The sequence below is a fragment of the Marinobacter sp. genome (assembly GCF_034669625.1).
Lineage (GTDB): Bacteria > Pseudomonadota > Gammaproteobacteria > Pseudomonadales > Oleiphilaceae > Marinobacter.
On sequence record NZ_JAXMOY010000006.1, the window covers coordinates 169,017 to 224,789 of the forward strand.

General features: G+C 55.1%; 62 protein-coding genes (1 of these 62 cut by a window edge). 24 read left to right on the forward strand and 38 right to left on the reverse strand.

The annotated features are described in order from the left end of the window. A protein-coding gene (locus VOI14_RS07685; protein ID WP_323751451.1) for an MOSC domain-containing protein crosses the window boundary here: on the forward strand, positions 1–38 show its final stretch. The gene continues 469 nt to the left of window position 1, outside the view; the window shows 38 of its 507 coding nt (coding positions 470–507); its start codon lies off the left edge, out of view; the stop codon is at positions 36–38. Between the two features lie 8 nt (positions 39–46). Here the strand turns inward: VOI14_RS07685 and VOI14_RS07690 are convergent, their stop codons facing one another. From VOI14_RS07690 to urtA, 20 genes are all read right to left on the reverse strand, one after another. Then, positions 47–349, reverse strand: coding sequence for a hypothetical protein (locus VOI14_RS07690; RefSeq protein ID WP_323751452.1), 303 nt, complete (start codon positions 347–349; stop codon positions 47–49). 113 nt (positions 350–462) lie between these two features. Continuing rightward, positions 463–966: a hypothetical protein gene (locus VOI14_RS07695; protein WP_323751453.1), complete on the reverse strand. Its 504-nt coding sequence runs from the start codon at positions 964–966 to the stop codon at positions 463–465. A 158-nt stretch (positions 967–1,124) separates the two neighbouring features. Continuing rightward, positions 1,125–1,499 (reverse strand): hypothetical protein, encoded by a 375-nt coding sequence (locus tag VOI14_RS07700; protein ID WP_323751454.1) that lies wholly within the window; start codon positions 1,497–1,499, stop codon positions 1,125–1,127. Positions 1,500–2,252: 753 nt separating this feature from the next. Next, positions 2,253–2,732, reverse strand: coding sequence for a hypothetical protein (locus VOI14_RS07705; RefSeq protein ID WP_323751455.1), 480 nt, complete (start codon positions 2,730–2,732; stop codon positions 2,253–2,255). Between the two features lie 39 nt (positions 2,733–2,771). After that, on the reverse strand, positions 2,772–3,419 hold the full coding sequence (locus VOI14_RS07710; RefSeq protein WP_323751456.1) for a hypothetical protein: 648 nt from the start codon (positions 3,417–3,419) through the stop codon (positions 2,772–2,774). 78 nt (positions 3,420–3,497) lie between these two features. Then, positions 3,498–4,808: a hypothetical protein gene (locus VOI14_RS07715; RefSeq protein WP_323751457.1), complete on the reverse strand. Its 1,311-nt coding sequence runs from the start codon at positions 4,806–4,808 to the stop codon at positions 3,498–3,500. Between the two features lie 31 nt (positions 4,809–4,839). Continuing rightward, positions 4,840–5,913: a RelA/SpoT domain-containing protein gene (locus VOI14_RS07720; protein WP_323751458.1), complete on the reverse strand. Its 1,074-nt coding sequence runs from the start codon at positions 5,911–5,913 to the stop codon at positions 4,840–4,842. A 552-nt stretch (positions 5,914–6,465) separates the two neighbouring features. Beyond that, a complete protein-coding gene (locus tag VOI14_RS07725) occupies positions 6,466–7,041 on the reverse strand; it encodes a HupE/UreJ family protein (protein WP_323751459.1) in 576 nt (191 codons plus the stop codon). A gap of 43 nt (positions 7,042–7,084) precedes the next feature. After that, positions 7,085–7,723, reverse strand: coding sequence for an urease accessory protein UreG (gene ureG / locus VOI14_RS07730; protein WP_323751460.1), 639 nt, complete (start codon positions 7,721–7,723; stop codon positions 7,085–7,087). A 23-nt stretch (positions 7,724–7,746) separates the two neighbouring features. Further along, the gene (locus VOI14_RS07735; protein WP_323751519.1) at positions 7,747–8,460 is read right to left on the reverse strand and encodes an urease accessory protein UreF; all 714 of its coding nucleotides are present in this window, start codon (positions 8,458–8,460) and stop codon (positions 7,747–7,749) included. Further along, positions 8,432–8,980 carry an urease accessory protein UreE gene (ureE, locus tag VOI14_RS07740; RefSeq protein ID WP_323751461.1) on the reverse strand — a complete coding sequence of 183 codons (549 nt, stop codon included), beginning with the start codon at positions 8,978–8,980 and terminating at the stop codon, positions 8,432–8,434. Before ureE ends, VOI14_RS07735 begins: the two co-directional genes overlap by 29 nt. 22 nt (positions 8,981–9,002) lie before the next feature. After that, the gene (gene ureC / locus VOI14_RS07745; RefSeq protein WP_323751462.1) at positions 9,003–10,706 is read right to left on the reverse strand and encodes an urease subunit alpha; all 1,704 of its coding nucleotides are present in this window, start codon (positions 10,704–10,706) and stop codon (positions 9,003–9,005) included. Beyond that, positions 10,703–11,020, reverse strand: a complete 318-nt coding sequence (locus tag VOI14_RS07750) for an urease subunit beta (protein WP_323751463.1) — start codon at positions 11,018–11,020, stop codon at positions 10,703–10,705. The genes ureC and VOI14_RS07750 overlap by 4 nt, the downstream gene beginning before the upstream one ends. A gap of 10 nt (positions 11,021–11,030) precedes the next feature. Continuing rightward, positions 11,031–11,333, reverse strand: coding sequence for an urease subunit gamma (ureA, locus tag VOI14_RS07755; protein WP_323751464.1), 303 nt, complete (start codon positions 11,331–11,333; stop codon positions 11,031–11,033). Between the two features lie 26 nt (positions 11,334–11,359). Next, the gene (locus VOI14_RS07760) at positions 11,360–12,256 is read right to left on the reverse strand and encodes an urease accessory protein UreD (RefSeq protein ID WP_323751465.1); all 897 of its coding nucleotides are present in this window, start codon (positions 12,254–12,256) and stop codon (positions 11,360–11,362) included. Further along, complete coding sequence (gene urtE, locus VOI14_RS07765; RefSeq protein ID WP_323751466.1) at positions 12,253–12,951, reverse strand: urea ABC transporter ATP-binding subunit UrtE; 699 nt, start codon at positions 12,949–12,951, stop codon at positions 12,253–12,255. Before urtE ends, VOI14_RS07760 begins: the two co-directional genes overlap by 4 nt. Further along, positions 12,951–13,775 (reverse strand): urea ABC transporter ATP-binding protein UrtD, encoded by an 825-nt coding sequence (urtD, locus tag VOI14_RS07770; protein ID WP_323751467.1) that lies wholly within the window; start codon positions 13,773–13,775, stop codon positions 12,951–12,953. The genes urtE and urtD overlap by 1 nt, the downstream gene beginning before the upstream one ends. Further along, the gene (urtC, locus tag VOI14_RS07775; RefSeq protein WP_323751468.1) at positions 13,772–14,911 is read right to left on the reverse strand and encodes an urea ABC transporter permease subunit UrtC; all 1,140 of its coding nucleotides are present in this window, start codon (positions 14,909–14,911) and stop codon (positions 13,772–13,774) included. Before urtC ends, urtD begins: the two co-directional genes overlap by 4 nt. A gap of 3 nt (positions 14,912–14,914) precedes the next feature. Then, positions 14,915–16,519, reverse strand: a complete 1,605-nt coding sequence (gene urtB / locus VOI14_RS07780; protein ID WP_323751469.1) for an urea ABC transporter permease subunit UrtB — start codon at positions 16,517–16,519, stop codon at positions 14,915–14,917. A 74-nt stretch (positions 16,520–16,593) separates the two neighbouring features. Continuing rightward, positions 16,594–17,892: an urea ABC transporter substrate-binding protein gene (gene urtA / locus VOI14_RS07785; protein WP_323751470.1), complete on the reverse strand. Its 1,299-nt coding sequence runs from the start codon at positions 17,890–17,892 to the stop codon at positions 16,594–16,596. A 448-nt stretch (positions 17,893–18,340) separates the two neighbouring features. Between urtA and VOI14_RS07790 the strand changes: the two genes are divergently transcribed. The 3 genes from VOI14_RS07790 to VOI14_RS07800 all read left to right on the forward strand — a co-directional run bounded on the left by VOI14_RS07790 (position 18,341) and on the right by VOI14_RS07800 (position 20,799). Further along, positions 18,341–19,033, forward strand: a complete 693-nt coding sequence (locus tag VOI14_RS07790; RefSeq protein ID WP_323751471.1) for a GntR family transcriptional regulator — start codon at positions 18,341–18,343, stop codon at positions 19,031–19,033. A gap of 449 nt (positions 19,034–19,482) precedes the next feature. Continuing rightward, positions 19,483–19,755, forward strand: a complete 273-nt coding sequence (locus VOI14_RS07795) for a ComEA family DNA-binding protein (RefSeq protein WP_323751472.1) — start codon at positions 19,483–19,485, stop codon at positions 19,753–19,755. Positions 19,756–19,854: 99 nt separating this feature from the next. Further along, positions 19,855–20,799 carry a DMT family transporter gene (locus VOI14_RS07800; protein WP_323751473.1) on the forward strand — a complete coding sequence of 315 codons (945 nt, stop codon included), beginning with the start codon at positions 19,855–19,857 and terminating at the stop codon, positions 20,797–20,799. Between the two features lie 26 nt (positions 20,800–20,825). On the opposite strand, the gene gloA is transcribed toward VOI14_RS07800, so the two are convergent. Continuing rightward, positions 20,826–21,374, reverse strand: coding sequence for a lactoylglutathione lyase (gene gloA, locus VOI14_RS07805; protein WP_323751474.1), 549 nt, complete (start codon positions 21,372–21,374; stop codon positions 20,826–20,828). A gap of 157 nt (positions 21,375–21,531) precedes the next feature. Between gloA and VOI14_RS07810 the strand changes: the two genes are divergently transcribed. Both VOI14_RS07810 and VOI14_RS07815 read left to right on the forward strand, forming a co-directional pair. Continuing rightward, on the forward strand, positions 21,532–22,188 hold the full coding sequence (locus tag VOI14_RS07810) for a GntR family transcriptional regulator (protein ID WP_323751475.1): 657 nt from the start codon (positions 21,532–21,534) through the stop codon (positions 22,186–22,188). Positions 22,189–22,296: 108 nt separating this feature from the next. After that, positions 22,297–23,244, forward strand: a complete 948-nt coding sequence (locus VOI14_RS07815; RefSeq protein ID WP_323751476.1) for a DUF523 and DUF1722 domain-containing protein — start codon at positions 22,297–22,299, stop codon at positions 23,242–23,244. A 76-nt stretch (positions 23,245–23,320) separates the two neighbouring features. On the opposite strand, the gene VOI14_RS07820 is transcribed toward VOI14_RS07815, so the two are convergent. From VOI14_RS07820 to VOI14_RS07860, 9 genes are all read right to left on the reverse strand, one after another. Further along, positions 23,321–24,055 (reverse strand): DUF481 domain-containing protein, encoded by a 735-nt coding sequence (locus VOI14_RS07820; RefSeq protein WP_323751477.1) that lies wholly within the window; start codon positions 24,053–24,055, stop codon positions 23,321–23,323. A 27-nt stretch (positions 24,056–24,082) separates the two neighbouring features. Further along, positions 24,083–25,099, reverse strand: a complete 1,017-nt coding sequence (locus tag VOI14_RS07825) for a rhodanese-related sulfurtransferase (RefSeq protein ID WP_323751478.1) — start codon at positions 25,097–25,099, stop codon at positions 24,083–24,085. A gap of 153 nt (positions 25,100–25,252) precedes the next feature. After that, positions 25,253–25,984, reverse strand: coding sequence for a DsbA family protein (locus VOI14_RS07830; RefSeq protein WP_323751479.1), 732 nt, complete (start codon positions 25,982–25,984; stop codon positions 25,253–25,255). A 13-nt stretch (positions 25,985–25,997) separates the two neighbouring features. Continuing rightward, positions 25,998–26,579, reverse strand: a complete 582-nt coding sequence (locus VOI14_RS07835) for an ACP phosphodiesterase (protein ID WP_323751480.1) — start codon at positions 26,577–26,579, stop codon at positions 25,998–26,000. 40 nt (positions 26,580–26,619) lie between these two features. Then, a complete protein-coding gene (locus VOI14_RS07840) occupies positions 26,620–28,047 on the reverse strand; it encodes a DUF5666 domain-containing protein (RefSeq protein ID WP_323751481.1) in 1,428 nt (475 codons plus the stop codon). After that, on the reverse strand, positions 28,028–28,948 hold the full coding sequence (locus VOI14_RS07845; RefSeq protein ID WP_323751482.1) for a DUF6502 family protein: 921 nt from the start codon (positions 28,946–28,948) through the stop codon (positions 28,028–28,030). The genes VOI14_RS07840 and VOI14_RS07845 overlap by 20 nt, the downstream gene beginning before the upstream one ends. A 75-nt stretch (positions 28,949–29,023) precedes the next feature. Beyond that, the gene (locus VOI14_RS07850; protein WP_323751483.1) at positions 29,024–30,451 is read right to left on the reverse strand and encodes a DUF5666 domain-containing protein; all 1,428 of its coding nucleotides are present in this window, start codon (positions 30,449–30,451) and stop codon (positions 29,024–29,026) included. A gap of 259 nt (positions 30,452–30,710) precedes the next feature. Then, positions 30,711–31,055 carry a chaperone modulator CbpM gene (locus VOI14_RS07855; protein WP_323751484.1) on the reverse strand — a complete coding sequence of 115 codons (345 nt, stop codon included), beginning with the start codon at positions 31,053–31,055 and terminating at the stop codon, positions 30,711–30,713. Between the two features lie 14 nt (positions 31,056–31,069). After that, positions 31,070–32,047, reverse strand: coding sequence for a DnaJ C-terminal domain-containing protein (locus VOI14_RS07860; protein ID WP_323751485.1), 978 nt, complete (start codon positions 32,045–32,047; stop codon positions 31,070–31,072). A gap of 193 nt (positions 32,048–32,240) precedes the next feature. Here VOI14_RS07860 and VOI14_RS07865 point away from each other — a divergent pair, with 193 nt between their 5' ends. From VOI14_RS07865 to VOI14_RS07880, 4 genes are read left to right on the forward strand one after another with little or no spacing between them, the layout of a single operon-like run. Further along, positions 32,241–32,933 carry a DUF3348 family protein gene (locus VOI14_RS07865; protein ID WP_323751486.1) on the forward strand — a complete coding sequence of 231 codons (693 nt, stop codon included), beginning with the start codon at positions 32,241–32,243 and terminating at the stop codon, positions 32,931–32,933. Beyond that, positions 32,930–34,921: a DUF802 domain-containing protein gene (locus tag VOI14_RS07870; protein WP_323751487.1), complete on the forward strand. Its 1,992-nt coding sequence runs from the start codon at positions 32,930–32,932 to the stop codon at positions 34,919–34,921. Before VOI14_RS07865 ends, VOI14_RS07870 begins: the two co-directional genes overlap by 4 nt. Then, on the forward strand, positions 34,921–35,577 hold the full coding sequence (locus VOI14_RS07875) for an OmpA family protein (RefSeq protein WP_323751488.1): 657 nt from the start codon (positions 34,921–34,923) through the stop codon (positions 35,575–35,577). Before VOI14_RS07870 ends, VOI14_RS07875 begins: the two co-directional genes overlap by 1 nt. Further along, on the forward strand, positions 35,577–36,188 hold the full coding sequence (locus tag VOI14_RS07880) for a DUF2894 domain-containing protein (RefSeq protein ID WP_323751489.1): 612 nt from the start codon (positions 35,577–35,579) through the stop codon (positions 36,186–36,188). Before VOI14_RS07875 ends, VOI14_RS07880 begins: the two co-directional genes overlap by 1 nt. On the opposite strand, the gene VOI14_RS07885 is transcribed toward VOI14_RS07880, so the two are convergent. Next, positions 36,185–36,919: a hypothetical protein gene (locus VOI14_RS07885; protein ID WP_323751490.1), complete on the reverse strand. Its 735-nt coding sequence runs from the start codon at positions 36,917–36,919 to the stop codon at positions 36,185–36,187. The two genes, VOI14_RS07880 and VOI14_RS07885, sit on opposite strands and share 4 nt — an antisense overlap. Then, positions 36,916–37,407, reverse strand: coding sequence for an RNA polymerase sigma factor (locus VOI14_RS07890; protein WP_323751491.1), 492 nt, complete (start codon positions 37,405–37,407; stop codon positions 36,916–36,918). Before VOI14_RS07890 ends, VOI14_RS07885 begins: the two co-directional genes overlap by 4 nt. A 127-nt stretch (positions 37,408–37,534) precedes the next feature. Here VOI14_RS07890 and VOI14_RS07895 point away from each other — a divergent pair, with 127 nt between their 5' ends. After that, positions 37,535–38,902, forward strand: coding sequence for a S8 family serine peptidase (locus tag VOI14_RS07895; RefSeq protein ID WP_323751492.1), 1,368 nt, complete (start codon positions 37,535–37,537; stop codon positions 38,900–38,902). Here the strand turns inward: VOI14_RS07895 and VOI14_RS07900 are convergent. The 4 genes from VOI14_RS07900 to VOI14_RS07915 form a co-directional block, all read right to left on the reverse strand. Beyond that, positions 38,880–39,848 carry a surface lipoprotein assembly modifier gene (locus VOI14_RS07900; RefSeq protein ID WP_323751493.1) on the reverse strand — a complete coding sequence of 323 codons (969 nt, stop codon included), beginning with the start codon at positions 39,846–39,848 and terminating at the stop codon, positions 38,880–38,882. The two genes, VOI14_RS07895 and VOI14_RS07900, sit on opposite strands and share 23 nt — an antisense overlap. 66 nt (positions 39,849–39,914) lie before the next feature. Continuing rightward, on the reverse strand, positions 39,915–40,421 hold the full coding sequence (locus tag VOI14_RS07905; RefSeq protein WP_323751494.1) for a hypothetical protein: 507 nt from the start codon (positions 40,419–40,421) through the stop codon (positions 39,915–39,917). Between the two features lie 118 nt (positions 40,422–40,539). Continuing rightward, positions 40,540–41,082: a peroxiredoxin-like family protein gene (locus tag VOI14_RS07910; RefSeq protein WP_323751495.1), complete on the reverse strand. Its 543-nt coding sequence runs from the start codon at positions 41,080–41,082 to the stop codon at positions 40,540–40,542. A gap of 142 nt (positions 41,083–41,224) precedes the next feature. Beyond that, positions 41,225–42,094, reverse strand: coding sequence for a LysR family transcriptional regulator (locus VOI14_RS07915; protein ID WP_323751496.1), 870 nt, complete (start codon positions 42,092–42,094; stop codon positions 41,225–41,227). Positions 42,095–42,188: 94 nt separating this feature from the next. On the opposite strand from VOI14_RS07915, the gene VOI14_RS07920 reads away from it, so the two are divergent. Then, complete coding sequence (locus tag VOI14_RS07920) at positions 42,189–42,689, forward strand: lactoylglutathione lyase family protein (RefSeq protein WP_323751497.1); 501 nt, start codon at positions 42,189–42,191, stop codon at positions 42,687–42,689. An 89-nt stretch (positions 42,690–42,778) separates the two neighbouring features. On the opposite strand, the gene VOI14_RS07925 is transcribed toward VOI14_RS07920, so the two are convergent. Then, on the reverse strand, positions 42,779–43,669 hold the full coding sequence (locus VOI14_RS07925) for a LysR substrate-binding domain-containing protein (protein ID WP_323751498.1): 891 nt from the start codon (positions 43,667–43,669) through the stop codon (positions 42,779–42,781). Between the two features lie 171 nt (positions 43,670–43,840). Here VOI14_RS07925 and VOI14_RS07930 point away from each other — a divergent pair, with 171 nt between their 5' ends. The 7 genes from VOI14_RS07930 (at position 43,841) to VOI14_RS07960 (ending at position 49,610) form a co-directional block, all read left to right on the forward strand. Continuing rightward, on the forward strand, positions 43,841–44,788 hold the full coding sequence (locus VOI14_RS07930; protein WP_323751499.1) for a DMT family transporter: 948 nt from the start codon (positions 43,841–43,843) through the stop codon (positions 44,786–44,788). A 109-nt stretch (positions 44,789–44,897) separates the two neighbouring features. Then, entirely contained in the window at positions 44,898–45,323 is a 426-nt protein-coding gene (locus VOI14_RS07935) for a RidA family protein (protein ID WP_323751500.1), read from the forward strand. A gap of 29 nt (positions 45,324–45,352) precedes the next feature. Then, entirely contained in the window at positions 45,353–46,498 is a 1,146-nt protein-coding gene (locus tag VOI14_RS07940) for an ABC transporter ATP-binding protein (protein WP_323751501.1), read from the forward strand. A gap of 67 nt (positions 46,499–46,565) precedes the next feature. Continuing rightward, a complete protein-coding gene (locus tag VOI14_RS07945; RefSeq protein WP_323751502.1) occupies positions 46,566–47,570 on the forward strand; it encodes an NAD(P)H-quinone oxidoreductase in 1,005 nt (334 codons plus the stop codon). Between the two features lie 32 nt (positions 47,571–47,602). Then, the gene (locus VOI14_RS07950) at positions 47,603–48,217 is read left to right on the forward strand and encodes a glutathione S-transferase (protein WP_323751503.1); all 615 of its coding nucleotides are present in this window, start codon (positions 47,603–47,605) and stop codon (positions 48,215–48,217) included. Positions 48,218–48,231: 14 nt separating this feature from the next. Continuing rightward, entirely contained in the window at positions 48,232–48,681 is a 450-nt protein-coding gene (locus tag VOI14_RS07955; RefSeq protein WP_323751504.1) for a type II 3-dehydroquinate dehydratase, read from the forward strand. Next, complete coding sequence (locus tag VOI14_RS07960) at positions 48,678–49,610, forward strand: glyoxylate/hydroxypyruvate reductase A (protein ID WP_323751505.1); 933 nt, start codon at positions 48,678–48,680, stop codon at positions 49,608–49,610. Before VOI14_RS07955 ends, VOI14_RS07960 begins: the two co-directional genes overlap by 4 nt. Positions 49,611–49,615: 5 nt before the next feature. Here the strand turns inward: VOI14_RS07960 and VOI14_RS07965 are convergent, their stop codons facing one another. Next, positions 49,616–50,596, reverse strand: coding sequence for a LysR substrate-binding domain-containing protein (locus tag VOI14_RS07965; protein WP_323751506.1), 981 nt, complete (start codon positions 50,594–50,596; stop codon positions 49,616–49,618). A gap of 366 nt (positions 50,597–50,962) precedes the next feature. Here VOI14_RS07965 and VOI14_RS07970 point away from each other — a divergent pair, with 366 nt between their 5' ends. From VOI14_RS07970 to argE, 5 genes are all read left to right on the forward strand, one after another. Next, positions 50,963–51,988, forward strand: a complete 1,026-nt coding sequence (locus VOI14_RS07970) for a polyamine ABC transporter substrate-binding protein (RefSeq protein ID WP_323751507.1) — start codon at positions 50,963–50,965, stop codon at positions 51,986–51,988. 95 nt (positions 51,989–52,083) lie between these two features. Further along, on the forward strand, positions 52,084–52,938 hold the full coding sequence (locus tag VOI14_RS07975; RefSeq protein WP_323751508.1) for an ABC transporter permease: 855 nt from the start codon (positions 52,084–52,086) through the stop codon (positions 52,936–52,938). 1 nt (position 52,939) lies between these two features. Next, complete coding sequence (locus tag VOI14_RS07980; RefSeq protein ID WP_323751509.1) at positions 52,940–53,758, forward strand: ABC transporter permease; 819 nt, start codon at positions 52,940–52,942, stop codon at positions 53,756–53,758. Positions 53,759–53,856: 98 nt separating this feature from the next. Next, on the forward strand, positions 53,857–54,531 hold the full coding sequence (locus VOI14_RS07985; RefSeq protein WP_323751510.1) for a DUF1028 domain-containing protein: 675 nt from the start codon (positions 53,857–53,859) through the stop codon (positions 54,529–54,531). 1 nt (position 54,532) lies between these two features. Continuing rightward, positions 54,533–55,684 carry an acetylornithine deacetylase gene (gene argE, locus VOI14_RS07990; RefSeq protein WP_323751511.1) on the forward strand — a complete coding sequence of 384 codons (1,152 nt, stop codon included), beginning with the start codon at positions 54,533–54,535 and terminating at the stop codon, positions 55,682–55,684. Positions 55,685–55,773: the final 89 nt, after the last annotated feature.

Here is a 55,773-nt window from a genome sequence, read left to right on the forward strand (position 1 = left end):
ACGGAGTGCAGGCATTGCTTTCACCTCAACAGGCCTGAACTGCACCCTAGCGAACGAGAGGGTAAGCCGCCCTCACCTGCCCCATCACAATACGGGCATCTTCCGGTTTTAGGCCAATTTTGCGTAACTGCGGCATCACCATTGCGCCGACGTTTTGGCATCGGGAAGGATCAATGCTGTGTTTCATGAAAATATCGGCAATAGCCTGCGGTTTAGCATCTGGATTGGCTTTGAGTAGGTTGCCGATTTCGATGGTGCAGGCTTGCTCGTTAGGGTCGGTACTTTGTTTGCTGCGCCAGATTAGGAAGGCGGTGATGGCTGCGAAAATGGCTAGGATTAAGAATTTCATAGAGAACTCATGGTTGGGCAGCTTGGAGAACTCACGCCTTGCGCGCCGGCGCACTTTATTGCATCTAAGTGACGCTATTTGTTGGGCGAATAGAGAACAAAACGCATCAGGTATCAGTTAGTGGTACCTGCTATTTTTCTGAGACGGATATTGGCATGAGCATAGGCAGCATCCGGATCTTTGCGCTTACTTCTGTAGCCGAGCCTCGACAACTCAGCGTCCTCTTTTTTCAGAATCCATGCAACGCGAAGGTGACTCTGAAGCGTGTAATGAACCTCTTTCTCAGTATCACACTCTAGGCACATTGCGCGAATAGCTGATACAGGCTGAACATGCTCCAGATGGAATATCTTACGGCCAGGGTCAAAGGCAGGTTGGTCATGCCAGTTCTTTTCAAACAAATTTAAGCCGCGTTTTGTCGCCTCATGATGAGCCTCGTCGCTCACTTCTGGCACAACGAAGTTCGAGCATTTCTTGATATCCTCAGAAATCGACTCACGAAATCGGGCTATATGATCAGGACGCAGTCCAACCTCATGTTTCTTAAGAGCCTCCGCCTTTGCAAATATTGACTGAGAAAATGGCAATAAGAGGAAATGAATTTCATTGGTGATCATTGGTTCTCCGATCAGTAACGTGGAGCCGTTGAAGCTTCGTTAAATATTGAGCGACGCAGATCTAACCGGGAGCGCTTTTTGTTTTCTGTCATTTCACCCTGTCACGGCACTAATATCAATGTAGATAAAAATCTTAACGCTAAACGAAGCAACGCGCCTCACGCGTCCGTCTTCCATGCTTTGTTAAAAGTTTCTGACGCTAAGCTGCGGTCGAGGCTTTCAGAAATTTTGGCCATTCCGTCTTCAAGGCTATGACTAATATAGCCTGCGCCAACATACTGATTTGCGATTACATCTATTTTTTGAGCCTCAGGATGCCGGATAATGATCAAAATGTATTTTTTTAACTTTTCCGTTTTCGTGGTCTTTCGTTGCAATTCCTTTTTAAGGCGTTCTTGAAAGCTTTGAATTTCGTCCTCATCATCCCAATTGTTGAGCGCTGTATAAAGTTCGCGAGCAAGCCTGTTCTGAGACCAACCTAACTTGGCAATTAAGAATTTAATCTCACGTTGAAGCACAGCTATCTCTTCCATTGTCCCCGTTTGTCCTTTTTTGATCTCTATTGTATGAGTTGTCCCAGCGGGGACATAAACTAACTTTGGAGATCATTATGTCTAGATCAATGACAAAAGCCGCTGCATCACGTATTCAATCTGCTACCGCAAAACATCACGGAGGCAAGGTCCCAAAAGGCTCATTCGCTGCAAGAGCCCAGGCTGCTGCAAGCACCCCTCCGCCAAACGGCCCGAGTACAACAGGAAAACCCTCAGGTGGAGGTCGCGGAAACAACCCTCCAAAGGGCAAGTGACTAGAGGCACTCCGCAATACTAATACCGAAACGAGACAGAAACTCTGTCTCGTTTTCAGTAATTTTTTTGTATTCTATTTCCTTCATCGTGCTCTCGGCCGCACAAATGCATACCTCCTTCTTCTGAGCGAGAAGAAGTGAGTTCATTGACCGTACGGAAGAATTCACACAACTATCAATAATCTCGTATTCAACTCCCAAGGGATAACGTGATTCTTCAAAAAACAACTGGTCGGCCTTATAACTTCCGTAAGCACCAATTATCAGCGCTGTTGTAGCCGATATTAGAGGCTTCTTGAATTTTTTGTAGCTATGCCCAGAAAAAGAATCATGACATTCGCTGCACAAGACGTTGTCACCAAACTCGATATGGTTGTCAGCGGAGCACGATGGAACTCAATATTCATATCAGACCTTGAAACTTAAAACACTTGCAGCATGGGCGTCGCCGTGCCTGCACTGGTTATGTTGTCGGATGCTACTTAGCCTCAACGCCAATAATTTTCTGATTTATCTCGTCATACTTCAAAAGATGCGTTTCTGACCCACTGGGGCAGCAGTTGGGATCGCCCTCTTGATACTTGGGGACGTTCAGAATGAGCGTCTCGTCCTCATGAAAATAAGCAGCATTATATTCTCGGGATGAAACCTTAAACTCGCCTTCACTGGCCACGACCAATTCTCCCCAGCGCGTAGCAACGACTGGCGTCACATAGACGTTCCCTGCGCCGGACCCACCACCGCAACTCTTATCTCCAGTCCATAAAACACCAAAGGCTTGAACGTCGTTGCCGTGCTTAACCAGTTCAAATATTCGGAGATCTTTCTCAGACTCGTAAGTGGCACACGTTACCGTACTCAAATATTTCTCCATTAAAGAAGAAACATTCCGGCCTTCATCTGCACACACAAACCCTGAAGAAACTACCAAGACCAATCCGGCAATGTTTTTGATCACTACTAACTCCTTAAATTTAATTACATGAAACATAACGCCTCAAGCAGAGGCGCCGGCTTTTTCGGCGTCCTTCTGACTTGATTTGTTAGGTTTATCTCCGTAGTTTAGCGGGCCCTTTTCTTTAAAAAGACTCTCATACTGAACTTCGAACCGCTCTTTCGAAATGAAATATGCCTCTATAAACTCAGGAACATGCTCAAATATTGCATCCGTCATCAGCTTAAGGTGTGCCGAGTCATACTCACCCAGTGTTCCAGGAACCCAAGACTTTCCTTTTTCTGCTTGGATTCGCATATGAAACTCGTGCCTATCGTTTAAAATTTCACCGATTGTTTTATATCTGTCTTGGAGACAAGCAATTCCATGCAAAGTATGTGGGTCATCAGTGGACAGTAAAAATGCAAGGTCATTTACATTCACGTTAGCCACATCGTTCGAAAACCGAACAGGGGGAATTACTTCTTCTTTGTGTGGATGATTTCGGTATGGAAGAACATGATTCTCAAAGTAGTGAAGTACGGTCTCATATTGCCGATAAAGAAGATACGCTGAGAGTCTACAGCTCGCCTTTCGCTCTTCGTTGACATCCATCCGTTTGAGCTTCCTATTGAATGCAAACGCTAACACTGCCCCGAATAGAACCCCAACAAGTGAAATAAGAAGCCGAATTAATAACTCTTGATCCAATTTTTACTCCATTAAACCTAACGCTAGCGGCAGGGGCGCGACGCCAAGAGCGTCCCTTGACCGCATTTGTTAGCATGTTCAGTCATCAAGACCAAGCTTTCGGCTAAACCAAGTATAATCTTTGTAATTGAAGCCTTCAGGGAACAACTCATCGATTCGCTCCTTGATTATCGTGTAATCATGGCGAGCACGCCCTCTATCATGGCATTGACTATTACTATTTATTTTTTGAGCAAGGTCTCTAATTGAATCTCGGTCGAATAGCTTTATATATTTTGGTATTGCGACCTGAAACCTAGAGTCTGCCTGATCGTAGTTTCGGCTTGCTCCATAATAAGTAGATACAATTCTGCAAAAACGACTTTGCCATTCATCTGTATCCGATATCTCCAGCAATACATCGAATTGAGGCGGGCTAAAAATAGGTCGTTCTTCACTTTTTATCCAGCTCTCAATATCCTCAGCATGCTTAGTTAAGCTATCTTTAGTAAACCAACCAATTGTTTTTCCTACGTCATCATTAGCCGCACAGTGTTCCACCTTCAGGCGAGCAGCGTCGCTGAGCAAAGGGAAAACCTCGTGATTCTGGGACAGGAAAAACGTCAAATACTGAAGCGGGTCCCCACCATTTGCTACATTGCTGTAGAAGTCGACATCGCCTCTGATAGTATCTGGCAACAGCGCTCTATTTTTAGTCGCTATAACTTCCAAAACATGGAGATTGATTAACCTGTTTTTATTGCAATCGTCATTCTCAAGCTTAAATACTATTTTCCATAGAGACCTAAATATACTCAGCTCAACCGTCTGATTCGTCCTGCTCAAATAGCGACTTTCCACATACTTTCTTACTTTCTTTCTTGTATTTAGTATTTCTCTAGACTCTGCTATATCCGCTAGAAGTTCGTTTAAAATATGCTGCGTGTAGAAAGGGGGTTTTATAAGAAGATCATCAAGCGTATTCCTAAGCAGTGATCTCACAGTCTCCTTGTTGGGTGCATGAAGCTCCCTTTCTTTATTTAGGACAGGGTGAGCAGAAAGATGACGCTGTCTTTGCAAGTACCTTAGATTTTCGTATTCGGATGCATCTAATAGGTGAGTTTTCTCATTCACATCATCAATTAGCTTCAATTCCCAAACCGAGGATCGCGGATCAGCATCCTGAACTTTGCTGATCTCATCAAGAATTTCTTTAGCGGAAGCATCGTTATAAAGATCAATAAGGCTTTGTAGCTTAAACACAATATCACAGACGGCAACAGACCAAAGCATCACGACTGCCGACCGATAGTTCTGATTGTGATAGGAAGAGAGCACTTCCTCGAAGTACGTCTTGGTTTTTCCGTAATGAATGTTCTCTGCCATCTGTTCTAGCGAAAATTCTTGCATCTCACATCCGTCAAGGTTGAATTCGTCTCTGCTAACGCCTCAATTCAGCCGACGCGCCAGCGGTCGGCTGAATTGATTTGTTAGCTTTGTATACTAGACTGACATTTTTCTCAAAGTCATCGGTATCAGCAAAATAATTGGGATAAGCCTTTTTTAAATCTCTAACGGATGCCGCAGATACAAGAACAACGTCCTTGTACTGATTATCTCGGCATTGCTCTTCTTGGTCATTATAAAAGGAGGTCGCTTGAGCGAGGTTTTGTTTGCCAAATCTTGTAAAACGAACTCGCTTTTCTTCGATGTCCAAAAGAACAACGAAATATCCAGCGCCTTTCTCCTTGTCTTGTGATAATGCTGTTGCAGCGACTTTAAAAGCTTTTAACCTTTCTGAAAGGTCAAGCTCTCTATATTTTTTATCCATCTCTGCGAATGTATCGATTCCGCTATAACTCTGATCTATAATTTCATTTTCAAGTTTTGAAAATTCAACGCTCGCATATCTGAAAAAGTCTAACCATATTGATTCTCCTGAACTTGCCTTCAAAGCCTGTTTCGTAAAAGCACCAACAACTTCAACGGCGGTAGCCCATGAATGCTGAACCTTGCTGCGTATTTGAAGTTCAACAGACATACCAATAAACTTTTCTTTGCTTCCGTTGTACTTAAATATAAGGTGAATGCCTCGGTAACCCGATGGCTTGGGTGAATCTATGTAGTTTCTTATTCGCGTCAATCTATTTTTTGTTCTGCTATTTTCAAGTGAGTCAGCGATTCTACGGACATATCGAGAGTTCTCAACAACAGCTCTGCAGCCCGCAATATCTTCCATTCGACTTAAACTCATATTTTTTTCACGCGCGAGCTTAAAGAAAATAGATGGCACACGCTTTAGGCGTTGAACTACAACAGCACGTTTATCGATTCGAATTGAATTTTTCCGTAGTAGGTCCAGCATTATTTGCATAGGAAATGCGTGGGCCGACCGCCAATTGTGAAATATAACCGATGCGTTAAAAAACTCATCTGTTCCCAGATCGTAAGTTAGAAGGCCAATGCCCGCCCGCTTAACTTTTTCCTTGGAGTACTTTGGCTCAATCCACTTCATTAATTACTCCCGATCAAGTCTAAAAGCTAACAGTGATTAGATAGAGCGCTTTGTTATTGCACAAAAGTGACTTCCACTATCCACGCCTACCCTTAGATTTTTCTGTATCATTTATTCTTTATAATCAAAATTTTACAAGCACTTCTACGCCATCCCCGATGTAATCGCGTGACCTCTTCATTATTACAATAACGAAGCAGGGGCAATGGTCTTGGCGCAGAGCCTTCTGCAGGGACTCCTAAACACAAAGGCACACGAAAACCACCCTCGCTCAAAAGATCTGAACAAGGCACCAAGAAAAACCAGCGGTAAAAGGGGCGAGGGAAATTCGAAAAAAGCTAAAGCAGTAAACTGAAATCCATCTGTCGTCCCTAACAGCGGCAAGTTCCATTGTGTGTAAACATACACTACCTAATTTTCAGGTAGCTTCCCATATGGCAAATGTAAAATTCAGCAAATTCGCGACGAATGCACGAATTTGCTGTTGAGGCTTCGGGAGGGATTTGTGGTGCAGTCAGGTATGACGGGCCTTTCTATGAGTTAGCGGTGGGCTCAAGCCACCGCCAAATACGCCCCCGTAACCGCCAGCACTCCCCCAACGCCACGGCTGAAGCGGCTGTCCGCATTCAGCATCAAGCTACCCAGCCCACGCCCAACCAGGGTGATAGCAAGGGTGGCGATTGAGAAGCCAGCCAAGTACGCAGCCAATGTTGTGCCTTCGGGCATTTCTGCACCATGGGCAAAGCCATGGAACAACATGAAGGCGCCAACTAATGTGCCACCCAAGGCGGTCGGTAGTTTCGCCAAAGTTGCAATGAGGATGCCGGCCACCAGTACCGAGAAGGTGATGCCAGTTTCAACGCCGGGCACACTCAGGCCGCCCCAAGCGAGGGCTGCGCCACCTACCATGCCGCCAATCACGAAGGCTGGGGTCGCGTTTTTCATGAGTTTGTTTTGGCGCACGCTCCAGAAGCCAATGGCGGCCATGGCCAGCAGGTGGTCCAGGCCTAACATGGGGTGCAGCAGGCCGCTGGCGAAGCCACCTTCCGTATGACCGGGGTGTGCCATGGCGGATGCAGAGGCGGTTAGCAGCGCGGCGGCGGTAAGTAGTTTTGAAGTCAGTTTCATGGTGTTGCTCCTGGTGGTTCTAAAATCGTTTCGGTTCGTGTGCTCAGGCCGGTTCGGCCAGTTTTTCGGGGCGTCTTTCCGGCAGCATGCCGCGCTCTAGAATGAAGCTGATGATGGTTTCCAGCCCTACCCCGTCATAAAGATTGGTGAACACGAAGGGGCGTTCGCCGCGCATTTTTTTGCTGTCTCGCTCCATTACTTCTAGGGAGGCGTGTACCTGTTCGGCGATGTCGATCTTGTTAATGATCAGCAGGTCGGATTTGGTGATGCCGGGGCCGCCTTTACGGGGAATCTTGTCGCCTGCAGATACATCGATCACGTACAGGGTGAGGTCGCTCAGTTCCGGGCTGAAGGTGGCAGACAGATTGTCGCCGCCGGATTCCACCAGCACCAGTTCCAGATCCGGGTGGCGGCTTTGCAGATCGTCAATGGCCGCCAGGTTCATGGAGGCGTCTTCGCGGATGGCGGTGTGCGGGCAGCCGCCGGTTTCCACGCCGAGAATGCGGTCTGCATCCAGCGCTTCGTGGCGCAGGAGGAAGTCGGCGTCTTCCCGGGTGTAGATGTCGTTGGTGACCACGGCGATGTTGTAGTGGTTGCGCAGGGCTTTGCACAACTGGCGCAGCAATGCGGTTTTACCAGACCCAACCGGGCCGCCGACTCCAACTCTCAAACAATGTGTCATGGCAATTTCTCCTCAATGTTTCTTCAGCTTCTGAAAAGCCGTGAATACTGTGTTTCGTGTAAGGCACTTCCGAGCGCCAATCCCGGCAGGATGGGCCCGAGTTCGTGATCGTTCCGTTCCAGCGCAATGTCTACGGCGACCGCCAGTTGGGGGCGCAGCCGCTCGATAATGCGCTGGGCAGCGGTGTGGCCAAGGGGCAGCGCTTTGCAGGCCACGGCGAGCTGGTTTTCCAGCCAGGCCCAGGCGAAGCCGAGCAGCGCTTGGCGCACGGGTACATACCGTTTATTGGCAACCCAGGCAAACATGGTGATGTAGCCGGGGTCTTCCGGAATCAGGTGTTGCTCGGGCAGCAGCTCCAGGTTGCGCAGCAGAGTCACGAGGGCAGCGCCAAGGCGGGTGTCTTCGTCGCTCAGTTCGGCGGTTTCCCGGGTGGCGTGCAACCAGTCGTTCCACTGCGCCAGCGCTTCGGCATCACTGTCAGCCCAGGCGCTCTGCAAGCGCACCAGCAGGGGCAATTCGCAGCGGCTGAGACCGTCTTCCAGTACGCCTTCAATCCACTCGGCCAGTTCCGCTTCGTTGTTCACCCAGCCCAGTTCAAAGGCGCTTTCCAGGCCCTGAGACCAGGCGAAGGCGCCGATGGGCAATGCCGGGCTGACGAGTTGCATCAAGCCCAGCAATGCTAGGTCGCCCCCTTGCGGGGTGACGGCCTCAGTGGGAATGTTCGTGACTGTGGCCATGGCTGTGCCCGTGGTCGTGATCGTGTGAATGGCTGTGGCTGTGGCCGTGGCCATGGGAATACCCGGCTTGGGTATAGGCACCGGGTTCCGGGTCGAACGGGGCGGTGTGGTGGGTCAGGGTTGCGCCCAAACGTTCCGCCAGTTCTTCCAGTACGTGGTCCGGGGTGATGCGCACAAAGGCGCCCTGCTCGTCCATGCCGATGGCCAGCGTTACGTGGCGGTTGCCCAGGTGGTAACACAGGCGCGCCAGCGGCTGGCCGTTTTCAATGCGCGCGGTGACCACCTGCTCTTCCGCCGCGCGGATGCGGATGATCTCACCGGTTTTGGCTTGCAGCAGGTCTCCGTCCCGCAGCACCGGGCCGCGATCCAGAAACAGGCCCACGTCCACGTTGGTTTCGGTGCTGGCGCGCAAACGGCCGCGGATGCGCAGCTCGTAAGGCAGTACCAGGTTGTCCAGGATCTCGCTGGTGTCGATCCCGGCGCTGTTCACATCACCGATGCGTTGTGTCAGTTCCAACATAATCAGTTCTCCAATACCCGGCTCAGAACAGGTGGTAGCGCTGGGCCAGGGGCAGTTCGGTAGCGGGCTCACAGGTGAGCAGTTCGCCGTCTGCGTGTACTTCGTAGGTTTGCGGGTCCACGGTCAGGTGCGGGCACGCGTCGTTCAGTTTCATGTCTTTCTTGCGCACACCCCGCACGCCTTTACAGGCGGACAACGGGCTATCCAGCCCCAGCTCTTCTCCGATCCGGGCATCCAGCGCGGCCTGGCTGACAAAGGTCAAGCGGGTGGCACTGGCAGCCTTGCCGAAGGCGCCAAACATGGGGCGGTAATGCACCGGTTGGGGCGTGGGAATCGAGGCGTTCGGGTCTCCCATGGGGGCGGCCGCAATCATGCCGCCTTTGAGGATGCAGGCAGGCTTCACGCCAAAGAACGCGGGGCTCCAAAGCACCAGGTCCGCCAGCTTACCCACTTCCACCGAGCCGACTTCGTGGGCGATGCCGTGGGTGATGGCAGAGTTGATGGTGTACTTGGCGATGTAGCGCTTGGCGCGGAAGTTATCGGCGCCTATTTCTTCATCTTCCGGCAGCAGGCCGCGCTGCACTTTCATCTTATGGGCGGTTTGCCAGGTACGGCACACCACTTCGCCCACCCGGCCCATGGCCTGGGAGTCGGAGGATATCATGGAGATCACGCCCATATCGTGCAGAATGTCTTCCGCAGCGATGGTTTCCCGGCGAATGCGGGAATCGGCGAAGGCCACGTCTTCCGGGATGTTCGGGTCCAGGTGGTGACACACCATCAGCATGTCGAGGTGTTCGTCGATGGTGTTCACGGTGTAAGGCCGGGTCGGGTTGGTGGACGACGGCAATACGTAATCCTTGGAACAGGCAGTGATGATGTCGGGGGCGTGACCACCGCCCGCGCCTTCGGTGTGGAAGGTGTGGATACAGCGGCCTTTGAACGCAGCCAGGGTGTCTTCCACGAAACCGGATTCGTTCAGGGTGTCGGTGTGAATGGCTACCTGCACATCGTACTGGTCTGCCACCGTCAGGCAGTTGTCGATGCTGGCCGGGCTGGTGCCCCAGTCTTCGTGCAGTTTGAGGCCAATGGCACCGGCTTTGATTTGCACTTCCAGCGCTTCGGGCAGGCTGGCGTTGCCCTTGCCCAGAAACCCGATGTTCATGGGTAGGCTGTCAACGGCCTGAAGCATCTTGCCCATGTGCCAGGCACCCGGTGTGCAGGTGGTGGCGTTGGTGCCGGTCGCCGGGCCGGTGCCGCCACCAAGCATGGTGGTGATGCCGCTCATCAGGGCTTCTTCTACCTGCTGGGGGCAGATGAAGTGGATGTGGGGGTCGATGCCACCGGCGGTGAGGATTTTGCCTTCCCCGGCGATGATTTCGGTGCCCGGGCCGATCACGATGTCGACGTCTGGCTGGGTGTCCGGGTTGCCGGATTTGCCGATGGCGGCGATGCGGCCTTTCTGGATGCCCACGTCGGCTTTGACGATGCCCCACCAGTCGAGAATCAGAGCATTGGTGATGACGGTGTCCATAACGGCATCGTCGCAACGCTGGCTCTGGCCCATGCCGTCACGGATGACTTTGCCGCCACCGAATTTCACTTCGTCGCCGTAATGGGTGTGATCTTTTTCAACTTGAATCCACAGCTCTGTATCACCGAGGCGCACGCGGTCGCCCACGGTGGGGCCGTACATGTCGGCGTAGGCCTGTCTGGAAATCTTCATGCTTTGCCCTCCAATTTGCCCATCACATCGCCACGGAAGCCGTAGATTTCCCGCTTACCAACGAAGGGAATCAGGGTAACGGAGCGGGTCTGGCCGGGTTCGAAACGAATCGCGGTGCCAGCGGCAACGTCAAGGCGGTAGCCCTTGGCCTTTGCCCGGTCGAAGTCCAACGCGGGGTTGGCTTCGGCGAAGTGGTAGTGGGAGCCGATCTGTACCGGGCGGTCGCCGGTATTGGAAACGTCGATGTCGATGCGTTCGCGGCCGACGCAAAGCTCGATATCGCCGTCCTGGATCTGGTATTCACCGGGGATCATGTCGCGCTCCTTACACTATCGGATTGTGGACGGTCACCAGCTTGGTGCCGTCCGGGAAGGTGGCCTCTACCTGCACTTCGGGCACCATGTCGGCTACGCCGTCCATGACGTCTTCACGCGTGAGGATTTCGGTGCCAGCGCTCATCAGCTCAGCCACGGTACGGCCTTCGCGGGCACCTTCCATGATCTCGGCGCTGATCAGGGCCACGGCTTCCGGGTAGTTCAGTTTCAGGCCCTTAGCTTTGCGACGCTCGGCCAGCAGGGCCGCCGTGAACAACAGCAGCTTGTCTTTATCTCTGGGTGTGAGTTCCATGGATGACTCCGTCGTGTCTATAGGCTTCAGGTAAGCCAGATTCTGGGTGTATGGGCCGGTAAGCCGGTGAGCATTGGCCGCAGCAAATGCCAGGCCTGTTCACACAAGGCCCAGGCTTCGTTGCGTTCAGTGCCCAGATAGCGCAGCAGCAGCACGCCTCTGCGCCGGGTAACCGCCCAGCGGTGGTTGTCCGGAAGTTGTTCTCTCAGCACTTCGATAGCGGCCGCTTCGTCGTCCAGACCAACGGCCCAGAGGGTTGCCTGCACGGTGGCGCCGCCCTGCCCCCAATGGCCGGTGAACCGGCGATGTGCGGGGTCCAGCAACTGGCGTTCCAGCCACAGAGGCTTGCCATCGAGGCTGAGGTGAAAGCGTTGTTCCAGCGCACCGGTGGCGAATGGCAGGTCGCTGGCCGGGCGACCGAGGGCGAGCACTTCCCAGCCGAGGGTTTTCGCGCCGCCTTCAAGTTCAATGGTGGTGGTCTGTTCGCCCCGGGAACCATCAAAGGCAATGGTTTCCTGAGGCAGGTATTCAAGGATCGCGTCTTTGGCCACCTGCAAACGGGTGTGCTGGCCCCAAGCCACGCCGTGGCTGTCGGCTTTGTAGAGCTTGGCCGCGGCCGGAGTGGTCAGCAGGGCGTGGCCGCCTTCGGCCACGGTCGCTTCGATTCGCAGTTCGTCGCCGCTCACCAACCCGCCGGGCGGGTGCAGCAGGTACACGTGGCAGCATCCATGTTTGCCTTCCGGATAGAACGGACGCTGAACCCGCAATGGCCCCATGTGCCGACGGCGCACCAGCCGGGTGACGGGTTCTGCTGCGCCCTCGTTCCGGGATTCGAAGCCGAGAGACAGCGAAGCCGCCCAGCGCCGTTCCGTATCGAAACGGTGGCCAGAGGCATGGGCGACGATGGGTTCGTAAGCGGTCATACAGTCAGGTGCTTCTTGATCAGTTCATCGGTCAGGCCGGCAATTTCGCCTTCGGCGACGCGGCGTCCCCGGTCGAGGATGGCGAAACGGTCGGCGTATTTGCGGGCGAACGGCAGTTTCTGTTCCACCAACAGCACGGTCAGGCCGTCTTCCTTGATCAACTTGCGAATGACGTCGCCGATCTGCGCGACGATGTTGGGCTGGATGCCTTCACCCGGCTCATCGAGGATCAGCAGGCGCGGCTCGATCACCAAGGCCCGGCCGATGGCCAGTTGCTGCTGTTGGCCGCCGGAGAGATCGCCGCCTCGGCGGTGTTTCATTTCCTTGAGTACCGGGAACAACTCGTAAATGCGTTCAGGGATTTTCTTGCTGCCGTCTTTGCGCACGGCCAGGCCGGTGCGCAGGTTTTCTTCGACGGTGAGCAACGGAAAGATCTGTCGGCCCTGAGGCACGTAGCCGATGCCAAGGCGAGAGCGGTCTTCCACTTTCTTCTTGGCCAGTTCCACGTCGCCCGCAAATTCCATGCTGCCGTTGTCGATGCTTTCCTCGCCCATGATGCATTTCATCAGGGTGGTCTTGCCCACGCCATTACGACCCATCACACAGGTGCACTCGCCCTGTGGTATGTCGATATCCAAGTCCCAGAGGGTGTGGCTTTCGCCATAGTATTGGTTGAGCTTCTGAATCTTGAGCATTATGCCTCTTCCCCCAGGTACACCTTGATCACTTCCGGGTCGTTAGAGACCTGGTCCATGGTGCCTTCCGCCAGCACACTGCCTTGATGCAGCACGGTGACTTTGCGCGCGATGGAGCGGACAAAGCCCATATCGTGTTCCACCACCACAACCGACTGTTTGCCGGCCAGGCTGGTGAGCAGTTCGGCGGTGCGTTCCATTTCCTGTTCGGTCATGCCCGCTACGGGTTCGTCCACCAGCAGCAGTCTCGGCTTTTGCATCAGCAGCATGCCGATCTCAAGCCACTGTTTCTGGCCGTGAGAAAGAATGCCCGCTGGTTTATCCCTCAGCGCCTGCAGCTTGATCATCTCCAACACTTCGCTGATGCGATCCCGGTGTTCGGGCTGCATGATGGCGGTGAGCGTGGGCCAGATGCGTTTGTCCGTGGCCATCGCCAATTCGAGGTTTTCGAACACGGTGAGGGCTTCAAACACGGTCGGCTTCTGAAACTTGCGGCCGATGCCCAAGCTGGCAATTTCCGGCTCGTTCATGGCCAACAGGTTGTGGCGACTGCCAAACCACACCGAGCCGTTATCCGGGCGGGTTTTACCGGTGATGATGTCCATCATCGTGGTTTTCCCGGCGCCGTTAGGACCGATGATGCAGCGCAGTTCGCCGTCGTCGATGGTGAGGTTCAGATTGTTGATGGCTCTGAAGCCATCGAAGCTCACGTTCACATCTTCAAGATACAGAATCGGGCCGTGGCGTACATCCACCGGCGATTTGGCCGGTTCCAGGAATTCGAACACCCGTTCCCGGTTGGCCAATTGCTCTAGCATGCTCATGCGGAGGCCTCCTGTGCAGTCGGGGCGTCGTCAGTGTCTTTGCCTTTGCGGTCCTTTTGCAGCAAACCTGCAATGCCTTTCGGCAGGAACACGGTAACCAGTACAAACAAGGCACCCAGTGCGAACAGCCAGGCATCCGGCATCACGCCGGTGAATACGGTTTTGGCGTAGTTCACCAGAATGGCGCCGATGACCGCACCGTAAAGCGTTGCACGGCCACCCAAGGCCACCCACACCACGATTTCAATGGAGAACAGAGGTGAGAACTCGCTGGGGTTGATGATACCCACTTGCGGCACATACAAGGCACCCGCGACACCCGCCAGCATGGCGGATACCACAAACACGAACAGCTGCACTCGCTCTACCCGGTAACCCAGGAAGCGGGTACGGGCTTCGGCATCCCGGCAAGCAATGCTCACCCGGCCCAGCTTGCTGGTGACAATGCCCCGGCAAATCACGTAGCCCACCGCCAGCGCCACTCCGGTGGCGATGAACAGCCCCAGCCTTGTGGCATCGCTGCGCAGGTTAAAGCCAAGGATATCCCGGAAGTCAGTCAGGCCGTTGTTGCCACCAAAGCCCATTTCGTTTCGGAAGAACGCCAGCATCAGAGCAAAGGTCAGGGCCTGAGTGATGATCGACAGATACACGCCGGTGACCCGTGAACGGAAAGCCAGGAACCCGAACACCAGCGCCAGCAGGCCGGGGGCCAGCAGCACCATGATAAAGGCAAACCAGGCCATGTCGAAGCCTTGCCAGAACCAGGGCAGCGTGTCCCAGTTCAGAAATACCATGAAGTCCGGCAACAGCGGGTCACCGTAGGTGCCGCGATCGCCGATTTGGCGCATCAGGTACATGCCCATGGCGTAGCCGCCGAGAGCAAAGAACGCACCGTGGCCCAGACTGAGGATACCGAGGTAACCCCAGACCAGATCCACCGCCACCGCCAGCAGGGCGTAGCAAAGGTATTTACCCAACAGGGTGACGGTGTAGGCACTGACATGCAGCGCACTATCCTGGGGCATAAACAAGTGCAGGAAGGTCACCAGCACCACGGCACTGAACAACACGCCGAGGAAGATCTGGGTTGAACGTTCCTGAAACGGCCGGAACAGCCAGGTTTGTGATGAAGCCATAACTCAGCCCTCCGCCGCTCGGCCTTTCTCGGGGAACAATCCCTTCGGCCGTTTTTGAATGAACAGGATGATCATGACCAACACCATGATCTTGGCCAGTACTGCACCAGCCCAAGGTTCCAGAACCTGATTGAGGGTACCCAGCGTGAGCCCGGCAACCAGAGTGCCCCAGAGGTTACCGACACCGCCGAACACCACCACCATGAAGGAATCGATGATGTAGTTCTGGCCCAGGTTCGGCCCTACATTAGTGATCTGTGACAACGCCACACCGGCCAGGCCAGCAACGCCTGAGCCCAAGGCAAAGGTGAGAATGTCGACTTTGGTGGCTTTGATACCCATTGAGCGCGCCATGGCACGGTTCTGGGTAACGGCACGTACTTCAAGGCCGAGACGGGTTTTACGCATGATCAGCATCAGGCCTGCAAACACCACCAGGGCAAAGCCGATCACGTAGAGGCGGTTCAGGGTAAGTGACAATGCCTCGTTGATCATGATCGAGCCACTCATCCATTCAGGCGTAACTACCGAGCGGTTAAGCGGAGATACCAGGGTGCGCACCAGTTGCTGCAGAATCAGGCTGATACCAAAGGTGGCCAGCAGGGTTTCGAGCGGGCGGCCTTTGAGGTACTGGATAACGCTGCGCTCAATGGCAATGCCCGCCAGCGCCGCGACCAGGAAGCCTGCCGGAATCGACAGGATTAATGCCAAGCCGGGCTGGCCGGGGAGTAGCTGCTGCATGCCCCAGGTGGTGTAGGCGCCGAGCATGATCAGCTCACCGTGGGCCATGTTGATCACGCCCATCACACCAAAGGTGATGGCCAGACCGATGGCAGCCAAGACCAGTACGGAACCGAGGGACAGGCCGAAGTACAAGGTTTCGGCCGCGCGGTTCATTTTCAGTTTTTGCTCAATGCTTTCAAGCGCTTGGCTTGCCGCCGCTGCGAGGGCGGGATCGTCGCTGTTACTGGCGTTGTTCAGCGCCGCGCGGGCCTGGGCATTCAAGCTGCCCGACAGGGTCTCAATGGCACCCTTGTCGCCCTGCTCTACGCGGTGAATCGCCAGCGCGGTGGTCAGCATGTCACGCACAGCGGCGCTGTCGTCCACTTGCACGCGCTGTTCAAGCTGGCTCACCAGAGCTGCGTTAACTTCGCCCAACAGATCGCGAGCTGCTGCTAACCGAACGTCCGGGTTCGCGGCGGTCAGGTCGATCACCGCAAGCAGTCCTTCCACGTCACTGCGCAGTGAGTTGTTTACGCGAACGGTGGCGAGGCCGCGGCGGGATACTTTGCCTAGCTCTTCACCATTCAAGGCACTGGCTATCGTCCAGTTCCGGCCTACATTGTTCAGAACGACCACAATGGCGCCGCTCTCTTTGACGGTGGCGAGTTTGCCGGCAGAGAAGGCTTCCAGCCAGCCCCGCGCGCGCTCGTCACCGCTCTCGGAAATTTGTTTCAGAACCGCTGTCCGCTCGGCGTTGCTGGCCTCTACGAGCCTTTGCAACAGCGATTGCGCTGCGTCGTCCTGCACTTGGGCGGTCGCCAGCGACGGCCCCAGAGCTATACACCAGACAAAGATCAGTCCGGCGAGCAATCGAAAGATGCTCATGATTCATTCCTGTTGGCGATGAAATGAAATTAAAAAAAACCGGGCAAGCGCTAAGGCCTGCCCGGATCAAGACTTTACTCAGCGGCTACGTCTGACGAGCTACCGCAGGTGCCCGAGACAACATTGAAGTTGCCGCAGCGCAGCGGCGCACGCCAATCACTGATCAGATCCTTGGAACCTGGCAAGAAGTCAGACCAGGCATCGCCGGCAACGGTAGACGGGGTTTCCCAAACTACCGAGAACTGGCCGTTGTCTTGAATCTCACCAATCAGTACCGGCTTGGTAATGTGGTGGTTCGGCATCATGGTGGCGTAGCCGCCAGTGAGGTTCGGTACGCTCACGCCGATGATGGCGTCTTTGACCGCGTCGACTTCAGCGGTGCCCGCTTTCTTCACCGCTTCTACGTACATGTTGAAGCCGATGTAGTGTGCTTCCATGGGGTCGTTGGTGACGGCAGCTTCGTCACCCTTGAACTCCACCCAGGAGTCGATGAAGTCGTAGTTGGCGTCGGTATCCACGCTCATGAAGTAGTTCCAGGCGGCCAGGTGTCCAACCAGAGGGCCAGTGTCGATACCCGCCAGTTCCTGCTCGCCCACAGAGAAGGCCACCACTGGAATGTCTGAAGCAGAGATGCCTTGGTTACCCAGTTCACGGTAGAAAGGCACGTTGGCGTCGCCGTTGATGGTCGAAACCACCGCTGTTTTCTTGCCAGCGCTACCAAATTTCTTGATATCGGAGACGATGGTCTGCCAATCAGAGTGACCAAACGGCGTGTAGTTGATCATGATGTCGCCGGCTGCCACGCCTTTGTCTTTCAGGTAAGTTTCAAGAACCTTGTTGGTGGTCCGGGGGTACACGTAATCGGTGCCCGCCAGTACCCAGCGCTCAACACCCAGGTCATTCATCAGGTAATCCACGGCGGGAATCGCTTGCTGATTAGGCGCCGCACCGGTGTAGAAAACATTTTCAGAGGACTCTTCACCCTCGTACTGCACCGGGTAGAACAGCAGGCCATTCAGCTCTTCGATAACTGGCAGCACGGATTTACGAGACACGGAGGTCCAGTTACCAAAAATCACGTCAACTTCTTCTTTTTCCAGTAGCTCCCGAGCTTTCTCCGCAAACAGCGGCCAGTTAGAAGCGGGGTCGACCACCACCGGTTCCAGTTGGCGGCCCAGCACACCACCCGCGGCATTCTGTTTTTCGATCAGCATCAGCATGGTGTCTTTCAGTGCGGTTTCACTGATCGCCATGGTGCCGGAGAGCGAGTGCAGTACGCCCACTTTAATGGGATCTTCCGCCGCCAGGGCGTGAAAGGAAACCGATAGCGCCAATGCAGACAGGCCAAGCTTTAAGTTTGTTTTGATGCTCATGTTGCGTGTCCTTTTCGTTGTGTTTTGAGTCGTCAATCGCAGCCGAACGTTTGCATCTGCCGTTCCAACTCACCCAAAACCCACAACAAAACAGTCACTTATCTAGTATACAAGAACAAAAGCCATACGTTACGCCGTGAATATTCAGGGCCAAAGGCCTGATTTTGGTGCCATTTCTGTCGGTCATGCTCTTATTTGGTGCGCACCATAAATCCGTGCTACGGACAAAAATGACATCAACCATATGTTTTAAAAGGAATAATTATAAGCCGCCCCGAAATGGCACGAGCCTTGCGGATTGTCATGTATACAAGGTTAACCACACATTTTGAGGTCCCCTCATGCGAACCCAACGCCCTGATCATCGGCGGCTGGCGGGCCTTCATCAATTCCTGATGTCGGATTATTGCGACCACCCAGTACCCACTAAGGAAGACACACTCGCACCATGGCAACCAAAACCAAGAGAAAGGCTTCCGTCGCGGACCGTGTATACGCGGCGCTGAAAGACGATATTCTTGAGTTCCGCCTGACCCCCGGTGACAAGTTCAGCGAAGGAGATCTTGGAGCCCAACTTAACGCCAGCCGCACACCCGTGCGCGAAGCGTTATACCGGTTGCAAAGGGAAGGCTATGTGGATGTGTTGTTCCGCAGCGGCTGGCAGGTGAAACCGTTCGATTTCCAGCAAGTGGAAGAGCTGTACGATCTGCGGATTACTTTGGAGCGAGCGGCCATGCACAAAATTTGCGCCCTGCCCGAAGAACCCGCAGCGGTGCGCACACTGGCCGCGATCTGGAACCCGGACCACCCGTCAGAACGCGCCATCGGCAGTACCTTGCGGGCTTTGGACGAGAGCTTTCATTGCGATCTGGTTGCGGCCGCAGGCAACCGGGAAATGACCCGTATCCACCGGGAAATCACCGACCGGTTGCGCATTATCCGGCACCTGGATTTCACCCAGGATGCTCGCATCGGGGCCACCTACAGCGAGCATGCTCAGATTCTGAAAGCCCTCAGAGCCGGGCAGGCTTCCGAGGCCGCAGACCAACTGACCGCGCACATCAGAGCCAGCCAGAAAGCCGTTCGTAAAATCAGCATGGAGCGCATCACAGAAGCGACAGAGCCCCTGAAATCGGGGTAAGTCACCCCTCTCTTCACGCAACATAACGCACGACCCCATACCGATACGCTCACACCAGCGTGAGATATCTCGCACACGCCGTCGGGATCATGTCCGATTTTTAATAGTCTTGCCCTGTGTAGAATGAAAAGCGTCAGGGAAGACATGCCAGCAAGGACGTTGGTTGGGGGACATAAACTCAAGGAATTTATGAGTTGCCCTAAGGAACAGGGCGTACAGGGATGAAACAAGGATGACGTGCTCAGGATGATGCACAGCTTGATGGATTAGGCAGGGGTCAGCCACGGAAGCTCGGGGCACATGGATTGTGTCCTCTTCCGTGCATTCGCTCGTCTGGCTATCTCTCTTTATGATTCCCCCGAAGACCCGCCGCCTCGCGGTTCCAACAACCTTTCGGTTGTCTCACCTGATTGATCAATAACAATATTCTCAACAATCAGGAATCACTCATGAAACACACCTCTTTTTTTGCCACCCTTGTTCTGTTGTTCAGCCTGGCAACCGGCTTTGCCCACGCCAACGTACCTGGCGCTATTAATATCAATGCGGCCGATGTCGCCACTCTGTCAGCGTTGAACGGTATCGGCCAAAGCAAAGCAGAAGCCATTGTCGCTTACCGCGAAGCCAACGGCCCGTTTGCTTCGGTTGAAGATCTGGCCAACGTAAAAGGCATTGGTGCCCGCACCGTTGAAAAAAATGCCGAACGCCTCGCGATCAAATAAACCTCTCCGGGGGCTTTCTGCCCCCTCTTTCCGCCTATAGCGAAGTCTGCCGGCCACTGATAGGCTCCTCGATGAATCCTCTCAGGCTTGGCAACATTTATGATTCAAGGCGTTCTTTTAATTGCGCTGGCAGCGCTGCTTTGGGCGACCACCAGCATTGTCGCGAAATTCCTGTTCAGCGGCTCTGATCTCGCGCCCATCACCCTAGCCTTCTTGCGCCTGGTCGTGGCGCTGCCATTTTTCTGGGTGCTGATGCGCCGGGAGCAGCGCCAGCTCCGCCGAGAGAATCCTCATGGCAACGCTGTGGGAAGCTCTTTACGCTCACTCAGCTGGAAGGCGCTCCTGCCATTAACGGCTCTTGGGCTGTTTCAGGCCCTGTATCAAGGCAGCTATCTGATGGCTGTCGATTTGTCCGGGGCCGGAATCGCGACCTTGATATCCCTCTGTTTGCCGCCGGTATTCGTGGCCATCCTTGCCGCGCCCATGCTGGGTGAGCGCCCCACCCTTACAACGCTGATCGCCGCGCTGGGCGCGGTGGTCGGGACTGGCATGTTGGTGCTGGGCGACATCGACACAACCGGCAACCTTCGGCTTGCGGGTATTCTGATGTCGTTGCTGGCGGCTGCGGTCTACACCGGGTTCACACTGACCAGCCGCTATAACTCGGTGGGCACTCCGGCGTTCACTACGGCGTTTATCTGCTTTTTCACCGCAGCTCTGTTGCTACTGCCGGTTGCGCTGATCAGCGGAGGATTCGCCGCGCTGGAAACCATGGAGCTGAAACACTGGTTGATGGTGTGTTACATCGGTGTGGTGCCAACGGGAATTGGTTACCTAATGTTCTTTACCGGGATCAAAAGCACTCCGGCAACACTGTCCAGTATCGTGGTGACGCTGGAACCCTTGTTTGTGGCGCTGTTGGCGTGGTTTATTCTGGGGGAAATGCTTGGCACGGCAGGGGTGGCTGGCGCCATTATCCTGGTGATTGCGGTGGTTGTTGCCTCGCGCAACAGCACCGTGGCCGGAGCCAACCGAGACGGCTGACTCCGGCACAGCGTAGGACTTGAGGCTTAGTTGCCCTTACGCTGCTTTTCCAGCATGTTCGGCTGCAGGATCTCGATCCAGTAGCCATCCGGGTCTTTGATGAACGCCAACCCTTTCATCTTGCCGTCATCGGGGCGCTTCACAAACTCGACACCGAGTTGCTCGAAGCGCTCACACGCGCTGTATACATCCGGAACGGCGACACCAATATGACCAAAGCCCTGAGGCTGGTCGTTGCCGTTGTGGTAGGAGAAGTCGGGATCGTCTTCAGTGCCCCAGTTGTGGGTCAGCTCCAACATGGCTTCACGACCAAACGTGTACGTTGTCCGGTGGCCGTCATCAGCCGGTACTCGCTCGGCTTCCGCATCTTCCAGATACGCCAGAAAGTAGAGCGTGAACTCCATTTCAGGAAAGTCCAGTTTACGTACCAAGCGCATACCCATCACTCGGGAATAGAAGTCGAGAGAACGCTCAGGATCTTTAATCCGCAGCATGGTTTGGTTAAACACGTAACCCTCGGTTTCCGGAACCGGTGCGTCATGCAGGCCAACGGCCTGTTCGAAATGCTTTGGCATAATAGGTCAACCCAATCTGGTTCAGACTTGAACCTTTATACATGCGTGCTACCGATTGCTTTTTCAAGGGCATGCGTACCATTTCCAAGCATATGCTAAACTTCAGAGCATTCAGCCCAAGTAGGCTTCGCTCCCCGAATTTAGAGAGCTATCGAGCATGGATTTTCAGGCGCCCAACACTTTGGCCGAACAAATTGCCGGTTATCTGGCAAAACACATCATGACAGGGCAAATACAGCCGGGCCAGCGCATTCAAGAAGCGAGCCTGGCAAGCGAACTCAAGGTAAGCCGAGCCTCCGTAAAGGAAGCTCTGTATACCCTTGAACGTTGGCACCTGGTAGAAATCACTCCACGCAAAGGCGCATCCGCAACCCAGCTTAACTCCGAATATGCCGCCGAGTTGTACGATGTGTATATGCATCTTCTGATCATGCTCGCCACCCGTTTGTGTGAACGCTGGCAGGAAAAAGACAAGCCGATGGTGATGGCAGCCGTCAGCCGGGTCATTACCCAGATTCAGCAACCGAGCGCAGACATCACAGGCGTGGTAGAAGCCAGCTTCGGAGTGATGAAAGCCTGTTGCGATGTGGTTGGTAATCCCTATCTCACCGAATCTCTGTCTAATTTCGAGCCAGCCGTCAGCCGCGCGTATTACCTGAGCGCGCAGCGTTATCGACATGGGCTTGCCCATACCCGACGTTTTTTCGCGGAGCTGCAACCCGCCGTACTTGCGCGCGACTCCGTTAAGGTTCGTCAGCTCATCGAAGACTTTGCCGAGCACCAGAAACAACTGATCCAGCAAGCACTGGCATAGAACTTTCTACGGCACTGAATACTCGATAGTGGAAGTTCCCGGTGATCGGCTTACACTGTACAGACGTATCTTTGGTGATGAGCATAGGCGACGCAAAAGGAGCATTCTGTGACCCATATTCCCGTTGGTATAAGCACTTGCTTGCTTGGCAAGGAAGTTCGCTACGATGGCGGCCACAAGCATTCCCGTTATTGCACTCAGGTACTCGCACAGCACTTTGATTTCCGCTCTATCTGCCCTGAACTGGAAGCCGGTCTCGGCGTGCCCCGCCCCGCTATTCATTTGCGCGAACAAGACGGCGAATTGCGCCTGACCGACAACAAGGGTACCGCAGACCATACCGACGCTATGGCGGACTTCATTCAGCAGGTTATGCCATCACTGAGCGATCTTCGTGGCTACATTCTGATGGCCAAGTCTCCCAGTTGCGGCATGGAACGCATCAAAATTCACGATGCCGATGGCAAAGTCATGAACCGGGATGGCCGAGGTCTGTTTGCAGAGGCTCTGATCAAAACATACCCGTTGATGCCCGTTGAAGAAGAGGGGCGTCTGAATGACAACGTGTTACGGGAGAACTTCATCGAGCGAGTCTTTGCCTACGATGACTGGATGCTGAACGTCGCCGGCGAGAACCTCACAAAACAATCCCTGCAGGACTTCCACAGGCGCTACAAGTTTGCGCTGTTGGCCCATTCCGAGAAGATTTACCGCCAGCTTGGCCCCATGTTGGCCGACCTGAAATCCGAACCTCTGTCTGACATAGCCGACCGGTATATTCGGGGCTTTATGGAAGCGATGACCCAGCGAGTCAGCCGCGGCGCACATGTGAACGCCATGAACCATTTGCTGGGCTATCTGAAAGATGACATGAGTGTGGCGGACAAAGCCGTACTGCTGGAGCAGATTGATGCCTATCACCGGGGCGAAGTACCTTTGGTGGTGCCGATGACCCTGTTGAGACTGGCCCAACGCCGGGAGCCTGTGGACTATTTGAGCACGCAGAAATACCTCACCCCCTACCCTGATGAACTGGGTTTGAGGAACAACGTATAACCGCACCGCTGAAAGCAAAAAAGGGGCAGATGGTTCACAACCACCTGCCCCTTTTTCTATGCTCGAACCGACTTGTTTAGAAACCGTAGAGCAGAGACACGGCCAACTCTGTGTCTGTATTTTCTGAACCTTCCGGAGCATCCGATACGTGCTTGACCCGGTACGCGACCTTCATGGACAGGTTGTTCATGATGGAGCTTTGCAGCGAAGTTTCCGATTTGGATATGGTGTTGTTGTCATCCAGGCCAACTTCCGTGCTCAGCTTCTGACGAAACAATGAAGTGTCGGATAAGCCGTAATCAAACTGGGCGGCCAGTCGGGCAATGGCCTCTTCTTCCACGTCTCGTCCGGTGTCCGGATCAACCGCAATTCGCTTGTTGTAGCGGTAACCGGTACCGGCGGAGAGGTCCAGGAACGAACGTTCACCGGACGTCCAAACCCGGTTTCCATAACCGGTGGTGACAGACGATTCGAACTCGTAACCCGAGAAGCGATCGTCTTCCCAGTTACCCCGCAAGAACCAGTACTGCTGGGCGTCGAACTTGTAATTGGTTTCCAGTGCCGCTCGGTACTCTTCGGCCGTGGTCTCGTCGTCGGCTTCGGTGTACTTGGTGCTGAACTCGCCGCTGTTGCGCCAGGATTCCCGGTCGTTGATCAGGCCGAGGCGGCCGTTCACCTTGGTTTCGTCGGTGTTGCCTGAGGTCATCAACACGCCCAACTCTGCCTCACCTTCCCAGTTTTCACTTTCCTGGGCCTGCACCATCGGTGCGACAGCCAGACAAGCGATGACTAGTGGCTTCCTGATCAACATAACGTCTCCTTAGTTCGGTTGGATATACTACGATGCCGTTTTACCGGCGCGCTCGCCCTCCAGACTTTTCTTGGCCTGACGCTCACGCTCAGCTTTCTTCCGGGCTTTTCGTTCCGCAATAATGCGAGCCGCTTCGCCACCTACGTGGGCTTCACCACGCTGTTCGGCCAAACGCATCTGGTGCTCGCGCTCTTTGAAGCGAGCTTTCTGCTCTTCGCTCAGTGAATCGATGCATTGGTGGCAACTCACGCCTTGTTCATACTCAGGGCGCAGCTTGTCGTCTTCGGTGACCGGACGACGGCAAGCGTGGCACTGGTCATAATCACCACGTTCGAGATTGTGATTGACCGTAACCCGATCATCAAATACGAAACATTCACCTTTCCACAGGCTTTGCTCCTGGGGCACTTCTTCCAGGTACTTCAGGATGCCGCCTTTGAGGTGGTATACCTCGTCGAAGCCCTGCTCTTTCAGGTATGCCGTGGATTTTTCACAACGAATGCCACCGGTGCAGAACATGGCGACCTTTTTGTGTTTGGCAGGGTCCAGATTCTGCTTCACGTATTCCGGAAACTCACGGAAGGTATCGGTGGCGGGATTGAGCGCGTTCTTGAAGGTGCCAATCTCGACTTCGTACTGGTTGCGGGTGTCGACCAGCAGCACTTCGGGGTCGGAGATCAGGTCGTTCCATTCTTTGGGATCAACGTAGGTGCCCACCACCCGTTTGGGATCGATGCCTTCCACGCCCATGGTGACGATTTCTTTCTTGAGCTTGACCTTGGTTCGCTTGAACGGCTGAAATTCTACGAAGGATTCTTTGTAGTCGATGCCGTCGAAACGTTCGTCGCTGCCAATCCAGGCTTTGACGGCGTCGATGCCTTCGCGGCTGCCGGCGATGGTGCCGTTGATACCTTCACGGGCTAGCAGCAGTGTGCCGTGCACGTCATTTTCCAGCATCAGGTTTAGCAGTGGGTCGCGTAGGTCTTTGTAATCGTTCAGGACTGCGAACTTATAGAGTGCGCAGACAACAACATTGTTGCTCATAGTTTTCTCCTGCGAGCCGGACCGTAAATCCGGAGCATGATTGATGATATCGCGGGCTCAGTGCCAGCTGGGAGCGATTTTAACGCACTTTGGGATGGGTTCAAGTTAGGGCTGCCCCGCACAGGGCTATCTCAGTGCGGGGTATAGAGAACCTTAGTCTTCAGCTTTGTTCAGCTCACGTTCGACCACGGCGGACAACTGTCCCCAACCGGGACGGGTCAGCTGGATGTTGTCGACGAGAACGGTCGGAGTGCTGGCTACGCGCAGTTGCATGGCAATTTGCAGGCTTTGCTCCACGGCTTCTTTGTGCAGTTCGGTAGTCATGCAGCGGCGGAAGCGGCGCTCTTCGAGCCCGAGGTCATTAGCGTAACGGGTGAAGGTAGCAACCGGATCGTTTGATCCGCTCCAAGAGGACTGAGAATCGAAGAGTTTGTCGTGCATGGCCCAGTACTCGTCTTGATCACCGGCACACCGAGCCGCTTGGGCGGCAGGCATGGCGTTCGCGTGCTGGCGCAGCGGCAGGTCAAAGTAGACGAAACGGACTTTGCCGGATTCGACGTATTCTTTTTTCAGGCGCTGGCTGGCTTCGGCGAAGCGGCCGCAGGCTGGGCACTGGTAATCGGCGAACTCACGCACCACCACAGGGGCATCTTCTGAGCCGACAGAGGTGCCGTATTGATCAAAAATAGCGGGGAACTCGTCCGCGTTGGCGGCGGCAACCGGCAGATTATCGGATGTAGGCTCAGGCGGAGAGGTCATGAAATAGACCGCAGCGATCACCGCCACTATTACCACCACTGCAATAGCAATCAGAACAGGCTTTTTGTTTCCTTGATTACGCGGCGCAGGGGCGCCCGTTTTTTTGCGTCGCTTTGCTTCACCCATTTTGGGCTCCTTGTCAGGTGTCCGGAAACTCGCGGGCGAACGATTGGAGGTCCGGGAAGAACTGCAGAAAGTTCGCCTCTAGTTCGCGCTCATTGTCCCGAATTTCATCAATTATTCCAGCAAATTGATTGGGAAAGCGGATGCGCTCGGCTACCCGGTCCAACGCGAAACCGATATTATCCAGCTCCTGATAGGCGCCAAACCAATCGTATTCCACCATGCGCCGGGTAACTTTCACCATCGCTGATGGCATGACCTGTTCATGAGCACTTAGTTCCTTGTAAACGGAACGAACAAACGCCGCTCGTTCGCAATCGGAATACAGGTGCCAGTGCCGGAGCAGGAAATGATCGTAGAGGATGTCCAGGGCCACACCGGCAAAGCGCCGGCGCTGCCGAGAGAACAGCTGTTTGCTGGCCAGAACATTGGGGTGCCGGTCCGTAAAGGTATCCACCGCCAAGTGGTGGCGGACACCGGCCAAAACCGGTGCCGGCAAGGCGGACCAATCAACGCCCCGGGAGAAGTCCCCGAGGATGCTACCCACACGTGCCTCGGGGGAATCGGGTGCGAGGAAAGTGTGGGCCAGGTGATTCATAAGTTACCCTACGTTGAGACTTGGATGCGACAACCTTACCCTAATCATCGCACTCAATTTCCAATACCTGAAATTCGCCTCCAACCTGTCGGTATTCAACACTCACAACATCGCAGTCGCGCCATTCATCACCACTGGCCGTCTCGTCATAAAACATAGATACGCCTAGTACCGTCAACTCACCCACAGGAAGATAGGTCTTAGCCGGTAGCCGGCCAGTCAATTCATACTCATCGGTATCATCGGATTCAATTTCGATGTTGAGCGCTTCCAGATAGATCGTTCCGTTTTCATCTTCGAGTTCGTTTCCTTCCACTTCCAGAAATTCTGCTTCTTTAACGGATGTTTGAGCGTCATCATCCTGGTCAATCAGAGTTTTGTTGGTAATTAAAACCCGAACACCACCCACGTTTAGTTCGTTCTCTGATGCACCTTCAAAAGGAGTTAAGACCTTCGCCTCCACTTCAGCGTTGCCCTCAAACAGCTCAATTTCTTCCGCATAGAGCCGCCCCGACCTTATTTCACCCTCGACCTGAACCAGCAGGCCGTCGGCAATGCGGGAGCGCGCAACGTCATCGAACTCGGTTTCGTCGTCATAAACAACCGGAACTCCGTTTAGTGCAAACGACGAATCGGCAACACTCAAAAACTGCACCGGGCCCGTCAGCTCTATATCGCCGCCCTCATCACCGAGGAATCGACGATCGTCTGAGAAACGAATTTCAGCGGCGGTGACATCGCCTTCCGGAGAGAAGAAGTCCCCTTCCACTTCAATCAAAGCACCTTCCACGATGTCATCAATCGTGAGTTCGCCGGGATAACTTACATTCTGGCCACCACGAACCCACTGGTCACCAATTCGGAAAGCGTCCAACTGAACTTCGTCGATACGGCCTTCCAGCTCCAATGGAAAATCAGTTCCTGTCGTGACACTTCCAATATAGCTGGCGCGGTATCCGTCACCAGTCCGCCATGCGCTGACTCGGACCTCCATGCCCTCAGTAAGCTGGTCATCATCAACACGCAACACCGTGCGGCGGTCGTAGCTGATGCTTTGCCCCAAAATACGGAAGCTGCCAGGTTCACCAGTGCTTTCGTCAAGCAACACAAGATCAGTCATCGGCCCGCGGAATGTGTCGTCATAGCTCAGCGCATTGGCGGTTCCGGAGCCGTCCGAACTCCACTCCCCCTCTACTCGGAGAATCATGCCCTTTTCGAGTTCACCCTCGGTCGTAATTTCATCGTTGCTCTGAACACGCTGATTAACGATATCGCGCGTCTCAAATTTCACCCCGTTCACAAACACACTGCCAAACCCGGACACCGGCCCAACACTTGACCCCGTGCCACGAATTCCGCCGTCGGCGATGCTCGTGCCGCCACCACTGCCGCCACAGGCGGCCAAAATGCCGAGAGCGATCGAAGTGAGTATTAGCGTCAGGCGTTTCTTAATGGATTCCGGGGGCATTATGGTCTCCTGTCAGCGGTTCAGGCTGGTCATGATCGTCAGATAAGGTGGAATCGACAGCGCTGGCCGTCTGAATCGGATCTTCGAAATAAAAAACACTCACGCCGGTGCGTACCCGCTCCCCTGTATTCTTGATGGGGTTTTGAGACAGGTCTTGATCGTAGGGCGCCAGCCATTGGTCCAGCTCTTCCAGCAAGCGCTGTGACTGCTCTGCGGCGTACTGTCGCCAACGCGCGATCACTTCCGGGGGAATGTTGTCGTACGTCAGAGTTCTCTGAAACAGCGGTGCTCGGCCGGGTTTACTGTCGGTCAGGTTATGGTCAATCGTTGCCAAAAGATCCGACACATCTTCACCGAAGATCTGAAGCATTTCTTCGCTGTCGCCAGCAGGCACATAAGCCCGTTTCTGAAGGTGTAGCTTGCCGGTTTGCTCATCCGCCGAGACCACACCCACGCGAAACAATTCATCCAAGACGGCTCGTGGCGGCATATCGCCACTGTACTTGCGCACCAGCTCGGTGAAGCTTCCAGCACCCTCAAAAGGCAGCATGGCTGGCTGACCATCGGCCGCCTGAAACGCGACATCCCGAACCCAACCAGAGACCACACGGGAAGCGCGGTTAGCGTGGGAACGGCCTTCACGGCCCGAGTGTTCACCGGCCAAAAGATCTCGCTGGCGCTTCACCTCTTTGCGCGTGAGCCCTGTCATCACAGCGGCTCTGGAATCGGTCGGTTTGCGTCGTCCATCGGCAAAATCTTCGAAGGCGGCCTCCACATAGGCACGCTTCACCAGATCAGAAAATTCACTGAACGGGATACCGTTGCGCAACAGCAATCGGGCCAGAGGCCGGAGTATGCGGTACAGCGCTTTATGCAGAGGGTTCGTCTTGGTTGTCGTCATGTTTGGGATTGTATTCCCATAGCCATCCTGAAAGCCAGAAGGGCTGCCCTGAGACAGCCCTCCCGATGCCCGCGCTTAGTCACTTACATTACTGCTAAGTACAAACTCACCGCCGGCGTTCTGCGTGTATTCCACTTCCACTTCATCACCGGTGCGCACTCCAGCTGCGCTGTAGCCGTTGAACAGGATTTCCAGGTTCATGATGGTCAGAGAGTCTGACCCTATCGCATCAACACGCCCTTCAATCTCGGCAACACCGTTGTCATCATCGTCTTCACGTTCGATGACGAAGGCTTCCAGATAACCGCCATCGGTATTGCGCTGACGACCTTCCACTTCCAGATAATCACCAACCTGAAGAGCGTTCAGATCGTCTTCCCGGCTTCGGCGCTGGTCTGAATCCGTCTCAATAAGTGTGTTGTCGGTCAACCAGACCTTTACACCACTGACGGTCAGAATTTCGTTCGCACGGTCAAAATCCTGAATCTCACCGCTCAGCTCGGCATCGCCTTCCTGGCCTTCAATCTCTTCAGCCATGAGAACACCGTTACGGAACTCGCCTTCCACCTTCACGAAGATGCCGTCTTGGAGACTATCGCTGTAGATATCGTCGAACTCGGTGCTGCCAGAATACTGTACCGTTACGCCATTGATGATGAAGGTGCGTGCAGAGCTGTCAAAGTCGAAGATATCGCCTGAGATTTCTACCTCGTCGTCGTTCTTGAACAGGTCATCTTCCTCATCGATTTCCTTCGCCATCAGCACGTCGCCCTGCAGGTAGCCTTCGACTTCCACCGCCATACCGTTGGTAAGATCATTCAGGTCAAACCCGTCATCGCCGGTGGCCAGCTGATAATCAACACCAAATCCGTTGATGGTAAAGAGCTGGGCCGTTGCATCCAGACCAGCCACGATACCCTCAAGCTCTACTTCATTATTGCCTTCAAATTCCAGACCGATCACCTTCGCGCCCACATAGCTTGCCCGGAACTCACCTTGGGCAGTGCGCCAGCCACTGATTCGTACCCGGTAACCCACCGGATTCATAGCCAGGTCATCTGCCGAAGCTCCCCGAAACACGGTTTTACCATCGAGCGTCACTTTTTGGCCCAGCAAGGTCAGTTCGCCAGTGTTAGCAGCGTTGTCCCATCTTGCGGCGGTCAACGGGCCGCGGAGCGTATCGTCGTAGGCAACTTCACTGGCCTGCCCTTCGCCTTGACCATTCCAGCTGCCACTGACCTTGAGAACCATGCCTTTGTGCAACTGATTTTCCCGCTCGAGGCCATCATTGCTGGCGACACTGCCATCTGTCTTGAATCGCGTACCGTTGACATAAACACTGCCAAAGCCAGTGACGGCACCCACGCTGCGCCCATCTTGGCCAGTGCTCGCGGTAGAGCTGCCGCTGGAGCCAGAGCCGGAGCCACCACACGCGATCAACGAGCCAGCCAAGGCACCCATCACGACCATCTTCACTGCTACGGAAAGTCCATTACGCTTCATCTCGATTCCCCTAATTGCTCAGTTTTTTTGCCGAAATCCATTTAATTGGGATTATTTTCCCAAAACTGTGATTGGGAATTTAATCCCAAAATTAGGGCTTGTCCAGTATTTGAACATGAAGGTTTTGTGAAAATTGGCCTGAAGCGGCCCTATGCAACTGAATTTAGATAAGAAAAAAATTCCCGTCATGCTGAATTAGCGGACGAGAATTCGGAGAGGCTGCTGAGAAAAGGGGTAAGAGAAAGCCTACGCCATAGGCTTAGTCACCCATAAGCTGATGAACCCTTTGGTTTAACCGCGCGACTTCCCTTCGCATTTGCTGAAGCTCATCGAGCAGATCCAATGAAACCGCAAGCCCCGGCAAGTTAAGCTTCAAGTCTCGTTGCAGGCGCATGGCTTTTTGCAGGCGACTAAGGGCATCGGCATCGAACTGCCACTCGCGGGCCTCCGGAACGTCCTCAAGCGGGACAAGGATGCCGTAGCCCACGAGTTTGATGACGAATTCGGCGTGGCAGTTACCCCGCTCGCACACTTCTCTCAGGGTGAATGTACGACCACCGTTGTCGGTTATCTCCACGGTCAAGATCTGTTTTTTGTTTGTCATTTCCATCCCTCCACTTACAGATGCAGCTTGCTACGTGGGTTGAAGCTCTTTTCCAGCTCGGCCAGTTTCTCATAGAGCTCACTCGCCTCAGCGGAGTGTTGCTCCGGCATGGCGACCTGCAAAATCACGATCTGGTCACCCGGGTGCTTGCCGGGAAAACCCTTTCCTTTCAATCGCAGTTTGCGACCACTGCTGGAGCCTTTAGGCACTTTCACATTCACTTTTCCACCGACGGTTGGCACGGTGATTGTTGCACCAAGTGCCGCTTCCCATGGGGCCACAGGCACCGTTACCAGCACATCGCCACTTTCCACAGTGAAGTGGGGGTGAGGCGCAAGCTCTATTTCAAGGAACAGATCCCCGGGCGCACCGCCGCCAATTCCCGGGGCTCCCTGCCCTTTGAGCCGGATGTGCTGGCCATCGCGCATTCCGGCCGGGATTTTCACCTTCAGTGTTTTCTGGCGAGGGATCAGCCGGCCTTGATCATCCGCCTCGCGCACGGTGAACGACACCTGTTTATCACAGCCATTCAGGGCTTCTTCCAGAAACAGCGCCAGCCGGGCATGCACGTCTTCGCCTCGCATTCTTACGCTTTGATGAAAGCCGCCTCGACCGAATCCTGCGCCCGCAGACCCGCCAGCATGCCGACCTCCGCCAAACATCTGTTCAAAGAAATCACTGAACTGACTGGCATCGGCTTCGGTATAACCGCCGCCACCGAAGCCGGACGCACTTTGCCAGCCAGGGGGCGGCTGGAAAGAACCATCATCGCGGGTTCCGTACTTGCGAAGCTGATCGTATTCGGCCCTTTTTTCGGGATCTTTCAGTACCTCATAGGCTTCGCCAACGTCTTGGAATTTATCCGTGGCATCGTCTTCCTTACTGACGTCCGGGTGGTATTTCCGGGCCAGCTTCCGGTAGGCCTTTTTAATGTCTTCTGGTGGGGCAGACTCATTCACACCCAGAACAGCGTAATAGTCCTTAAAATCCATGGAACGTCTCACTGTTGGCTAAAAGTTGTTCACTTCCTATTACTATTGTCTCTGGCAGGTAAAATACAAGGTTTGGCCCTTACATCGTTGCTGCGACGGCGCCATTACCATTCCCCATGGATAGACAGTAGAATATCGCTCTCTGATAATCCGATATTCGTCATCTAATCGATCCTCGAACCCGGTGTGCTCCATGACTCAATTGGCCCCTGTACAATCCGGCAGTACTCATGCCCGGCTGCTGCAGCTTCTGGCCACCGGCGAGCCTTCTTCAAAACCTGAAAAATTGCCCTGTTTTGCCGAACGCCTGAGCCGTTTATTCGGACTTGGGGACACCATGTCGCTGGATGCCGCAACCGCGTTTCGACGCCGCCAGCCGGGCATGAATCAAGGACCGGTGTTCGAGCAACTGACGAAAGAACTGATCAATACACGCCGGGCACTGCGGCGCAAAATCAGCCGTTACGGTGAAGAAGTCGAGCCCGGCGATGACCTGACATCCGAGCCCTATCTCAATGCATGGCTGGTGCATCAGCGCAAAGTCGCGGCCTCCAGTCGCCAACTTAGAGACAAAGTCCGCAAGGCGATGAAAGAGCACGATCAGGATCTTGCTCGTCTGGCGGAACTGGATTCGGTATTCGACCACACCATGGCCAGTTACACCGGCCAATGTTTCTCCCATGTTTCAAAGGTTCTGGAGCAGCGATTCCAAACCCTGCAGACATCCTCTGATTCATCCCACGAAACCGGCTTTACGCCGGATGACTGGCTCCACCGTTACTGCGAAGACGCGCAGAATCTTTTACTCGCTGAACTGGATGTTCGGCTGGAGCCGGTACTGGGATTGCTCGAGGCCTGCCACAACGAGGTAAACGACTCTCCATGAGCAGACTTTTCTTCTTTCTCGCTTTTGTCACAGGTTTGGCCGTAACCGCCTGGATTGGCCAGCGCTTTATCGATTCTGATCTGCTGGCGCTCTCCGTCACGATCATCATTGCCGTGGTGTATTCCCTGGGATTTGTCGAATTGATGGGATTCCGCAGCACAACCCGAACTCTGTCGCAGAAACTCAACAGCACCCCGGAAAGCCGCGAGCAACTTGCGGGCTGGTTATCCGGCCTGCCGGAGCAAGTTCAGTTCTCTGTGCAACGGCGCATTGACGGACATTTTGCCGCCCTGCCCAGCCCACAGTTCACGCCCTATCTGGTCGGCCTACTGGTTATGCTTGGCCTGCTGGGCACCTTCGCTGGCATGATTGTGACCTTGAGCGGCGCCGCATCCGCACTGGATGGCAGCACCGAACTCAGCGCCATTCGCAGCGCGCTGGCGGCGCCCATCGCCGGGCTGAGTTTGGCCTTTGGCACTTCCATCGCGGGCGTTGCAGCTTCGGCCATGCTTGGACTGGCCTCTACCCTGAGCCGACGCGAACGCTTGCAGGTTTCCCGGCAACTGGATAAAACCCTGCGCCAGCGGTTGCATCACCTGTCGGCAGACCACCAACGCCAGCAAGCGTTCAAAGCCATGGAATCTCAGGCCGAAGCCCTGCCCAAAATGGCTTCAGCCATGGAAGCCATGACCGCTCGCATGGAACAGCTGGGCCAGCAACTGGAGCAATCACTGACGCAAAACCAGCAGGAATTCCACAGCACCGTTGGCAACCACTATCAGTCTCTGGCCGACTCCGTCGCTGAATCTTTAGAGAAAACGTTGGAATCCAGCACCCGCTTGACCGCTGAACGGATAGAACCGATTGTCTCCGACGCCATGACGACCTTGCAGTCCAGTGCTGGCAAGCTGCATGAAGATTGGGCGGCTACCACCCAGCAGCAACTGGCAGCACTGAGCGAAACGTTCCAAAAAACCACTCAAGAGGCGGGTGAGCACTGGCAACAGAACCTTCATGCTCAACAGCAAGCCTCGGCTGAACACAACCACGCTTTGCAAGAAACCTCTCAACAAGCCCAGAAACAATTGCTGGAGCAGATTCAGCAAGCGACCGAGCAAACCGCACGGCACTGGCAGACCGGCGTTGAGCAACAACAGCAAACGGCAGAAACGCTGATGACCAATCTGCAGAACACGCTGCAGGAATACCAACGCCACTTCCAGGAAGAGAGCGCCAAGCTTTCCAGCCAGCACCAACAAGGTTTGGATGCACTCATCAGCCGCATCAGCGAGCAGCTCACCACCCTGCACGAACACGAAGCCGCCCGTGGCGACGCCGCTAATGACCGGTTGGGGCAACTGGAAGCGACCGTTACCAAACACCTGAACGAGCTGGGTACAGGGCTGGAAGCCCCGATGACCCGCCTGATCGAAACTGCCTCGGAAACACCGAAAGCGGCGGCGCAGGTGATTTCCCAGCTGCAATCCGAGATGGCACGCAACAGCGAGCGGGAAAACCAGTTACTGGAAGAACGCCAGCGCCTGGTCAAGGAGCTGGACAGCCTGCTGGAATCCCAGCGCAGCAATGCCGACAGCCAATCTCAGGCGGTGGATTCTTTGATCAGCGGTGCCGGCGACACCCTTTCCGACATCAGCGAACGCTTCAACGTACTCATACAAGAGCAGAGCCAGCAGCTCGCCAGGTTGGGTGAAGATCTCACCGGCAGCAGTCAAGAAGTGGGCGCACTCAGCGAGGCCTTCCTCAAAGCCGTCGAGCTGTTCAGTAGCTCCAACACGCAACTTCAGGACAATCTCAACAACATCCAGAAAGCGCTGGATAACGCCAGCAGTCGTCACGACGAGCAGCTGGCCTACTACGTGGCACAGGCCCGTGAAGTCATCGACCTGTCGGTCAGCTCCCAGAAAGATGTCATCGATGCCGCGGCGGCACTTCGCCGCGCCGAGCTTGAGACCAGCGGAGCCGACTGATGGAACATCTGGAGGACAGCGAACAGCAGTCCACGCCGATCTGGGCGATCTTCTCCGACCTGATGGCCGCTTTGGTGGGCATTCTGGTGTTGATACTGGTGTGGGTGATCGGCGTTCAGCTGGAACTCAGCCAGTCTCTGGCCGATGAAAAAGCCAAACGGGAAGCCGAACAAGAACGGCGTATTGCGCTGGAACAAGCACTGGAAGACCCGCTCACCAAAGGCTTAGTAACGTTCAGCAATGGCCGCATTGGCATCAGCGGCAACGTACTGTTCGAACTGAATTCGGACCAGCTGCAAGCCGATGGCGTTGAAGTTTTGGAATCTCTGGTCACCCCTCTGAAAACTTACCTGACCCAACACGATGAACTGCTGATGGTCAGTGGCTTCACCGATGACTTGCCGATGCACCGGGGTAATCGGTATCAGGACAACTGGGGGCTATCGGCCCAGCGTGCGCTCACCGTCACGCGCACGCTCATGGAACTGGGCCTGCCGAACGACCGGGTCTTCGCGGCGGCTTTTGGTCCGCACCACCCTGCCGTACCCAATGTAGATGCCGAGTCCCGCGCCCAGAACCGGCGCGTAGAAATCAGCACCGTGCCCCGCGCCTCTGGCGACACTGCCGCAGACGCCCAAGCGGAAGTCGAAAGCTGATGCCTGAACTGGCCGAAACTTCACTGCTAGCACCGCTTAAAGAAACCCGAGCCGACCAAGCGGATCCGGTTCGCTTCCACTATCTGGCAACGCTGGAACAACGCCTACGCGTGAAAGGGCTACAGGGCACAGCGCATTGGCAGAAACTGGAACACGCCCTCGCCGAGTTACAGGCAAGAGGGAATCAAAGCAGCGAGCAACCTTCAACGGCCGAGCCTCGGCCTCGTTCACTTCTGGCCGATCTGGTCGACAGGCTCAATCACGCTCAAGACAGTACACCGGCACAGGCTCCACGTTCCCCCATCGAGCAATTAATTTTCGGGTCAACGGAGGAGGATGCTGAGCAGCCACAACCATCGACCGTTTCCAGCAGCCCACAACCCTTGAAAGCCATGGCCCGAGCAACGGCCAATCACGGCATTCAAGCTCTCCAGGACCGCATTCAACACGCCATTGAGCATACCCCCGAAGGCGCCGGTCCGATGAACGCGCACCGGTTGGTCAGCCGCGCCATTGCCGAAATGCAGCGCCTCTCACCGGCGTATCTCAACCGCATGGTGAATTACACCGACACGCTGATGGCGCTGGAAAAGCTGGGGCGAAAAACCTAGTGGTCTGATGGCCACTGCTGCTTAATCAGGCGCTGTTCATCCTCCGGCGCCAACAACGGACCGGCCATCATTTTATCCAGCGTGTCATCCAGCAGCGCACCCCCACTGGCGGTTTGATAGCGATCACCTGACACCCTATCCGCCACTTCGAGGCGCACGGCCAAATCCCATTGCTGACCGCCGGCACCGCTTCGGCACGCAATGCTTTCAGAACGCCCGATATCACCCTGCACCCGAAACTGACGGCAGTATTCTCCGTCATGATTCACAAACGTAAGTCGCGGCGTGAGCTGCTCTCCGGTGGCCAAGGTGTAGTGGGTACCGCTGGGCGTTGACTCCAACGCCTGCGCCACCTCTTGCCAGGAGGCGTCTGCATCCATCGTAGGGAGTGACAGCCACTGGGCCAGTGCAAAGCCGCCAACCAGTGCGGCGGCAATCGCCTTACCCGTATGAGCTTGAAGCCTGCGCCATAACGGGAACCGAACAACGTTGTTCGAAGGGCGTTCCTGTTCAGAATCTGCAGATGCCAACAACTGGGTTATCGCCGCCGGTAGCGGCCGATCATCGATTTCTCCGTAGTGTGCCTGAAGAGCCTGATCGACCATCGACAACTCGCCCAGGCGGGCTGCCAGTGCTGGCTCCACCGCTAACCGATCACGAATCTGCTGCATTTCCTCGGCGAGTAATTCACCGTCAAGGAAGGCAGAGAGTTTTTCATCTACGTTAGTCATTGCTCGATCCTCGTTGTTTCAGGCGACAGCGCTTCACTCAGAGCGGCGCGCGCACGAGCCAAGCGGCTCATAACCGTACCTTTAGGCACCGACAGAATGTCGGCGACCGCCTGATAAGACAGTCCCTGAATCGCGACCAGCGAGATGATCTGACGCTGATCTTCCGGCAACCGGCTCATCGCCTGAGTCACCCGGTTCACCTCGATTTCACCCGCGACTTGCTTGTCGCCATCGACGACCTGGCCTTCGCTGAGCTCCGGAAGCTCCGCCGCATCACGACGAACCTTGCGGGCCCGACACTCATCTATCCACACGTTTCGGCACACCCGGAATGCCCATCGGGTGATGTCTGCATCGTCCGGTCGAGACCGGCTCAGCAGCCGCTCGACCGTGCTTTGAAGCAGGTCATCCGCATCCGCCGCGGAACCGCTCAACGAATAGGCGAAGCGTCTCAAACTCGGCAATAGTTCCGTGATTTCCTGTCGCATGGCGCCCTTTTTCGATATGTGTTACCTGTACAACGAGTCACAGCGGGATTTATTCCCTCGGGTCGGGAATTATTTTTCGATCCAGCCGTTGTCTTGCTAGAAACTTTTCTTAGCGTGGATCTACACGATGATTAAGCGACCAACGTTCCACTGGCTGATGTTGCCGGCCCTACTGATAGCACCCGGCCTGAGCCTGAGTGCTGGCCCCGGCGAACTCCTCAACGGGCAAATTGAAGCCATTTCCGAACAGGTGGAGCGGCGAGCGGAAGCATTGGTGGAGCGAAAAATCACGGAAAGTACACGCCAGCGCATCGTCAACGCCGACGAGCTACCAGAACAATTGAAAGGACAACTGCCAGAGTGGCTGCCCGTCCGCTCTCGCGATGGCGAAACCGCCTTCTACGAATCGCTCCAGAGCGACGGCACTCGCGCGGTGGCACGGCAATGGCTGATCACCGCCACACAAGAGGAGTTGAATCTGCTTCGCCGGCCCGGCGTCACGATTCTTGAGCAACAACAACTCGAAGGCTTGGGTCTGACCCTGGTGCGTTTTAGTGTCCCGCCGGAAATGGACTCGCGCGCAGCACTACAGGAATGGCTGCCGGAACTGTCAGAGCGACTCGACCGCAATCATATTTACAGCCCCCAAAGCCGTGCGACGGGCGCAGCGACACAGGGGAGCGAGCCCATAGGGCTAAGTCTGTGCACGGAACCCGCTCGAATCGGCATGGTGGATACGCTCATCAGCAATGAACATTCGGCGTTTAGTCAGGCAGAGATCATTCAGAAACCATTTATAGCGGTGAATAATCGAACTGGCGAGCTTGTAGCTCCTCGCGCCCATGGCACCGCAGTCGCCAGCGTGCTGGTAGGGCAACCAACGCCCCACGCCCAGCCCCGGTTACCCGGCGCGACCCTTTTCAATGCATCGGTGTTCTACGAGCGCTCTGAGGCGAATTCAGGGGCGACACTCGCCCATCTACTGGAAGGATTGAACTGGCTGGCAAAGCAGAATACGTCGGTCATCAACATCAGCTTGACCGGGCCTGACAACCGGATTCTGGCTGCCGCTATCAAAAGCTTGCAGCAGAAGGGACCTTTGCTGGTAGCGGCAGTGGGCAACGAAGGGCCGGCCGCGCCGCCGCTGTATCCTGCGGCCTATGAGGGCGTGATCGGTGTCACGGCGGTGGATAACACGCGGGCGTTATACCGGTGGGCGAACCGGGGAGAACAGGTAACCTTCGCCGCACGTGGTGTCGACGTTCCGGTTGCTCACCCAAACGGCGGTCTGAGCCACGACAGTGGAACCTCACTGGCAGCCCCGGTGGTCACTGCATTGCTGGCCTGCTCGCTGCCACGGCTGGGCAAAGAAGAGGCGATACAAGCGCTGATCGACAACGCTGAAGACCTAGGTGACAAGGGCCGTGACCGGAGTTTCGGCCACGGTTTTCTCGATGATCAGTCCGAGCGGTTCAGAAATCAGCCCGCAGGGTAACGCCCGCCACGGTTTTATCGTAATCCGCCGACTCGATGTTTGAGGTGTAGTGGCCGTAGGATATTTTCGGTTCGAGGCTAAGCACCTCGTTCAACCCAATCCGCCAGCCGGCTTCCACAATCCAGGCTTGGTCTACGCGTTGCTCCGAAGTGCGTTCCTGCAAATCTTCGGTAAACGGGTTGTTCAGCAGCGGTTCATCGGGCGCGATAACCACGTCATCGTATTCCCGATCTTCATAGTGCCACTTCAACCTCAGGCGGTTGTCCTGCCCCGCCATCTGAAACTTGTGCACCCAGCTGGCACGCACGCGAATGAGCCGGTTGTCATAGGCGTCGGCCTGAGCATCTTCCTTATCGCCGTCGACACCGAACAGCAGGTGGCTGCGAGCGTCGTTAAAGAAGAAAAAGGCATCCAAACTGACGCCTTTAATATCGGCATCCCGCGCATCGGTATCCTCAAACTCTTTAGTCTTGTCCTGCAGGCTCAACATGACGTAGGTGCTGTCACCCAACAGGCTACCGAGGTAAACGCTGGTGCGCGTAAAATCCAAAAACGCCTCAGAGTCCAATGTGGCGTGAGAATAGTGGTAGCTTGCCCCCACCGTGACCGGGTCGAAATCGTAGCTCAAGTCCGCGGACGCCAGATGGATGTCCTGATCAAACTCGTCGTAGGTTTGGTAACGACTACCGGACACTGAATAATCCAGCGTCAGGTTCAGCGCCTCGCTGGGTTTCAGAATTGCTTCCAGCCCGGCATCGAAAACCCAGGCTTGATCGCTGTTATCGGAGGAGCGGTCCAGCTCGTCAACCGTCAGGTTGTTGTCGTACTCCATGCCCGCACCCACATGGCCGTTCAGCTCGGCATGCTCTGATGCCCAAAGTGCTGGTGTGGTCACCACCATGGCGACCGCGAGTGGTAGCTTAGAAAAGGGTAGTGTTAATCGCATGACAGGTATCTCCTAGGCAGAAAAAAGCCGGGCCTGTACGGGCCCGGCTATCACTCAACGGCGTGATTAGAGTACTCCACCACCGGTAGAACCTTTCACGGCGCCTTTAACAGAATTCCGGACTTCACCTTTCACGGAATCCGATACAGAGGTACCGATTTGCTGATTGGTTTCAACCCGAATTTCAGAGCTGCGCGCGTCGTTCACGCGATCTTTCGCAGCGTCTCGCTTATCGGCGGCCTTGTTAACTGCCGCATCGGCTGTGGCGTTGGCTTTACCTCGGACCTTCTGACCCGCTTCGACGCCGGCACTCACCGCTGCGTTTGTTTTCTGGCGAGCCTCGTTACTGGCAGCCTGACCTTGCTCAGAAGCCTCGCGGCGCGTGGCCTCACCGTTCACACTGCCCTGAGCAGACGCTGACCCGCTGCCCTGTGCTGAAACGCCATCGTTGCCATTGGCACTGGCGCTCATGTTGGCTTCGGCCTGAATCTCTGCGGAACCGGCTCCTTCAGCGGCAAGTGCGCTGGTAGAAAGGATAGAACAGATCGTAAAAGTCAAAATGTGCTTTTTCATAATTTCGTCCTCCTTTTGATGAACCCTTATGGGTAGCTTTCATCAGGAAGACGAGTGGGCCGAAATTTTATTCCAGAAAAAAACAAAAAAATTGAGTTCTTCACTTCTGCCTATGAACTCAAGCGTTCACCTGCTCGCCCTTCGCGTGCTGAATCACCTCATCCAGTGACCACTGGTCATTGGCGTGGGTGCCGTATTTCAATGCGACAATCCTACCGCTCTCATCGATCAGGAAATCCGCGGGCAACCCCAGTTCCGCCTCCAGGCTTTCGGGCTTTTTCATACCGAAGGTCCGAACGCCTTTCAGGGCACTTCTCATCATCTTAAAGTTGAGAATGGCCTTCCATGAGCTTTCCACACCAAACTCACGGTAGAGCTTCCTTGAAGGATCGGCGATCAGATCAAAAGGCACATTAATCACATCCTTCAGCATGCGCTCTCTGCTGGCATGGAACACCACCACCTCGTGAATGCCGTTTTCCTGCAACGTACTCGAATTCTTGAAGAAGGACTGCAAATGGAGGTTACAGATCGGGCAACCCGCAAAGCGTCTGAACTGCAGATGAACCAGTTTTCCTGGTTGGGGAACCTGTACCGGCAGACCTTTAATGTTGCTTAAGTCTGCCAATGCGACCGTATCGCCTATGGCTTTGCGTTTCACTCGTTCTCTCCGGTGATTGTTGGATTGTTTTGGCACCTTTCACAAACGCGGCCGTGCGACGACCCAATCCAACACCTGCTTGCTGATGTCTTCATGGCTTGAGTCTAACCCACTTTTCTCGACTGCCGCCGTTCGGTGCCGCTTATAACCACCGTTTGGCCTCATCAACCACCGTTTTCATTCTCCTCTGGAGCACACGGCGGCGCAGGGTGCACAAAAACAGCGTCTCGCTCACTGGATTAGCTAACCGATGTGCCTTGATTTGCTCCGGTTTGTGGAAAGCCGCCACGGCATGAGCAGGCAAAACCGTAAACCCCAACCCCAAACTGACCGGCTCCAAAATCAACGCAATCTGGTTAGAAAAACCCTTTCGGGGAAACAGGTTACTGTGTTGAAACTGTGAATAATTGGCGCCCAACAGCAAGTTGGCGTGATGACTGCCGTCCGGGTGATCAATAAAACCCAGCGCCATGAGCGTATCCCAATCCGGGGTTTCCAAGGTCGCCGGTGTTACCAGCAGCAGCGACTCCTCCGCTACGGGCGTGCACTCCACATCCACCAGCGTTGATTTGGCGGTCATGAACCCGATATCCACATTGGATTCTACAATGGCGTTTTCCACATCGGCATTCGGCGCAAAGCGGTAATCGATCACCAACTTAGGGTGAATGGCCTGCAACGCCAGCAATTCCGGATAGAGTTTCAGCCCGACACTGCCGGGGGACATCAACCGAACCGTGCCTTGGTAGGGCGGGTCCTCACCCACCGTTTGCTCAAGGTTCGAGAGTGCCAGCAAAACGCTCTGAGCCTCGGCATACAGCCGCTCACCGGCTTCGGCCAGGGCGAACTGCTTGCCGTGACGCACCAGCAATTCCGTGCCGAGCTGCTGTTCGAGCTTGCGGACATGCTGGCTCACCCCGGACTGCGTCATGTGAAGGCGCTCTGCCGTGCGGGTAAAATGGCCGACGTCCACCAGAGTGCAAAAAGTACGTAACCAGACCGCATTAATCATTACAGAATCCGATTGATTTAATGACAAACCATAATTTTACGTGATTAAACACTGCAAGTAACCTGTTGTCAGTTTCATCACTGGAGGACAAGCAATGAGCAACGTATACCCACGTAACTTTTCCCACATCGGCATTTCCGTGCCAGACCTGGAGCGCGCCGTTCAGTTCTACACAGAGGTGATGGGTTGGTACCTGATCATGGAACCCACAGAGATCGAAGAAGACGACAGCGCCATCGGCGAGATGTGCACCGACGTTTTCGGCGCAGGCTGGGGCAGTTTCCGAATCGCCCACCTGTCCACCGGCGATCGGATTGGCGTAGAGCTGTTTCAGTTTAAAAACCAGACTAACCCGGAAGACAACTTCGAATACTGGAAAACCGGCATCTTCCACTTCTGCGTACAGGACCCGAACGTCGAGGAACTCGCCGAGCGTATTGTCGCCGCTGGTGGTAAACGTCGCATGGAAAAGCCGCGCTATTACTACCCGGGTGAGAAGCCCTATCGCATGATTTATATGGAAGATCCGTTTGGCAATATTGTGGAGATTTATAGCCACAGCTATGAGTTGGTTTATGGCGAGGGGGCTTATTGAGCCGCTGAGCGTTAGAAGAATGACGGGCTTCTTGATATGAGGAGCCCGTTGTCTTTAACGATTGGCGTTGCAGCAAGCTGGCTCCGGGTTCATGACGCCTTAAGGAGCCAATCCCTGAATGCGATCGCCGACGGTTTCAAAGACGAATGAACACTGTGGACCAAATAGTCCTGCTTGCCCGATTCAAACGCAAATGAACCCACACGCTTCAACGTATTCGATCGAAGATCCTCTTCGACCATGAAATGCCAGCCAAGTGCCACGCCAAGACCTTGACGAGCAGCTTCGTATGCCAGCGTGACCTGATTGAAGGTCGGCAAGTTCTCCGCCGCCTGGTATTCCACATTAAAGCTACGGAACCAATCATCCCAGCCGATACAGTCCCACTCGGTCGAATCCAACTCTATCAGCGGCAGCTGTGCCAGATCCCCGGGCCGTTGGGGCTCGTTCACATTCAGCTCTGGATGGCATACCGGATAAACCGACTCCTTAAAGAGTGGCGCCTTATCGAGGAAGGGCCAGCGCCCTTCGCCATACAGTATGCCGAAATCGTATTCGGTCACCTTTGACGCATCTACCGCGTTGTCAGAACGGATACTGACCGTAATCTCCGGATGTACCCGATTGAACGCTATCACCCGAGGGAACAACCAGTAATGAGCGACCGCATGGGTCGCAATGACGGTGACCGTATCAGCATCGTGACGCTGGCGAACTTGCTCGATACCCGCCGATAGCTGATGTAACGCCGGCTGAACGGTGTTGAGCAGTTCCTTTCCGGCATCCGTTAACTCCACGCCACGAGCATGCCGAAGAAAAAGCGGTGTTCCGGTTTGCTCTTCAAGCGTCTTGATCTGTTTGCTGACCGCGCTTTGCCCCAAATTAAGTTCGCCAGCGGCGGCCGTAAAACTCCCGAGCCGGGCCACAGATTCAAAAGCAGAAATCGCATGAATGGGGGGAAGCCGTTTCAGTTTGTTCATAGGTTTTGATGTCTGAGTCAGAGCCAGTTTTAACGATCATTCTGCGCAAACCCGCCGGGAATTAATAGCCATGCCGTATTGGCATGTCTCGAGTCGGATATGTCTCTACTGCAACAACCACGACTGCCCTAGAGTGCGTACCTCAACATTGATGTGCCGGAGGGGCGTTTTATGATTCGTACAGGTGTATTACTCGGCGCTGCAGCAGGCGCATTCTGGGGCTTGGTTTTCCTAAGCCCCCTGGTGCTGACATCGTTCTCGGCGCTGGAGATCGCCACCGGCCGATTTCTGGTGTACGGCGGGGTGTCACTGTTACTGATCGCACCATCGCTTTCGAAGCTCTGGCAACGCCTATCGCTCTCGGACATCGGGGTTCTTATGGTGCTCGGCGCGTTGGGAAATGTCCTGTTTTTCGCCTTGCTGGCCGGTTCGATTCAACATGTGGGCATTGGCCCCGCGTCACTGGTGGTGGGCATGGCCCCGGTTGTGGTCACCCTCCTCGGGCAGTCCGATAAAGACACGCTGTCGCTCTCGGCTCTCACCGGACCTCTATTGTTTATTGTACTAGGGATTCTCTTTATCAACGCTGACGCTTTGCAAATGTGGGACGAGCAGTCGCAGCCTGTTAGCCAGTCCGTGAAGGGCCTGTTGATGGCGTTCGGCGCACTCGTCAGCTGGAGTTTCTACACGGTGTTGAACGCACGCGCATTGAAACGCCGAACCGACATTTCAAGCGGCTTATGGTCCTATATGACGGGCGTGAGCGCGGGTGTCTGGGCTCTGGGACTTGCAGCCGTTCTGTGGTTGCCCAGCTCGTTCTCTGTATCCGTTGATGCCGTAGCGGACGGTAAAGACTGGCGTTTGTTTTGGGGTATCAGTCTTGGCATCGGGGTGGTTGGTTCACTCATAGCCAACATGTTCTGGAATGGCGCATCGAGGCGTTTGCCTCTGTCATTAACGGGGCAAGTATTCGTGTTCGAACCGGTGTTTGCGCTGCTGTACGGTTTTGTCTACGCCGGGCGTCTACCCCGGCCCGTGGAGGCAATTGCCATCGCGTTGCTCGTGTCTGGAGTTCTATGGGCAATGAGGGCTTACGCTAGGAAAGCTCAGTATTCCTGATGCGCTTCGTTTTTTCCTAATCACTACCCCATCCAAAGACTGGTTTCCTAACCGACGCGACGATGTGAAGCTGATCCGCAACCATCTATTCCAAATGAGTTACGAGACCATGCCCACTCATACACGCATCCGTATGTTCAACACCAAAGACACCTACCCCAACCAGTCTCTGGATAATGATCTTTGCCAAGCTGTCCGTGCCGGCAATACCGTTTATGTTCGCGGTCAGGTCGGCACCGACTTTGAGGGCAATCTGGTGGGCCTCGGCGACCCTCGCGCGCAGACCGAGCAGGCAATGAAGAACCTCAAGCAACTGCTGGAAGAAGCCGGCTCCGACCTCTCCCATATTGTCAAAACCACCACCTATCTCACCGATGCCCGCTTTCGCGAACCGGTTTATAAAGAGGTCGGCAAGTGGCTCAAAGGCGTGTTTCCGATCTCGACCGGGCTTGTGGTTTCGGCTCTGGGCCAGCCGCAATGGTTGATGGAAATCGACGTGATCGCCGTAATCCCTGATGACGAATCCACCGTTTAACACCACTGTCCTTTTTAACCGGAGCTACCATGTCCACTGCACAGGCACACGACTTCGCGACTGCGGCTACGCCATTGTCCGAACCACGCCCCGAAATTGCCGTCCGACTGGACGGCGTGCTGAAACGTTTTGGCGATTCCATTGCTCTGCAAAAGGTCTCTCTGAAAATTCATGAGGGCGAATTCATCACATTACTGGGGCCATCCGGCTGCGGCAAAACCACGCTGCTTAACCTGATTGCTGGCTTTGTTGAAGCCGATACCGGCGAAATTTTCATCGACAACCAACTGGTTACCGATACCCCACCCTATCAGCGCGAGATCGGCATAGTGTTCCAGAACTATGCACTGTTTCCACATATGAGCGTCACCAAGAACGTGGGATATGGACTGCGCATGCGCGGCGTGCCTAAGGCCGAGATCAACGAGCGGGTAGCCCAGGCCCTGGAACTGGTAAAACTCCATGGATATGGCGAACGCAAGCCCAGCGAGCTGTCCGGTGGCCAGCAGCAACGGGTGGCTCTGGCCCGAGCTCTGGTGATCCGGCCCAAGGTGCTGCTGCTTGACGAGCCCTTCTCCGCCCTGGACAAAAATCTGAGGCTATCGATGCAGATCGAGCTGAAGGAGATTCAGCGCAAGCTTGGCGTGACCACCGTATTCGTCACACACGACCAGAGCGAAGCCCTGAGCATGAGCGACCGGGTTGTGGTCATGTCGGCCGGGCATATTCGCCAGATCGGCGACCCCGATACCATCTACCGGCGCCCTGAGGATCCATTCGTGGCCAGCTTCGTTGGCGACGTCAATATCTTGCCCGGTCGTTACATGAGCCACGACGATCAGGCCACTTTGGAAATCAGCGGCAACTCTCTGCGTCTTCCGAAGGAACGGGTACAGGCCAAGGTGGGTGACCGTCTCGACATCCATGTACGTCCGGAAAACATCCAACTAGACAACCTCGGCCCTCACTCTCTCTTGAGCGCAACGGTAGTGGCTCATGCTTTTCAGGGTGACCATGTGGATATCCATCTGCATGTGCCCTCGCTGGGGGACTCTCGTCTGTTTGTACGTCAGTCTGGCCTTAACTCGCTACGCCGCTGGCCGGTCGGCGCTGTCGCCGGATTAACTTTTGATGACGAAGGCGTCTGCGCCTTCACCGCCGCTGATCAAACCTGAAACGGAACCGTCCCATGCGACGTAGCTTAAAAATGCAAACCGGATCCAACACGGAGCCTTATCAGCCATGAGCCAACGCCCCGCAACCATGAACGCCGTCATTGCCCGTGAGCCCGGCGGGCCAGAGGCTCTGCATTCGGTTGAACGTCCTCTACCACAGCCGCTGGCTGATGAAATGCTGATTCAGGTCGCCGGTGCCGGAGTCAATCGCCCGGACCTGATGCAACGCGCAGGCATGCCGCCGCCCCCCGGCGTGACCGATATTCTTGGTCTGGAAGCAGCAGGTACCGTCGCAGCAGTCGGTGCGGATGTCACTGACTTCGCACCGGGCGATGCTGTAATGGCACTTCTCAGCGGTGGCGGCTACGCCGACTTTTGCACCGCCAAAGCCGCACATTGTCTGCCAGTACCGAAAAATCTGCCGCTGGAGGTCGCCGCTGGCGTACCGGAAGCCGCCTTCACCGTCTGGCACAACCTGTTTGAGCTTGGCCGTCTGAAAGCCGGCGAGACGCTGTTGATCCACGGCGCTGCGAGCGGCGTTGGCAGCTTTGCGATTCAGTGCGCACACGCCGCCGGCGCCAGAGTAATTGCCAGCGCTGGTGGTGATCAGAAGATCGCCGCGCTCAAGGCGCTGGGCGTCTGGCGAACGGTTGACCGCCATAAAGAAGACTTCGTCGCAGCGGTGGCTGAATGTACCGAAGGCCGCGGCGTCGATGTGGTGCTGGATAACGTTGGCGGCAGCTACGTAGCCCGTAACCTCGCCTCGATGGCAGCAGGCGGTCGCCACGTCAGCCTGTCATTTCTGCTGGGCGCTAATGTCGAGGTAGACCTGTTGCAGGTAATGCAAAAGGGGCTGACGCTCACGTCCTCAACATTGCGCCCAAAAAGCGATCGGGAAAAAGCCCGGCTGGCCGCCGCTATTCGTGAGCAGCTTCTGCCTTGGCTGGCATCGGGTCAGGTCAGCCCGCTGATTCATGCTCAACTGCCACTGAATCAAGCCGCCGAAGCCCACCAGATACTGGAAGACAACGCCAATATCGGCAAAGTGCTACTGACAGTGCAACCTCACTAGCACACCCACAGGCCGCCCGTAATGGAGTTTTCATGTTTCAATTGTATTACGCATCGACATCCCCGTATGTTCGCAAAGTGATGGCTACAGCCCATTATCTGGGACTTACCGATCAGATCGAAAAACTCGAATCTGCGGCCCATCCGGTCAATCGTGATGACCGTATCGCCCGTTTCAACCCGCTGGCCAAAGTGCCCGCCATGCGCACGGACGACGGCATCCTGCTCTACGACAGCCGCGTAATCTGTGAGTATCTCGATGCTCAGGGTGGTCACAAACTGATCCCGGCCAATGGAAATGCTCGCTGGATTTGTCTGGCCCAGCAGGCGCTGGGCGATGGCCTTCTGGATGCAGCAATTCTGGCCCGCTATGAGCTGATCGTGCGCCCGGAGGAAAAGCAGTGGGAAGTCTGGCGTCAGGCTCAGTTCTCCAAGATCGATGCAGCGCTGACCGAGATCAACACCCAGGCACCGCAACTCAGCCGCACACCCGATGATCTAGGACTGATCACACTCGGCTGTGCTTTGGGCTACCTGGACTTCCGCTTTCCCGAATTGGACTGGCGCGCCCTCCATCCGCAAGCGGCTGACTGGTTCGCCGAATTTGATGAGCATCCTGCCATGCTCGAAACCCGTCCATTTACCTGATTGATGGAGCCTCAATGAGCCCTACCGTATTCTTTCTCAATGGCCCCAATGCCAATCTCTATGGTCTGGACAAGAATGGTACTTATGGCAGCGAAAGCTTTGCCAGCATCGAAACCGGATGCCGGCAACATGCCGAGAGTCTTGGCCTAGAACTGGCGTTTCGCCAGAGCAATCACGAGGGGGTGCTGGTGGACTGGATTCAGGAAGCTCGCCAGTCCGCAGATGCCATCATCATCAATGCGGCCGGTCTGACCTACAGTTCGGTCCCCATACTGGATGCGCTGCTTGCATTTGAGGGCCCCATCATTGAGGCTCACATGAGCAACATCTGGAAGCGCGAGACCTTTCGCCACCACTCCTATATATCCAAAGCCGCCACCGGCGTGATCGCAGGGCTCGGAGCGCGCGGTTACCGCCTGGCTCTGAGTGCTGTAGCCGAGCTACTGGAAGAGGCTTCATCATGACCTCAACGCTGGTATTCTACAGTCAGGTCGACAGTTTTGATGACTGGAAAGCCCTGCTGGCACCGCGGTTACCGCAGTTGCGCATCTGCCGCCCGGAGGAGGTAGAAGATCCAGACAGCGTGCATTATGTCTTGGCCTGGAAGCCGCCACACGGCTTCTTTGTGCATTACCCGAACCTGAAACTGCTAATCAATCTCGGCGCCGGCGTTGACTCCTTAGTCAATCGCGACGACTTGCCAGCCGTACCTATCACACGCATATCCGATCCCGACATGAGCCGAATGATGGCCAGCTACGTGCTGTTTGCCGTGCTGCGCCATGCTCGCGACATACCCGCCTTCGAGCGCGCGCAGCGCGAACGCCGCTGGCACTACCTGCATCCGCGCCTTCCGGAAAGCGTGCGTGTTGGCGTACTGGGGCTTGGCGAGCTAGGCACCTTCGCGGCCAAAGAACTGTCTCGTCAGGGGTTTGATGTACGCGGGTGGTCACGCTCACCCAAACAACTGGAGAATGTCATCTGCGTAAACGGAATGGAGCGTCTGGACGAGTTTCTCGCCAACAGCGACATTCTAGTGGTGATGCTACCGCTGACCGCACAAACCCGAGGGCTGCTCAACGCAGACCGGCTGGCACTGCTTCCAAAGGGTTGCTGCTTTATCAACGTCGCGCGTGGCGCACTGGTCGATCAACAGGCGTTGACCTCGGCACTCGCCAGCGGTCAGATCGGCGAAGCCACACTGGACGTCTTCGATCGTGAGCCGCTTCCACCGGAAGATCCGCTTTGGGCCATGGAAAATGTGCTGATCACGCCTCACCTCGCATCCGTTGCCATTCCGGCTTCAGCGGCACAACAGATCGCTGACAATATTCAGCGACTGGATCGTGGTGAAACCGTGTTGCACCAGATCGATCCAGCCCGCGGTTATTAATCGAATCAGGCCACGCCCTTGAGCGATCGAACCGTATGTGGATGTGGATCAAAGAAACTAGGCGCGGCCATTCCGGGAATGTACTGCTCGGAAACAAACATACGGCAGCGTTCGGCAAAGGCATTCACCACCCGTGAGTGCTGAACATTTTTCAACGTTACATAGCCCAATCGAAGTGACTGATGATCACCAGCCAGGCGCAGGCGGATCAGCCGTTTGCCATCCTGGGACAGATTGGCCTTGGGACGAACATTGGCAATGCTGTAGCCCACACCGTTGGCTACCATCGCGCGAATCACCTCCAGGTTGCTCGATCTCATGACGATATTCGGCGTCACGCCAGCCGGGCGGAACAGACTGAGGAAATAGTCTCGGCTGCTGGGAATATCCAGCAGTACCATCGGATGCGTCTCAAGATCGTTTATCGTCACCGCCGACAGGTTTGCCAGTGGATGATTCTCTCCGACCATGACATACGGCGGTAGTCGGGCCAATGGATGGAACTCAGTATCGTCACTGGAGACAAGGTCATAGGTCAGAACGATGTCCACCTCTGCATTACGCAATTTTGATAACAGCTCCTCGTGATCACCTTCAGCCTGGCTAATACGAACGCCGGGGAACGCACGTCCGAAACCGACTACCAACTCCGGCGTCAACATTGGTGCCAGTGATGACATGCAGCCTACTCGCAGCGGACCACGCACCGTATTCAGCGACTCCGACGCGATGGTGTAGAGATTGCTCATCTGATCAAGAATCGTCTTGGCTTCTTTCACGAGCTCTCGTCCGACCAACGTCAGTGAAATGCCTTGGGCATGGTGACGGACGAACAACTGCACACCCAGTTCTGATTCGATATGGGTGATGGCTGCCGAGATCGACGGTGAGGAAACATGGATACGTTCCGACGCACCCTGAATACTTCCCGCTTCACCTGAGGCAACAAAGTACTCGAGCTGTCGCTGAGTTATTCGACTAAGCATAACGGCACTCCAAGAATGGACAACACATACACATAGGCATGAAGTTTAAAAAGGCTTTAGCAAGGATCACGCCATCGATTAATGGCCTCTAGCGAACACCCGCCCGCTGCCTATAAGGATTAACAGAAACCCCGCCAAACAGCAGTAAATGGCTACATCAGGAATTCCGACGCAGAAGAACGGCAAAGCCTGTTTTACCCATCGCCCCCGCCATTACATTATTGATCCGCATCAAGACACTTTGAGCCATGCCCCATAGCAGGGCGACGAACATCAGTAGAGAGCATGAACTGCACAGTCAGACAGCCTTCTCTTTGCAGCAGACCTATAACGCTAAACGTTGTACCACCCATTAGGAGTATCAACATGCTACGTAAAACCATTGCACTGTCCCTGTTGAGCGCCAGCTTGATAGCAACAAACGCCAATGCAGCCGACAAGCTCATCGTCAGCACATGGGGAGGAAGCTTCAAGGAGCTGATCGACAAAGCCATTGGGCAAGAGTTCACGAAGCAGACCGGTGTTGAGGTCGAATATGTGACCGGTGGCACCATCGACCGATTGAACAAGGCTAAGCTGGCAGGCACCGCCGAGAGCGATGTTACATTCACCACCTCCCATGTGGGCTGGCTCTACACCAACGACGGCCTGTTTGAAGAACTCGATATGAGCAAGATCCCCAACGCCAGCCACCTGGTGGATCAGGCCAAGCTCAGCCCGAGCCACATCGGTGCTTGGGGTTACGTTTATACCATCGGCTACCGCCCGGAAATGATTCCTGAGGGCATCACCTTCGACAGCTGGAATGACCTGTGGAGTCCGGAACTGGAAGGTATGATCGCCTTCCCGGATTGGGACCCAAGCCACATCATTGCCGTCTCTGCCAAGCTGTCCGGTACAGACGCCGAGCATTGGGAACAGGGGCAGGACAAGCTCAAGGCACTGGTTCCTAACATCAAAGCTTTCTACACCAATGATGCCAACAGCCAGCAATTGATTGCCACTGGTGAAACCTCTGTTCAGCTGCTGCTGTCGATGAACGCCTACCACATGATGGACGAGGGCGTGGACATCGAACTAGCAATGCCCAAAGAAGGCGGAGTGCTGGGCGTCGATGCGATGGGTATCAACAAAGGCACCGAACACGCCGACCTTGCCTACCAGTTCATGAATATCGCTCTGTCCCCTGAGGTTCAGGCCAATATCGCGAAAATCAACCGCGGCAGTCCAGTTGTGGACAATGCAGAGGTGGATCCCGAGATCGCCAAACTACCGGGCATGTTGACCACCCCGGCACAGTGGGGTGCAACTCTGGACACCGATGCAAAACTCCGTGCCGAGAAAACCGCCGAATGGCGCAAATGGTTTTCGGAAAACATTATGGCGCACTAAGCCCAGGATCTGGCGCGGAGCTCTGCTTCGCGCCCTTTCCGCAGTAAACCCATATTTCAGCCATGCCTGATGGTCCTTGTTCTTACGGAAGCCCCATGACTCATAGACCCGCTTTTGTCCCCTGGTTCGTGCTACCTTCAGTTCTGACAGCACTCGGCCTGATGGTCGCGATGCTGACCGTGCTTCAGTACAGCATACGCGCACATATTCCCGGCTCACTGGACGTTGGCGGGTATACCCTCAGCAACTTCCAGGACCTGTACAAAAGCATCTATATCAACGCCTTTGTGAATACCGCCTGGCTCAGTATCAAGACGGCATTCTTCGGACTTCTGCTCAGTTATCCACTGGCCTACGCTCTGGTACGCACTCGTTCCGGCTGGATGAAATCCACCATTCTGATCATCGCCATCACCCCTTTGTTTCTGGGTGAAGTGGTCCGTACCTATTCCTGGATCATCGTTCTGGGCAACAGCGGATTTATCAACAGCGCCCTGCTTGCCATCGGTCTGATCGACAAGCCACTACAACTGATGTTCACCCAGACCGGCGTGGTATTGGCCCTGGTTCACGTCACGATGCCCATTATGGTACTGATGCTGGCAACCGGACTTTCCCATATCGATCCGGCATACCGACGTGCTGCGACCAGCTTGGGGGCAGGCCCCGTTCGCGCCTTTCTAACCATCACCCTGCCGCTGTCACTCCCCGGTATTGTCGCCAGTCTTACCACCGCTTTTGCCTGGACGTTCAGCGCCTTTGCGACACCACAATTGATTGGCGGGGGTAAAGTCAGCACCGTTGCCACACTGGTGTATCAGCTCGGATTTTCATCGTTGAATTTCCCGTTTGCCGCCGCTCTGAGCATCGTCGGTCTGATACTAACCGTGTTGCTGCTGGCCACATTTAAATGGATGACCCACTCACTGCAACGTGTCGGAGCCCACTGATATGACCAGTTCACAATACGAAAAATGGTTGGGAATTTCTGGCCGTCTACTCGTGCTACTGATTCTGATGTTCGTACTACTGCCAACGCTGGTAGTAACACTCTCCTCGTTCAGCAGCACATCCGTGCTGTTCTTCCCGCCCAAGGGCTGGTCGCTACGCTGGTTTGAGCGGGCCATAAGTTACAACGACTTCAAAGAGGGCTTTTACGCCGGACTCATTGTCACCGCCTGGGCATCGACACTTGCGGTAGTGATTGGCACGACCCTGGCCATTGCGATCACCCGCTACGAATTTCGATGCAAGCGCATGCTCGAAGCAATATTGCTGTCACCGCTGTTCATTCCTCATTTCACTATTGGTCTGGGGCTACTGATGCTGGTCGCCCAGCTCGATCTGGGGCGCGGATATCCGCTGGTGATCTTCTGCCATATCTTGCTGGTGTTACCGTTTGTGCTGCGTAGCCTGTTTGTGTCATTACACAATCTGGAACAACGTCTTGAGCATGCCGCGGCCAGCCTGGGCGCATCGCCGCTGCGTGTGGTGTGGACAGTGACCATACCACTGATGATTCCCGGACTGTTCGGTGGTTGGCTGTTTGCGGCAATCCTATCATTCAACGAGTTCACCGCGTCGATGTTCGTGACCACACAAACAACACAAACCCTGCCGGTGGCCATGTACAACTACGTGCGTGAGTTTGCCGACCCGACGCTAGCCGCAATTTCAGTAATCTACATCGCCGTCACGGCCACCCTACTGATCTTGGCCAATCGCTTTTTGGGTCTGGGACGGGTGCTGAATGTGGAAGCTTCACGCTAACACAGAGGAGTACCCGAATTTCGGTAATTTTTAATACCCCCCCCGGCGCCATAGCCATACCTATGGCGCTCAAGTGGAATAGAAAAGGATAGACATATATGACTTTTTCAATCGTCGGGCGATGCGCCAAGACAGGTCAACTCGGTATTGCGATCAGCTCCTCCAGCATCGCAGTGGGGGCACGCTGCCCCTGGCTCAGCGCCGGTGTCGGTGCCGTTTCCACACAGAACATCACACTGCCGTCGCTGGGTACGGATGTGCTCACGCTGCTGGAACAAGGTCTGTCGCCCGAACAAGCTCTGAGCAAGGCAATTTCCGGCGATGCATACAGCGCTTATCGGCAGGTGACGGTACTTGATCATCAAGGTAATGCCGCTCACTTCAGCGGCAGCGAAACGCTGGGGTGCCACGCCGCCGTTGAAGGGACCCAATGCGTGGGCGCCGGCAATATACTGGCGAACGAAAACGTCATCAGCACCTTGGTAGAAACCTTTGAGAACAGCGAAGGCGATCTGGCAGACCGACTGATCGCAGCCATGCAGGCAGCGGCTTCGGCCGGCGGCGAGGCCGGTCCTGTGCACTCCGCCGCGATGATGATCGTGGACGAAGTCGAATGGCCGGTGGTAAATCTGCGTGTGGATTGGGCAGACGAGAACCCAATTGATGTGCTGGCCCAGCTCTGGGACGACTACAAACCGCAGATGCAAGACTATATCACTCGCGCCCTCGATCCTACCGAGGCCCCTAGTTACGGTGTTCCCGGAGCCGGATAATATGAACAGCAAAGAGATTTTGTCGAAGCTTATCGCATTCGATACCACCAGCCGCGAGTCCAACCTTAAACTGATCGATTTTGTTCATGACTACCTCCATCAACTCGGCGTGTCCTGCGAGCTGATTTTCAACGAGGAGCGGAGCAAGGCAAACCTGTTTGCGACGCTGGGTCCGGATGATCGACCGGGAATCGTGCTGTCCGGTCACACTGATGTAGTGCCGGTGGATGGACAGAACTGGACTTTCGAACCGTTCAAACTCAGCGAACACGAGGGCAAACTATACGGCCGTGGCACAGCTGATATGAAGAGCTATATTGCTTGCGTGCTCGCCGCCGTCCCCAAGCTGTTGAAAGAAGCTCCGCTTAAGGTACCCGTACATATCGCCCTATCCTACGACGAAGAGGTGGGATGTTTGGGGGTCCGGAGTTTACTGGAGTCACTGGAGCAGCGCGCCAATCGACCGAAACTGTGCATCATCGGCGAACCTACCGAATTAAAGCCCGTGCTGGGTCATAAGGGCAAGCTGGCCATGCGCTGCGATGTCTATGGTGCGGCTTGTCACTCGGCCTACGCACCCGAAGGTGTCAATGCGATCGAGAATGCTGCCGAGCTCATCGGCGAGCTAAAACGTATTGGCACGGAACTTCGCAATCCGGAGCTGTGCGATTCCCGCTTTGATCCGCCATTCAGCACAGTGCAGACCGGAGTCATCAGCGGCGGCAGGGCGTTGAACATCGTCCCCGCCAATTGTCGCTTCGACTTCGAAATACGTGCTCTTCCCGCACATAACCCAAAAGAGGTTGCGCAGCAATTGGAGCAATACGCCTTTGAGCAAGTGTTGCCGAAAATGCAAGCCGTGGATGCCAGCTCCGATATTCAATTTTCAGAATTGTCATCCTATCCGGGACTGGTCACCAATGCTGAAAGCGATGCGGCCCGACTGGTTGCGGAAATCTGTGGCTCCGAGGAGTTCTCGACCGTTGCCTTTGGTACCGAAGGTGGACTGTATGATGCGATCGGCATCCCTACGGTAATCTGCGGCCCGGGCAGCATGGATCAAGGGCATAAGCCGGACGAATTCATCACCATCGAACAACTCGAAGCCTGTGACGCGATGCTGGCACGACTGAGCAAACTACTGCGCGCCTGATCTGCCTCAATCAAATATTCATCCTCCGCTGAACGAACAAAGTAAGCGGCGTCTTTAAGGCTGCCGATCTTTCGACCTGCTCGGGGAAA

Bases quoted from the DNA above. Each gene is read 5' to 3' on its own strand.
- VOI14_RS07690 (WP_323751452.1), bottom strand. From the start codon at position 349: ATGAAATTCTTAATCCTAGCCATTTTCGCAGCCATCACCGCCTTCCTA.
- VOI14_RS07695 (WP_323751453.1), bottom strand. From the start codon at position 966: ATGATCACCAATGAAATTCATTTCCTCTTATTGCCATTTTCTCAGTCA.
- VOI14_RS07700 (WP_323751454.1), bottom strand. From the start codon at position 1,499: ATGGAAGAGATAGCTGTGCTTCAACGTGAGATTAAATTCTTAATTGCC.
- VOI14_RS07715 (WP_323751457.1), bottom strand. From the start codon at position 4,808: ATGCAAGAATTTTCGCTAGAACAGATGGCAGAGAACATTCATTACGGA.
- VOI14_RS07720 (WP_323751458.1), bottom strand. From the start codon at position 5,913: ATGAAGTGGATTGAGCCAAAGTACTCCAAGGAAAAAGTTAAGCGGGCG.
- VOI14_RS07725 (WP_323751459.1), bottom strand. From the start codon at position 7,041: ATGAAACTGACTTCAAAACTACTTACCGCCGCCGCGCTGCTAACCGCC.
- ureG (WP_323751460.1), bottom strand. From the start codon at position 7,723: ATGACACATTGTTTGAGAGTTGGAGTCGGCGGCCCGGTTGGGTCTGGT.
- VOI14_RS07735 (WP_323751519.1), bottom strand. From the start codon at position 8,460: ATGGCCACAGTCACGAACATTCCCACTGAGGCCGTCACCCCGCAAGGG.
- ureE (WP_323751461.1), bottom strand. From the start codon at position 8,980: ATGTTGGAACTGACACAACGCATCGGTGATGTGAACAGCGCCGGGATC.
- ureC (WP_323751462.1), bottom strand. From the start codon at position 10,706: ATGAAGATTTCCAGACAGGCCTACGCCGACATGTACGGCCCCACCGTG.
- VOI14_RS07750 (WP_323751463.1), bottom strand. From the start codon at position 11,020: ATGATCCCCGGTGAATACCAGATCCAGGACGGCGATATCGAGCTTTGC.
- ureA (WP_323751464.1), bottom strand. From the start codon at position 11,333: ATGGAACTCACACCCAGAGATAAAGACAAGCTGCTGTTGTTCACGGCG.
- VOI14_RS07760 (WP_323751465.1), bottom strand. From the start codon at position 12,256: ATGACCGCTTACGAACCCATCGTCGCCCATGCCTCTGGCCACCGTTTC.
- urtE (WP_323751466.1), bottom strand. From the start codon at position 12,951: ATGCTCAAGATTCAGAAGCTCAACCAATACTATGGCGAAAGCCACACC.
- urtD (WP_323751467.1), bottom strand. From the start codon at position 13,775: ATGAGCATGCTAGAGCAATTGGCCAACCGGGAACGGGTGTTCGAATTC.
- urtC (WP_323751468.1), bottom strand. From the start codon at position 14,911: ATGGCTTCATCACAAACCTGGCTGTTCCGGCCGTTTCAGGAACGTTCA.
- urtB (WP_323751469.1), bottom strand. From the start codon at position 16,519: ATGAGCATCTTTCGATTGCTCGCCGGACTGATCTTTGTCTGGTGTATA.
- urtA (WP_323751470.1), bottom strand. From the start codon at position 17,892: ATGAGCATCAAAACAAACTTAAAGCTTGGCCTGTCTGCATTGGCGCTA.
- VOI14_RS07790 (WP_323751471.1), top strand. From the start codon at position 18,341: ATGGCAACCAAAACCAAGAGAAAGGCTTCCGTCGCGGACCGTGTATAC.
- VOI14_RS07795 (WP_323751472.1), top strand. From the start codon at position 19,483: ATGAAACACACCTCTTTTTTTGCCACCCTTGTTCTGTTGTTCAGCCTG.
- VOI14_RS07800 (WP_323751473.1), top strand. From the start codon at position 19,855: ATGATTCAAGGCGTTCTTTTAATTGCGCTGGCAGCGCTGCTTTGGGCG.
- gloA (WP_323751474.1), bottom strand. From the start codon at position 21,374: ATGCCAAAGCATTTCGAACAGGCCGTTGGCCTGCATGACGCACCGGTT.
- VOI14_RS07810 (WP_323751475.1), top strand. From the start codon at position 21,532: ATGGATTTTCAGGCGCCCAACACTTTGGCCGAACAAATTGCCGGTTAT.
- VOI14_RS07820 (WP_323751477.1), bottom strand. From the start codon at position 24,055: ATGTTGATCAGGAAGCCACTAGTCATCGCTTGTCTGGCTGTCGCACCG.
- VOI14_RS07825 (WP_323751478.1), bottom strand. From the start codon at position 25,099: ATGAGCAACAATGTTGTTGTCTGCGCACTCTATAAGTTCGCAGTCCTG.
- VOI14_RS07830 (WP_323751479.1), bottom strand. From the start codon at position 25,984: ATGGGTGAAGCAAAGCGACGCAAAAAAACGGGCGCCCCTGCGCCGCGT.
- VOI14_RS07835 (WP_323751480.1), bottom strand. From the start codon at position 26,579: ATGAATCACCTGGCCCACACTTTCCTCGCACCCGATTCCCCCGAGGCA.
- VOI14_RS07840 (WP_323751481.1), bottom strand. From the start codon at position 28,047: ATGCCCCCGGAATCCATTAAGAAACGCCTGACGCTAATACTCACTTCG.
- VOI14_RS07845 (WP_323751482.1), bottom strand. From the start codon at position 28,948: ATGACGACAACCAAGACGAACCCTCTGCATAAAGCGCTGTACCGCATA.
- VOI14_RS07850 (WP_323751483.1), bottom strand. From the start codon at position 30,451: ATGAAGCGTAATGGACTTTCCGTAGCAGTGAAGATGGTCGTGATGGGT.
- VOI14_RS07855 (WP_323751484.1), bottom strand. From the start codon at position 31,055: ATGACAAACAAAAAACAGATCTTGACCGTGGAGATAACCGACAACGGT.
- VOI14_RS07860 (WP_323751485.1), bottom strand. From the start codon at position 32,047: ATGGATTTTAAGGACTATTACGCTGTTCTGGGTGTGAATGAGTCTGCC.
- VOI14_RS07865 (WP_323751486.1), top strand. From the start codon at position 32,241: ATGACTCAATTGGCCCCTGTACAATCCGGCAGTACTCATGCCCGGCTG.
- VOI14_RS07870 (WP_323751487.1), top strand. From the start codon at position 32,930: ATGAGCAGACTTTTCTTCTTTCTCGCTTTTGTCACAGGTTTGGCCGTA.
- VOI14_RS07875 (WP_323751488.1), top strand. From the start codon at position 34,921: ATGGAACATCTGGAGGACAGCGAACAGCAGTCCACGCCGATCTGGGCG.
- VOI14_RS07880 (WP_323751489.1), top strand. From the start codon at position 35,577: ATGCCTGAACTGGCCGAAACTTCACTGCTAGCACCGCTTAAAGAAACC.
- VOI14_RS07885 (WP_323751490.1), bottom strand. From the start codon at position 36,919: ATGACTAACGTAGATGAAAAACTCTCTGCCTTCCTTGACGGTGAATTA.
- VOI14_RS07890 (WP_323751491.1), bottom strand. From the start codon at position 37,407: ATGCGACAGGAAATCACGGAACTATTGCCGAGTTTGAGACGCTTCGCC.
- VOI14_RS07895 (WP_323751492.1), top strand. From the start codon at position 37,535: ATGATTAAGCGACCAACGTTCCACTGGCTGATGTTGCCGGCCCTACTG.
- VOI14_RS07900 (WP_323751493.1), bottom strand. From the start codon at position 39,848: ATGCGATTAACACTACCCTTTTCTAAGCTACCACTCGCGGTCGCCATG.
- VOI14_RS07905 (WP_323751494.1), bottom strand. From the start codon at position 40,421: ATGAAAAAGCACATTTTGACTTTTACGATCTGTTCTATCCTTTCTACC.
- VOI14_RS07915 (WP_323751496.1), bottom strand. From the start codon at position 42,094: ATGATTAATGCGGTCTGGTTACGTACTTTTTGCACTCTGGTGGACGTC.
- VOI14_RS07920 (WP_323751497.1), top strand. From the start codon at position 42,189: ATGAGCAACGTATACCCACGTAACTTTTCCCACATCGGCATTTCCGTG.
- VOI14_RS07925 (WP_323751498.1), bottom strand. From the start codon at position 43,669: ATGAACAAACTGAAACGGCTTCCCCCCATTCATGCGATTTCTGCTTTT.
- VOI14_RS07930 (WP_323751499.1), top strand. From the start codon at position 43,841: ATGATTCGTACAGGTGTATTACTCGGCGCTGCAGCAGGCGCATTCTGG.
- VOI14_RS07935 (WP_323751500.1), top strand. From the start codon at position 44,898: ATGCCCACTCATACACGCATCCGTATGTTCAACACCAAAGACACCTAC.
- VOI14_RS07940 (WP_323751501.1), top strand. From the start codon at position 45,353: ATGTCCACTGCACAGGCACACGACTTCGCGACTGCGGCTACGCCATTG.
- VOI14_RS07945 (WP_323751502.1), top strand. From the start codon at position 46,566: ATGAGCCAACGCCCCGCAACCATGAACGCCGTCATTGCCCGTGAGCCC.
- VOI14_RS07950 (WP_323751503.1), top strand. From the start codon at position 47,603: ATGTTTCAATTGTATTACGCATCGACATCCCCGTATGTTCGCAAAGTG.
- VOI14_RS07955 (WP_323751504.1), top strand. From the start codon at position 48,232: ATGAGCCCTACCGTATTCTTTCTCAATGGCCCCAATGCCAATCTCTAT.
- VOI14_RS07960 (WP_323751505.1), top strand. From the start codon at position 48,678: ATGACCTCAACGCTGGTATTCTACAGTCAGGTCGACAGTTTTGATGAC.
- VOI14_RS07965 (WP_323751506.1), bottom strand. From the start codon at position 50,596: ATGCTTAGTCGAATAACTCAGCGACAGCTCGAGTACTTTGTTGCCTCA.
- VOI14_RS07970 (WP_323751507.1), top strand. From the start codon at position 50,963: ATGCTACGTAAAACCATTGCACTGTCCCTGTTGAGCGCCAGCTTGATA.
- VOI14_RS07975 (WP_323751508.1), top strand. From the start codon at position 52,084: ATGACTCATAGACCCGCTTTTGTCCCCTGGTTCGTGCTACCTTCAGTT.
- VOI14_RS07980 (WP_323751509.1), top strand. From the start codon at position 52,940: ATGACCAGTTCACAATACGAAAAATGGTTGGGAATTTCTGGCCGTCTA.
- VOI14_RS07985 (WP_323751510.1), top strand. From the start codon at position 53,857: ATGACTTTTTCAATCGTCGGGCGATGCGCCAAGACAGGTCAACTCGGT.
- argE (WP_323751511.1), top strand. From the start codon at position 54,533: ATGAACAGCAAAGAGATTTTGTCGAAGCTTATCGCATTCGATACCACC.